The following is a 55,913-nucleotide window of genomic DNA, read 5'->3' on the forward strand; positions in this document are numbered from 1 at the left end:
TACGCGAAGTCGATCTGCTTGTTCGCGAGCGCTTCGTTCACGGCCGGTCCCGCGCCTTTGAAGAAGATCCATTCGACCTTCAGTTGCTCGGGCCGCAACGCATCCTCGACACGATGCTGCAACTGTGCGGTCGCGGCCGGTGAGCCGCCGAAGGTCGGCGGATCGCCCGTGCCTTGCTGCGCGACGCCGATGCGCACCACGGCCGGATCGGCGGCATGCGCAGGACCGATGAGCGCGGCGAACAACGCCGCCGCGCCGGCGAAGAGCTTGAATCGTAGTGTCATCGTGCTAACGAGAAAGAGTGGAGAGCGAAAGCGAAGCGCGTCAGACCGTGCGCGTTTCCTGCCTGACGATGCGGCTCCTGCATCCGTCGATGCCCACGGGCACATCGCCATGCACGGTCGCGCGACGCACGACGCGATGCGCATCGCCATAATCGGCCACTGCATAGTGCTGGGTCGCGCGGTTGTCCCAGATCGCGACATCGCCCTGCGTCCAGCGCCAGCGCACGGTGTTCTCCAGACGGGTGACGTGATCGTGGAACAGCTCGATCAGGCGATCCGAATCGCGCTGCGACAGGCCGATGAAGCGCTGCACGAAGTGCCCCAGCACGAGCGTGCGCTCACCCGTTTCGGGATGCACGCGCACGACCGGATGCTCGGTTTCGTAGAGCGTCGAAGTGAACTGCTTGCGATACTCGCGCTCGGTTTCCGTGTCGGGCACATGACGTGTCGCGGCATAGTCGTAGGTATTCGAATGCAGCGCCCACAGCTTGTCGGCGAGATCGCGCAACGCTTCGGGCAGATTCGCGTATGCGGCGGCGGTGTTGGCCCACACCGTGTCCCCGCCCGCGGGTGGAATCACCACGCCGCGCAGAATCGAGATCTTCGGATAGGCATCGACGAACGTGACGTCCGTATGCCACGAGTTCGCGCGCGTGCCGTGCTTCGAATCGAGTTCGAGCAGACGGCTGCCGCTCGAAAGCGACGGCACCGTCGGATGCGCGACGGTCTCGCCGAAGCGCGCGGCGAAGGCTTCCTGCGCGGCGTCGTCGAGATGCGACTGGCCGCGGAAGAACAGCACCTTATGTTCGAGCAACGCCTGATTGATCGCGGCGATCGCGGCGTCCTCAAGATCGGGGGAAAGCGTCACGCCGCGCACTTCGGCACCGATGCGCCCGCCGATCGGGCGCACCTGGAACGGTTCATTCGACGTGACGGCTTGAAGCGAGGACTCGGCGGCGAGCGTGGGGATATCGGACATCGAAAATCTCCGTTGGTATGCGTTTGTCGGATGCAGGCCGCAGTGAATGCGACGGAAACATTGAAGCATCGACAGGACGCCCGACCAACGAAGCGTTTCGACTAAGCTTTACATCGATCAGCGAGATATGTATTGCTGCAGGTCCGCGATGCTTTGCTGAAGTTCCGCCCGCAGCCGCTCCATCAGTTCGGCTGCGGGAAGCTCGCGCACTAGCGCGGCGGCTTGCCCCGCCCATTGCGCGCCGTAACCGAATTCGCCCTTCGCTTTGGCGGCCGCGTGCAGCGACTTGCCCGCATCGTACGTGATGGGATAGGCGGGAATCGCGCTCGCCTGCGCGCCGCGCCCCAATTCGGTGAACTTGTTGACGAGGCCGCGCGCGTCGCGGCCCGAGATAGCAGCGGTGAATGTCGTGCGGTTCGCGGCATCACTGAGAATGGCGCGACGATATCCTTCATCGATCGACGTCTCCGTGCACGGCACGAACGCCGTGCCGAGTTGCGCCGCCTGCGCGCCGAGCGCCAGCGCCGCGGCGATGCCCGCGCCATCCATGATGCCGCCCGTCGCGATCACCGGCACGTCGAATCTGCTTGCGAGAAGGCGCGTCAGCGCGAAGGTGCCGAGGTTGTCGTCGTCGGCTCGCGGATCGAAGACGCCGCGATGTCCGCCCGCCTCGATGCCCTGCGCAACGATCGCATCCATGCCCGCTGCGACGAGCTGTTCGGCCTCCCGAACGTTAGTTGCGGACGCAATCAGTTTGATGCCGGCCTTACGCAACGCATCGATATAGTCTTTCGACGGCAAGCCGAAGTGAAAGCTCACGATAGCCGGCTTCTCGTCGACGAAGACTTCGAGCATCGCCTCGTCGACGACGAAACTCGTATAGATCTCGCTCAGCTTTGCGGGCGGCGTCGCGCCGTATTGTGCGAACACGGGCGCGAGCCATTCGGTCCAGGCCTTCTCGACGGCTTCATCGGCGCTGGCGGGCGCATGACAGAAGACGTTGATGTTGAACGGCTTGCCGGTGAGCTCGCGCGTCTCGCGGATCACCTTGCGCGCGCCTTGCGCGTTCATCGCGCCGACGCCGAGCGAGCCGAGCCCGCCCGCATTCGATACGGCCGCCGCGAGCGCGGGCGTGCTCACGCCGGCCATCGGCGCCTGAATGATCGGCGTGTCGATGCCGAGTAACGATGTCAATGCGTTCTTGCTCATGGATGTGCGTCCTTTAAACATTGCATGATTCAACGCGTCGCGAGCTTCTCGACGATGAAGTCCACGAAAGCCCGCACGCGCGACGACAAATGCCTGCCATGCGGATATAGCAGAATGAACGGTCTGCTGCATCCACCGAACTCGCGCAGCACTTCGGCAAGCGTGCCCGCGCGCAATTCTTCCTCGACGGTGAAGCGATAGGTCTGAAAAAGGCCCGCGTCGTGACACGCGAGCGCAATGCCCGCGAGCGCATCGCCGGATGTGCCGTAGCCGCCTTCTGTCGTGATCTCCATAGGCTCGCCGTTCTGCATGAAGAGCCACGGAACAGCGCGTCCGGTGCTCGGCATCTCGAACTGAATGCATTCGTGTGCGAGCAAGTCTTCGATGCGCTTCGGCGTGCCCGCGCGCTTCAGATAAGCAGGCGAGCCCACCACGACGAGTTCCGCATCTTCCAGCTTGCGTGCGATCAATCCCGAATCGCGCGGCGCGCGGCCGCGTATCGCCAGATCGAAGCCTTCATCGGCAAAGTCGATGTTGCGATTGCTCAGATGCGCCTCGACGGTCACATCGGGATAGCGCGTTCTGAACTCCGCCAAGAGCGGCAGCATGCGATGGTGGCCGTAGGGCGTCGGCATGCTGATGCGCAGCACGCCCTTGGGCGTCGTCTGCTGGCCGGTGGCTTCGCGTTCCGCTTCCGCAAGACGACTGAGCGCGTCGCGGCATTGCTCGAAGTAGCGGCGGCCCGCATCGGTCAGTCGAATCTGGCGCGTCGTGCGCACGAAGAGCCGCACGTCCAGGCGTTTTTCGAGCCGCGCGACGGAGCGGCTCACGGCAGCCGGCGTGACGCTCGCCGCCGTTGCCGCCAGCGTGAAGCTGCCGAGCTCCGCCGCGAGACAGAAGAGCTCGATGCTGCCGAGAAGTAGATCGTCGAATTGCCGCTGCATGTCGATTGGCTTCGCGTCGTTGTCGCTGCATCTTCCGCGCTTGCGGTCGCACGGTCAACCGACGTCAACTCATTTGAGTTGTGACGCGCGGGAACAGATCGCTTGCAGTAGCCACAAAGAACAATCGCCCGCTTCTTCCACACGGGAAAAAGCGGGCGATATTCATGCGCTCATCGATGCCTTACTTCGCGGTCGGCATCGCGAATTCCGCGCCCTTCTCCGTGCTCTCGGGCCAGCGCTGCATGATCGACTTCTGCTTCGTGTAGAAGCGCACGCCTTCTTCGCCGTACGCATGCATGTCGCCGAAGAGACTGCGCTTCCAGCCGCCGAAGCCGTGCCATGCCATCGGCACCGGGATCGGCACGTTGATGCCGACCATGCCCACTTCGATACGTCGTCCGAACTCGCGGGCGATGTGACCATCGCGCGTATAGCACGCGACGCCATTGCCGAACTCGTGTTCGTTGACCAGATCGACCGCTTCGCCGAAGTCCTTCACGCGCACGCACGCGAGCACCGGGCCAAAAATCTCTTCCTTGTAGATGCGCATGTCGGGCGTGACATGATCGAAAAGCGTGCCGCCCGTGAAGAAGCCGTCTTCGTGGCCCGGCACCTTGTAGCCGCGGCCATCGACGACGAGCTTCGCGCCTTCGTCGACGCCCAGCGCGATATAGCCTTCGATGCGCTCCAGAGCGGCACGCGTGACGATCGGGCCCATTTCCGCATCGGACTCCATGCCGTTCTTGATCTTGAGCTGCAGCGCGCGCTCGGCGAGCATCGGCACGATCTTGTCGGCGACATCGCCGACGAGCACCGCAACGGAGATCGCCATGCAGCGCTCGCCCGCCGAGCCGTAGCCCGCGCCGATCAATGCATCGACGGCCTGCTCGATATCCGCGTCGGGCATCACGACCATGTGATTCTTCGCACCGCCGAGCGCCTGCACGCGCTTGCCGTGCTTCGCGCCCGTTTCGTAGATGTAGTTCGCGATCGGCGTCGAGCCGACGAAGCTGATCGCCTTCACTTGAGGATGCGTGAGCAGCGCATCGACGACGACCTTGTCGCCCTGCACGACGTTGAAGATGCCGTCGGGCAGACCCGCTTGCTTGAGCAGATCGGCCATGAACAACGACGCCGACGGATCGCGTTCGCTCGGCTTCAGGATGAACGCGTTGCCTGAGGCGATCGCGACCGGGAACATCCAGCACGGCACCATGCACGGGAAGTTGAACGGCGTGATGCCCGCGACGATGCCGAGCGGCTGGCGCGTCGTCCAGTTGTCGATGCCGGTCGAGACCTGTTCGGTGTAATCGCCCTTCAGCAGTTGCGGAATGCCGCATGCGAATTCGATCACGTCGATGCCGCGCGAGACTTCGCCTTGCGCATCCGAGAACACCTTGCCGTGCTCCGCGGTGATGATCGCGGCGAGTTCGTCGCGATGCTTGTTCATGAGCTCGAGGAACTTGAGCATGACGCGCGCGCGGCGGATCGGCGGCATGTCGCGCCAGGCCGGGAACGCGGCTTTCGCGCTCGCGACGGCTGCGTCGACATCGGCGGCTTCGCCCAGCACGAGCTTGCGGGGACGCTCGCCCGTCGCGGGATTGAAGACCGGCTGCGTGCGCGTGGCCGAGCCGTGCGTGCGCTCGCCGTGAATGTAATGGACTACGTCGGCCGTATCGTTGAACGCTTGCATCTCGACTCCTCTGTCTGACTCGTTTGGCGATTGTGACAGTGTAGGAATCGTTGCACCGCTTGCAAAGGCGTTATGATTGAACTCATTGTTTATGTCGGCAAACAATCGGCTGATGGACGAGCAAAAGATCGAAGGTCTCTGGACCCATTTGCACTGGTTGACCGTGCTCGCGGAACAGGGCAGCTACACGGCGGCGGCGGCGCGCCTGAACGTATCGAAAGCGGCGATGAGCCAGCGCATCGCGGAGCTGGAGCGCGCGGCGGGCGTGCCGCTCGTCACGCGCACGACGCGCAGCGTGCGCTTCACGGAGGCGGGGCGCAGGCTCGTCGACGATACGCGCGGGCAGTACGAGCGCATCGCGTCGAGTTTCCTGAGCGTGAAGGAGACGGCGGGCATCGCGCGCGGCCTGATCCGCGTGACGGCGCCGATGGCGTTTTCGCGGCAGCAACTCGTGCCGCGCATGTCGGGATTTCTGCATGCGCATCCTGAAGTGCGCGTGCAACTGGAAGCATCGGACAAGCTGAGTTCGATCGCGACCGAGGGCTTCGATCTCGCGGTGCGGCACAGCGCACAGGTGCCGGATACGCATGTCGCGTGGAAGTTGTGCGATACGCATTCGGTGATCGTCGCGACGCGCGCGTATCTGAAGCGGCGCGGCACGCCCGAGACGCCCAACGATCTCGCCACGCACGATTGCCTCGTCTATCCGCGTCCGCAGGCGTCGAGCATCTGGTCGTTTCAGCGAAAGGGCGGGCGCAAGAGTTCGACGGGGCCTTACACGCTCGCGGTGAACGGGCCGTTCGCGGCGAACAATAGCGAGGTGTTGCGCGACGCCGCGCTCGACGATCTCGGCATTGCGCTGTTGCCGGATTTCACCGCGCAGGCCGCGGTGCAGGCGGGCAAGCTCGTCGTGCTGTTGCCGGAGTGGCGTCCGGTCGGCGCGTTCGCCGATCAGTTGTTCGTGGTGCGGCCGTATGCGCCGCATGTGCCGCGTGCGGTGGCGCTTTTCATCGGATATTTGAGGGAGACGTTTGCGGGCGGTTTTCCGCTGTAGATTCGAAGGTCCTGAGACGCAAAAACGCGCCCGCTTTCACACGGGCGCGTTCTCTTAGACCGCTTGCTGCTTAGTGATGTGCAAACGTCGGGAGCACGTCGCTTTGAACCGCATCGGCGCGTGCGCCCGATTGCGCCGAACCTTCCGCCGCACCGCCGAACGCGTTTTGTGCCACGCCATTTTGCGCTGCGACGCGTGCTTCGGCGGCCTGGATGTCAGCGGGATACTTCGAGTCGCTGATCACGCCCGGGTTATAGCCTGCCTTTTCCAGTTGCACGATTTGCTCGCGGACCTCCGCGCGCGTCAAAGGTTGATTCGATTGCGCGAACGACGCGACCGGAGCGGCAAAAGCAAGAGCGACCGCTGCAATACCAATGAACTTGTTCATGATGCTTTCCTCCGTACAGAAAGTTTTCGACTTGCCGCTTACGTTGCTGTCTGGGCTCGTTCGCGACCGTTGAACAGAGTTTATGGATCGCACGTCCTAGGGTAAATACCTAAACGGCGAAATCAGTTTTGGCGAAAAGCTGACTAATCCGGGCGGATGCGGTGGGAATCATTGCCTTGCGCATCGCCTATAACAAAGAACAGAGCAACCGGCTTGAATGGTTCATAGCACGAACGATCGTTTATTCAGGGGGAATGACCTTGAAACGAATCCTTGTGATCGGCGCGGGCTTCGCCGGTTTGTGGAGCGCGCTTTCGGCGGCGCGCAAGCTCGACGAGTTCGATCGCACCGATGAAGCCGAAGTCGCCATCGTCAATCCGGCGCCCTTTCATAGCGTCCGGGTGCGCAATTACGAGCAGCCGCTCGATCCGACGCTCGTGCAGCTCGACACCGTGCTCAGGCCCGCGGGCGTGCGGCTGATCCAGGCAACGGCGACCGATATCGACAGCGCCACCCGTCGCGTGACGATCGACCGCGACGGCGCGGCCGAATCGCTCGCTTACGACCGGTTGATTCTCGCGGCGGGCAGCGTGCTCGTGCGCCCGCCGATTCCAGGCCTCGACCGCTTTTCGTTCGATGTCGACACTTACGCGGGCGCGTGCAAGCTTCAGGCGCATCTGCTGACGCTGCCCGCCCTGCCCGATACGTTGGGCCGCTATACGGCGGTCGTCGTCGGCGCGGGGTTGACGGGCATCGAGCTCGCGGCGGAATTGCCCGCGCGGCTGCGCGAGATCGTCGCGGAAAGCGATAGCGGCAAGGTGCGCGTCGTGCTCGCGGATCGATCGGCGAAGATCGCGCAGTCGATGGGCGGCGCGCAGCCTGTCATCGAAGGCGCGCTGAAGACGCTCGATGTCGAAACGCGTGCCGGCGTATCGCTGGAATCGCTCGACGGCCAGAGCGTCACGCTCCACGACGGCGCGAAGAGCGAGCGCATCGAAGCGGCGACGGTCGTCTGGTGCGGCGGCATGCATGCGAATGCGCTCGCGGCGCAATTGCCGGTCACGCTCGATCCGCTCGGACGCGTGCCGGTCGACGCGTTCCTGCGCGCGGAAGGCGTGCCGGGCGTGTTCGCGGCGGGCGATTGCGCGCGCGTCTTGATCGACGGCACGCGGCCGTCGGTGATGTCGTGCCAGCACGGACGGCCGATGGGACGCTACGCGGGCAACAACGCCGTCTGCGATCTCTTCGGACAGGAGATGCTGCCGCTTGCGATCGACTGGTACGCGACCATCTGCGATCTCGGGCCGTGGGGCGCGGTGTACACGGAAGGATGGGACAGGAAGCTCGTCGCCGAAGGCGAGACGGCCAAGGCGACGAAGCGCACGATCAACGGCGAGCGCATCTATCCGCCGAAAAGCGGCACGCGCGAGGATCTCTTCCGGGCGGCGGCGCCCGTCGTGCAAACGCCGCCGCCGACCGAACGTCGATGACGCCGAAGGATCAGGCCTTCTTCACGGACGCGTCGTAGATCTCGTCGATCGACTGTTCGAGCGTCTTGTCGAACTCGCTGTCGCTCATCGACTTCTTCAGCTCGTTGATGAGCGCGCGCGAGAAGCTCGCGATCATGCCGTGGTTCTGCTCGAGCTTCTTGCACGCGTCGCTGCGCGTATAGCCGCCCGACAGCGCGACGACACGCACGACACGCGGATGCTCGATCAACGGACGATAGAAATCCGCTTCATCCGGGATGGTCAGCTTGATCATCACCTTGCTCGATTCCGGCAGCGCGTCGAGGCCCTTGAGCAATTCGTCGCGCAGAATCTTTTCCGCACCCTTCTTGTCCGGGCTCTTGATCGAGACTTCCGGTTCGAGAATCGGCACGAGGCCATGCTTGATGATCTGCGCGCCCACTTCGAACTGCTGCTTCGCCACGGCCGCGATGCCTTTTTCATCGGCCTGATGAATCACCGAGCGCATCTTCGTGCCGAACACGCCGAGCTTCACGGCGCGCGCGAGCAGATCGTCGAGGCCGGGAATCGGCTTCATCACCTGCACGCCGTCGGCTTCGGATTCGAGGCCTTTGTCGACCTTGAGGAACGGCACGATGCCACGGTCTTCCCACAAGAACGTGGGGACCGGCTTGCCTTCTGCTTCGCCGTCCATTGTGCGCTCGAATAGAATTGCACCGATCACCTTCTTGCCCGTGAACGAAGGCGCGGTCATGATGCGAACGCGCATTTCATGCATCAGCTTGAACATTTCGGCGTCGCCGTTATAGGCGTCGTCCGGAATTCCGTATTGCCGTAGCGCGCCGGGCGTCGATCCGCCGCTCTGATCCAGAGCGGCAATGAAACCATCCTTCTCAGCCATTTGCGCGAGCATCTTTTCGTTAGCCACGAACATTTCCTCCTCGAAGTTCAAACACCGGACGACGCGCGCGTGCATAGTCCGGGCTTATGGTTCAGCTTCCTCAAGTGTAATGGTTTTGGCGGGCGCTCAAGTCGTGCAAATCCGCCATTCGTGCGCAAACGGCGCGCAAGCGCTTGTGCGCGCACTGGCCGTGCATCGGCGCACGATGGAAAAAATCAGGAAGCGGCGGAGTTGAGATCCGCGGCGTTGCCGGAGCGCCAGACGAAGCTCAGCGCGCGGCGAAGCAAAGAAGGCGCGCGTTCGAAGTCACCGGCTTGCGGCAATTGCGCATGATCGTTCGATGACTCCGCGATCGGCTCATCGACCGGCTCATGGACCGGCTCATGGACCGGCAAAGGCAGCGCTTCAAACGCTTCAGGCTCGGCAAGCGGCGCGAGCTTTTCACGCGCATCGCCACAACGCTGATTGAGCACGCGGCGCATCTCGGCATCGTCGATCAGCGCTTGCGCGGTCGTCATGCCGCGCTCGAATTGCAGCGCATAGGCGATGTCGGTGAAGTCCTCATAGCGGCCGCTGTCGGCCAGCTCGAACGCGAGTTCTAACGTGCGCTGGCGTTTCCATGCATCGAGATCGTCGTGGCCCATGCTCGCAGATATCCTCTTCTTCGCGATGAGGTGCCGACGATGTTAGCCCGCGCCAAACGTTTTTCCGTTGTCACGTCACAACAAGCAGACGAAAAGCATCCGTCGAATCATACAAAAAGCGCTTGCCTAAAGCACTCGATTCGCGATAGCCCTCGTTGACAAGGCCCGTGTAAGGTATTTAATTCACACAGCCGCGCCTATAAAAACGGCGGACGGCCGCCGACATCTCCTGTCTGCGCTGTGAAGCAGTCCCGACGTATTGGATGTTCGCTCCATGTGGAGCGCGATGTGCCTTTATCGGAGCCGCGTCATGTACCCGCTTTCAGGAAGTCCGGCACGCCTCGCCGCTCTCGCGCTCTCGTGCGCGCTCGTCGCGTCCGTCGCTGCATGCGGCGGTTCCGATTCCACCGATACGTCCGTCCCCGACGCCATCGTCCAGATCATGAAAAAGCCGATGTATCAGGGCTCGACATGGGCGCTGCGCGTCGTCGATCTGAACTCGGGCGATCTCGTCTACGACATGAATTCCAACGCGCAGGTTTATGTGGCCTCGGTGCGCAAGGTGTTTTCCCTCGGCGCGGCGCTCGATCAATACGGCGCGCAGCATCAGTTCCAGACGCCTGTGTACCGCCTCGGCAACGTCGATGGAACCGGCACGCTCAACGGCAATCTCGTGCTCGTCGCGAGCGGCGATCTCGCGATGGGCGGCCGCACGAATCCCGACGGCACGCTCGCGTGGACGAACTTCGATCACAACGAGGCGAACAGTCTCGGCAACGCGCAGATCACCGCGCCCGATCCGCTCGCGGGCTACGACTCGCTCGCGGCGCAAGTGGCGGCGTCGGGCATCAAGAAGATCAATGGCGAGGTCGTGATCGACGACCGCCTTTTCGATCCCTTCGACTTTCGCGGCGAATTCGAACTGCGGCCGATCTTCGTGAACGACGACGTCGTCGATACGATCATCGGACAAGGCAGCGCGGGGGCGGCGTCGCCGGTGGATTACCGGCCGAAGTCGTCGGCATTCTCCGTTCAATCCACACTGATGACGGGCGCGGCGGGCACGCCCGCAACGATCACGGTCACGCCCGAAGACCCTGCCTGCTTCGGCACGCTGCCCTGCGGCGGCGTGCTCGCCGGCTCGATTCCGGCCGATTATGTGCCGCCGATCGTGCCCAGCTTCCCGGTGATCCGCACGTTTCGCATCACGCAGCCGTCGAACTATGCGCGCTCGGTGCTCATCGACGCACTCGCGCGCGCGGGCGTCACGGTCACGGCGTCGGCCGTCGAGAACAATCCGGTGCAACTGCTGCCGGCGAAGAACGCATATTCCGCGGATACGCGCGTCGCGCAGCTCACGTCGCAGCCGTACGGCGAATATTCGAAGTGGATTTTGAAGGTCAGCTACAACATCGGCGCGGATACGAGCCTGATGCTGTTCGGTGTCGCGAACAACGGTTCGACCACGCTCAATGCGGCGCTGGCCGCGGAGAACGCGAAGCTCTCGGCCGCGCCGTTCAACGTGCCGATGAGCCAGACGCATTTCATCGACGGCAGCGGCGGCGGCGAGACGACTGCGACGCCGCTCGCGGTCATCGCGATGTTGCGCGCGATGAACGGCCGCCCGGCCTTCCCGGCGTACGTGGATTCAATGCCCTTCCTCGGCGTCGACGGCTCGCTCGCGAGCACGACCGCCTTCGAAAGCGATCCGGCGCTCGTCGGCGCGAAAGGCAAGGTCTACGCGAAAACGGGCACTTATGCGACCGGCACCGAACTCGCGAACGGTCAGGTGCAGACGACGCTCAAGGGACAGGCGCTCGCGGGCTATATCGACGCGAAGAGCGGACGACGGCTCGCGTTTGCGCTGATGGTGAACAACGTGCCGATCGCCGACGTGCCCGACATCCTCAACGTCTTCAACGACCAGGGCACGATCGCGGCGAACATCTGGAAGCTGCAATAGGCCGCGTTCGATTCACCACGCGCCCGCGAACGCCAGCACCGCGCGATTGAACGCGCCGGGGCTGGCGGCGTTCATCCCGTGCGACGCGCCCGCGATCGTCTGACGCTCGGCGAACTCGATCCACTCCTCGAGCTTCTCGACGTTGTTGCGGAACATGCGCGGGCTTTTTTGCCCGTCGATGAGCAAGGTGCGGCACTTGATGTCGCGCGCCGCTTCACGCGTGTACGCGGGCAAGGGATCGCGGAATTGCCTCGGCAGCGTGAGCGCGTTGTCGAGCGCCATGCGCCGGAAGCTCGCCGTGCTCTTCTTCCAGAAGCCCGGCATGCTGACCGAATCGACGAACATTTCCAGGCCGCGATCGAACTCGCCCTCTTCGATCAGTTCGGCCACGCGTGCGCGCAGCGCGTTGGTCGCGGGCGGCAGCGTCGCGGACACGGGTTGCGCCGATGTTTGCAGCGGGCCGCCCGGATCGGCGAGCGTGAGCGTCTTCACGAGCCGCGGATACTCGCGCGCCAGATGAAATGCGATGCAGCCGCCGCGCGAATGCCCGACGAGATGCACCGGCGCGAGATCGAGCGATTCGATGAACTCCGCCATCTCCGCGACGTGCGTTTCCCAGCCGAACTCGCCTTGCACGAAGGCATCGACGGCGGGCCAGTAATGCGACAGGCTCGGCGCGATGCAGCGAAACTGCTTCGCGAGCGGCAGAATCTGCGCGTTCCAGTAGCGGTAATCGCAGAGGGATCCATGCACGAACACGAGCGGCTCGCCCTCGCCGCACTCGACATACGGCACCGAAACCCCCGACGCCGTCGTGGCGAACGACGGTTCAGGCAGGCCTTGCACGGCGGTGAGGACGGAAAGATCGGTTCGCGCGTTCATGATTCGCTCCTTTGATGCGACTATGCGCCGCGCCGAAGCAAAAGAAAAACGCATAATCTTGATAGAATCGTTCAGATTTTCTGATACCGAACGGTCGTTCACCCATGAAAGCGCTGGATCTGGATGTCCTTTCGATGATCGTCGCCGTCGCGGATACGGGCAATATCAGCCGCGCGGCGGAACTCGTTCATCGCTCGCAATCGGCGGTGAGCATGCAGATAAAGACGCTGGAAACCGCGCTCGGCAAGGCGCTTTTCGTGCGCAAGCCGCGCAGCGTGGTGCCGACGCAGGACGGCGAGGTGCTGCTCACCTACGCGCGCCGCATGATCGCGCTGCGCGACGAGGCGTGGGCGGCGGTCGTGCGGCCGGACGTGACCGGGCGCGTGGTGATCGGCGTGCCGGACGATTACGCGTCGTCGCTGTTTCCGCCGATCCTCAAGAAGTTTTCGGCGACGTATCCGAAGGTCGAGATTCAGGTGGTCGGCCTGCCGAGCCTCGCGCTCGCGCCGATGGTGAAGGACGGCACGGTCGATCTCGTCTGCGCGACGCGCGTGAAGGGCCTGTCCGGCGAATTCCTGCGCCACGAGCCGATGGTCTGGGCCGCCGCGCCCGGCGCGACTGAAATCTGGAAAGAGCGGCCTTTGCCGATCGCGGTGTTCTTGCCGGGCAGCGTCGCACGCGAGAACGCGATCCGGAGCCTCGAGCGCGCGCGCATCGGCTATCGCACGTCGTATGAAAGCCCGAGTCTGCTCGGCCTTTTGACGATGGCCGAAGCGGGCCTCGCCGTGACGCCGCTCGCGAAATGCGCGGTGCCGTCGCACTTCACGCTGCTCGGGCCGGCGCAAGGTCTGCCGGATATCGGCACGCTCGAAGTGGTGCTGGCGCGCAGCGCGGCGTCGAAACGACCGCCTTGCGACTTCCTCGCCGAGCGCATCATGGCCGAATTGCGGCGCTGATCTGCGCCTCGATCGCGCGGATGCGGCGTGAGGTCCACGCGCGCAATATGCCGTTCGATGCGACCATCGGCAACGACGACGCCATGATGCGATACACGTCGTTGCGCCGGACCTTCGAGATTTTGTCGGGATCGAGCCACGCATCGTTGCGCGCGAGCAGCACGAGCGTGTCGAGACCGATCATGATCGGCCAGAGACAGGCGAGACGCAGACGGACGGCGCTCGATGGAATCGCAAGCGTGTACTCGACCGCGTCCTGAAACAGGATGAGCGATGTGCGCAGCAATTCGAAGAGCACGGGCCGCGCGCGCGCCGACGATTCCGGCCGCAGCAGATCCTGCGTCGTCAGGCCGTGACGCGCGAGCATCGATTCGGGCAGATAACAGCGGCCGATGCGCAGATCGCGCGCGCAATCGCGCAGCACGTTGGTCATTTGCAGCGCCTTGCCGAAGCGCACGCCGAGCGCGAGCATCGTATCGGGCGCGGCTTTGAGCAGGCCGGGCATGTGCGCGTAAGTCATCTTCGTCCAGAACTCGCCGACGCAGCCCGCGACGAGATACGTGTAGCGGTCCAACTCGTCGAATTCCTGCAACGCGACGATCTCGCCCGATGTCTCGTCGGGGAAAGTGCGCAGATCGAACTCCATGCCGGTGCTGAGCGTCGTGACGATATCGCGAACCGCGGCCCGATCCTGCGCGCTCAGTTGCGGCAGGATAGCGAGCGCGTCGCTCAGGCTTTCGAGCAGCGCGCGCTCATCCGGCTGCGCCTGCTGTCCCGCGACTTCACCCGCGATACGCGCGAGCACGCCGTCATCGGGCGCGCCATTGACTTGCGCGCGCAGCGAAAGCAGCAGTTCCAGACGGCGTTGCGGCGAGATCAGCGATGTATCCGCGATCGTATCGGCGGCGCGCGCGAGCAGATACGCAAGCCCGATGGGATCGCGCATGCTCGTCGGCAAGATGCGTAGCGTGAGGTAGAACGACCGCGATACGCGCTTGAGAAGCGGGCCCAGCAGAAAGGCCCGAGGCGAATTGTTCATAGCAAGGATCGGATGACGTCGGCCGGACGCGCGATGATCGCGCCGCCGCATTGTATCCGTCCGTGTGAAATCGCGACTTCGCCGCGCGTCAATGACGATGCGCGTGCTTCTTGTGATGTCGCGGATGCGGCGCGATGCGCAGCATGACGCGCTCCGGCGCGCCGGATGTCGACGCGAGCGCCACGGGCCGATCGACCGGTTCGAGGATCACCTGCGCGCTACCGGTTCGTTGCAGACCGAGTTCGACGGCCGCGGCGAAAGACAGATCGATCATGCGACCTTTCACGAAGGGACCGCGATCGTTGATGCGCACGACGATCGAGCGAGTCTTCGCGAGATTGCTGACGCGCGCGTACGAACCGAGCGGCAAGGTGCGATGCGCCGCCGTGAACGCGTGCATGTCGTAGCGTTCGCCGCTGGCCGTTCTGCGCCCGTGAAACTTGTTGCTGTAGTAGGACGCCCAGCCGATATTCGGCACCGCCTTCGTCCTGGCGCTGCGATAGTCGAGCGGCTCGCCATCGAGGGAATGGCTTGCTTGAGTGCGCGTCGAATCGGCGATCCGCACGCTTTCAGCCATGATCGACGGCGTGCTCGTTTCCTTCGATGGCGCGTGCGGGTGTCCGGCGCATCCGTTCAACGTCGCGCACGCGCCGGAAGCGGCGATAGCGGCCACGCCGGCCGCCTGCCACTGCATGATGGGTCCGTTGTCCTGCATGAGCGAGTTCTCCATGAAATGCCGACGCATCTCAATCGACTTGCTCAAAACGCTCTCACCGCCGTGAAGTTGACCCATGCGCGGAAGATATGACTCATCTTTACAGAGAGGCGTACCTTGGGGAGCGTGGACATGGGCGTCGCTATAATCGCGGGACGACACATCGTGCAATCACATGCAGGCCGCCATGTCCCGTGCTCCGGTTCAAGCTTCGCGCGTATCCGACGACTATCGCTTCAACGAGCAGATCGGTCATTTGTTGCGACGTGCGTATCAGCGTCACGTCGCGATCTTTCAGCAGGCGATACCCGATTCCCAACTGACTGCCGCGCAGTTCGTCACGCTGTGCGCCGTGCGCGATCAGCAGGGCGCGTCGCTCAATGACATCGCGAAGATCACGGCGATCGATCAGGCGACGATACGCGGCGTGGTCGAGCGATTGCAGACGCGCGGTCTTATCGTCGTGGCGCGCGATGCGAACGACGGCCGCAAGGTCACCGTGACGACGACGGAGGAAGGCAATGCGCTCGTCGAACGCACGGTGCCGTTCGCTCACGACATCACGGAACAGACGTTCGGGCCGTTGAACCCGGCCGAGCGCGTCGCGATGATTTATCTGCTCAGGAAGATGATCGACGCTTCCGACGCCTCTTGAACGTGATCACGTTGCGCCCAGTTTGCGCAAGAGCATGAGCGCCGCGACGCGCTCGACTTCGTTCAGATCGCTCATCGTGAGTTCGCTTACGCGTTGTGCGGCCGGGGTGGTCTGTTCGACGAGCTGGCGGCCTGCGTCGGTTAGTTCGACTGTTGTCTTTCTGCGGTCCGTCGGGTTTGTTTTCAGCTCGATCAGGTCGCGACCCTTCAATCGTTCGATGATGCCGCGGACCGTTGCAGCGTCGATGGCTGTGGCCTTGCCGAGGTCGCTCATCGAGGATGGGCCCATGCGCATGCTCGCGCTCAAGACCGCGAATTGAACGGCCGTGAGTTGCGGATCGCCAATGGTCTGGCTGAAGATCGCCAGATGACGTTGATAGGCTTTTCTCAGCAGATGGCCTATTTGTTCGGAGACTTCATATGGCGTGGGGTCTTCGGGCGGCGGTTTCATGTAGTTCATTTTCGTTCCCTGTCTTTGCTTCGCTTGCGTTTTCGCCGGATCCCGTTTCATTTTCGGTTTATGAGCATTGCCCCCGTGGGGGGCGGCTCCGACACGCTTAAAGGCGACCGGTCAAGCGGGTCTGCGCGTGCTTCTTTACTATCGTCTCCATCTCACTGCACGCGTCACTCGCTGCTTCCCTTGCAAACCCGGCGGCAGCGCGCAGCGCTGTGCTGAACCAACGTGCTATAAGTTCTAGCTCGTCAGACCGTGCGCGGTCCAAGCCCGGTCAGGTCTTTGAGGGCACTCGCTAATGAGCCCACGAACACCGGGCAAGCATGGCCAAACTGCGTGTGACCGCGGGCCTGAAAGCGCTGCTTTCTTTGGTTGCCTTCTTTGGTTGCTTTCTTTGCACTAGCCAAAGAAAGTGCCCCCGCCCCGGGGAGGCCAGTGCTAATAGACCAACATGAAATCGGGATCCGGCAAACAAGACCTCAATGCCCCGACAACCGAACCTTCGCCGACGCATCCGCGACACCATCCCATGCCACCTCCCCCGGCGCAAATTCCGCCCGAATATAAGCAACAAGATCGGCGACCTGCTTATCATCGAACGAGTCCTTGAAACCAGGCATATAACCAAGCTCACCGGTAGCAGGCGCATCGATGCCGTGCAGAATGACATGCAACAGGTTATCGGGCGACTTGTCATTGACACTCGTATTGAGCGAAAGCAAAGGCCTGACGCCGAAATTGCCGACACCACCCGTCTGCGCATGACAAACCGCACATGCGGCATCAAAAATCCGCTTGCCGTTTTCAAAACCGTGCACGCGTAAAGCATCCTGTCGCACCGGCGAGCGCACATCGCCGCTGACGTGCGATAGCGACGCGACGTAATGCGCCATCGCGCGTATATCGGCTTCCGGCAGCGTCGCGAGATGCGACACGACCGGCGCCATCGGCCCGGCCGCCACACCATGTTCGTGCGAGAAGCCCGTGCGCAAATAGTCGAAGAGCGCCGCTTCCGTCCAGCGCACCGGCGACTTCGAGTTCGCCGTCAGCGACGGCGCAATCCATCCTTCCGCGCTGCCGCCCGTCAGATAAAGCCGCCCGCCTTTCTCCGCGCCGATCGCGTTGCGCGGCGAATGACACGCGCCGCAATGCCCCGCGCCATCCACCAGATACTTGCCGCGATTCCACAACGCCGAGCGCGCCGGATCGGGCGCGTACTCGCCCTGCTTCAGATAGAGCGCATTCCAGCCCGCGACGAGCCCGCGCTGATTCAACGGAAACGGCAAACGCGTTTGCGGCGGCCGCGATTCGACTGCGGGTTGCGACATCAGATACGCATACAGCGCGGTCATGTCGGCGTCGCTCAGCTTCGCGAACGACGTGTACGGGAACGCGGGATAGAGATGATGTCCGTCGCGCGAAATGCCCTGTCGCATCGCGCGATCGAAGGCCGCGAACGACCAGTTGCCGATGCCCGTCTTCTCGTCGGGCGTGATGTTCGTCGTATAGACCGTGCCGAAGGGCGTTTCGAGCGCGAGTCCGCCCGCATTCACCGCGCCGCCGGGCGCCGTGTGACAGACGGCGCAATCGCCCGCCGCGGCGACTTCGCGTCCGCGTGCGAGCGTGGCTTGCGACCATGTCGACGCGTCCGGTCGCGCAACAGGCGCGATGGGCGCACGCCAGGGCCACGCAGTGCAGGCGAGCGCGACGAGGCCGCCGAAGCCCGTCGCGGCCAACGCGCCACGCCATGAGCGGCGCAGGCCTGGCGGCTTCGTCCCGATCAACGCTTGGCGCACACGCTCCGGCGTGAACGGCGGTGAACGGAAACGCACGCCGGTCGCATCGAAGAGCGCGTTCGCGATGGCCGCGGCGGCCGGCGATGTATCGATCAGCGGTTCTTCATTCGTGGCGTGCGCTTCGTCGAGCGCAGTCGTTTCGACTCGATGCGCAAGCGGCTGCACATGCGGCGTCTCATCGTGCGCGGCCCGTACGCCGAGCGGCACACCGATCAGCCTCGACGCCGCCGCCGCGATTCGCGCCGACGATACGCCCGCAATCGCGCCGATGCCGCGCCGCCCTTTCGCGCTACCCGCGACCACGCGCCGGATCGCGACATCGCCGGTTGCGCGGTTCACATCGAGATCGACGATCCACGCGCTGTACGCCGGCACTGAAGGCGGCGTGCTTTCCTGCTTGTCGAATGCGAAGCCCCGACCTTGCAGCGTTCGATCGTTCTTCGTGCGCGTGGGATTCGCCTTCCATGCAGCGCGATCCGCAAGCGTGCCGATCAGTTCGCGCGCGCCTTCGTCGTCTACGGAGTTCAGATGCGAGAGACGAAAGTCGAGCGGATCGATGTCGCGCTCGCGAGCTATTTCATCGACGAAGGATTCGCGTGCGAAGGCATGAGCCGCGTTGGGGATCTCGTCGTGGCCCGCGCCCGCGTGCATCGACTCCCGATGCGTCATGTAGGGGTTAGGCGATTGCGTTGCCGTGACCTCGCGACGGCCCGTATCGACGTCATAGCGCCATTCGTGCAGACGCGCATCTTCATCCAGCGAAGCGCCGAGATGCAACGCAACGTCCTTCTTTTCGTGCGCATTCATCAAACCATGCACGCGCACTGCGCGTCCCGTGCGATGCAGCAGCATTACCGCCGCGAGCGCCGCGAGCGCTGCGATCGTGGAATCGTCATCGTGCGTCGTCGCGTGCACGGAAAAGCGCGACGAAGGCAGGCCCGTCGCCTCGGCCAGTTGCGCGACGAGGCGCGCTTCATCGCGGACGGCGCACCACACCTCGATCGACGCGCCGTCGTTACGTGCGAGGACATCGCATGGATGGAGCGCATCGTCGAAAAGCGGCCACGTGTAGCGCGCTTCATGCGGCATGCGCGCCTGCGATGGCACGACCGCAGAATCGTTCGACACAGCAGCAACGCATCGTGCGGCATCTAACGCGCGAGCGGCATCATCGGAAACGAATGCGCCGATGCGCCCCATCGCGATCCACGACACGTTGTCATCGAGCGCCATCCGTTCGACGCGTTCATCGATATCGACGATCACGCATGCGGCGAGCGTCGCCCTCGCCGTCATCTCCCTAACCCGCGGCTCGCTCATGTCGTTCATGGCGCTCGCGCCCGCGTATCGTTGCGCACATACTGCGCCGCGCGCCGCACCGCCGCGAGTATCTCCAGATGCGTGCCGCAGCGGCACAGATTGAAGCGCAGCGCGTCCTTGATCGCGTCGTCGTCGGGATCGGGGTTGCGCTCGAGCAGCGCCTTCGTGCTCATGATCATGCCGTTGAGACAATAGCCGCATTGCGCGGCCTGTTCGTCGATGAACGCGCGCTGGATCGGATGCGGCGCGTCGATATCGCCGAGGCCTTCGAGCGTCGTCGTCTCACGTCCCACGGCGGCTGCGACCGGCACCACGCAGGAACGCGTCGCGCCGCCATCCATCAGCACGGTGCACGCGCCGCACTGGCCGAGACCGCAACCGTATTTCGGCCCATTCAGCTCGAAGTCGTTGCGCAGCACGAAGAGCAGCGGCGTGCTTCGCTCGGTGGCGACGGTGCGCGTGCAACCGTTGACGGTGAGCGTCACGGCTTGCGCATTCGATACGGGTTCGGTCATCGGCGTTGTGCGTCAGGCTTCGACGGCCGCGCTTTCCTTCGCCTTGGGCGCCTTCAGCGGTTCGTTGAACACGTCGTAGGCGAACACCCAGGCCGGATCTTCGTTCGAGCGCAGCCACGTATTGTTGTGCGACACGAGTTGCACCTTCGATGCACGCTCCGCGCGATTCGCCTCGTACAGCGCGAAAGCGCTGGCGTAGTCGTTCGTGCCGGTTTCGTCGAGACAACGCACGAGCATCGCGGCATCTTCGATCGCCATCGCCGCCCCCTGCGCCATATGCGGCTTCATCGGATGACATGCGTCGCCGAGCAGCACGAGACGGCCACGGCTCCAGAGCGGCAGCGGATCGCGTTCGAGCAGCGGCCACTTCGTGACTTCGGGCGTCGCCTCGATCAGCTTCTGCACCGACCGATGATAGCCCGCGAACGCCTCGCGCATCTCCTCGCGGCTGCTCGGCGCGACCGACTGCCCTTGCGGCCACTGGGCCTGCGGCACGCCCGTCACATAGTAGATCTCGTCGCGCTTGCCCGTCACGTAATAGACCATCATGTGGCGATCCTCCGACCACCACTTCACGCACAGATCGAACGGATCGGCGCCGAGTCGCGACGCAGGAAACACCGCGCGATGCGCGACATAGCCCGTGTAACGCGGCGGCTCCGCGCCCAGCAGATGCTCGCGGATGCGCGAGTTCACGCCGTCCGCGCCGATCGCGATGTCGGCGGTTTCGACGGTGCCGTCGGTGAACGTGAGGCGCACTTCATCGCCCGTGTCCTCGATGCTCTTCAGGCACTTGTTGAACGCGATGGTGTCCGGCGCGAGCGCTTCGGTCATCAGCGCGTGAAAGTCGCCGCGATGCACCGTGAGATACGACGCACCGTAATGCTTCAGCGCGAAATCGCCGAGCGGAATCTGCGCGATCGCCTCGCCGCTTTGCCAGTCGCGGCTGAACCAGAAATCCGGATGCGAGCCCATGTCGTTCAGCGCGTCCTCGCAACCGATGCGCCGCATGATCTTCATCACGTTCGGGCCGAGATGAATCCCCGCACCGAGACGCGAGAACGCGGGCGCCTGCTCATACAGACGGACTTGATATCCGGCGCGCTGCATGAGCGCGGCCGCGGCCGTGCCGCCGAGACCCGCGCCAACGATCGCGATACGGGGTTTCTTCATGATGTTTTCTCCATGTCTGGCGCTCGCCGCGACAGTCCGTCGTCGAGCCGGTTTCGAAAGTGTCATTTGAGTGTACACATTCGATTTTGGAGCGACAAGAAATTTTTAAAAGGTAGTCATCGACTCATGGAAACACTGATTTAGCGCGTTATATGCGGGTTTTCACTGAGATTGTGCAGGCGTGCACCACGAATAAAACATCCGTTAATCTTGTTTAATTAAAGTGTGTACACTAGACTTCATCAAACCCGAACGCCAACTCGCAGTGCCTGACATACGGAGTCGAAGAGAGATGAGCAAGAGCTTTCGCATCGGCCAGATCGTGCCGAGTTCGAATACGACGATGGAAACCGAAATTCCAGCGATGCTGCTCGCGCGGCAGACCATCCGCCCCGAGCGCTTCACGTTTCATTCGAGCCGCATGCGGATGAAGAAAGTCGTGAAGGAAGAGCTCGCCGCGATGGACGCGGAATCGGACCGCTGCGCCGTCGAGCTTTCGGATGCGCGCGTCGATGTGCTCGGTTATGCGTGCCTCGTCGCGATCATGGCGATGGGGCGCGGCTATCACCGCGTCTCGCAGGCGCGCTTGACGAAGCACACGGCCGAGAACGGCGGCGCCGCGCCGGTCATCACCAGCGCGGGCGCGCTCGTCGATGCGCTGAAGGTGATGAAGGCGAAGCGCGTCGTCGTCGTTGCGCCTTATATGAAGCCCTTGACCGAACTCGTCGTCGATTACATTCAGAACGAAGGGTTCGAAGTGATCGACTATCGCGCGCTCGAAATTCCGGACAATCTCGACGTCGCGCGTCATGATCCGCGTAACTTGCCCGAGATCGTCGAGACGCTGAAATATCAGGACGCGGACGTGATCGTGCTCTCGGCGTGCGTGCAGATGCCTTCGTTGCCCGTCGTGCCGAAGGTCGAAGCGCTGACGGGCAAGCCCGTTCTCACCGCGGCCATCGCGACGACTTACGCAATGCTGCGCGAACTCGATCTCGAACCGGTGGTTCCCGGCGCGGGCGCGCTGCTTTCGGGAGCCTACTGAGCGATGGAATCGACCTATCTCTACGGCGCGAACATTCACGCGAACGGCATCCGCCAGCACTATCTGCGCTATGGCGGCCGTGAAGGCGAACGCGCGAAGCGCGACGCGATCGTCCTGATTCCCGGCATCACGAGCCCGGCGGTGACGTGGGGTTTCGTCGCGGAAACGCTCGGCAGGCATTTCGATACCTACGTGCTCGATGTGCGCGGACGCGGTCTCTCCGAGGCATCGGACGCGCTCGACTACAGCCTCGATGCGCAAGCCGCCGACGTGATCGCGCTCGCCGACGCGCTCGGGCTCGAACGTTACGCGTACGTCGGCCACTCGATGGGCGCACGCATCGCGATCCGCGCCGCGCGCATGCAACCGCGCGGCCTCACGCGCGCCGTGCTGATCGACCCGCCGGTGTCCGGCCCGGGCCGCCGAGCGTATCCGTCGAAACTGCCGTGGTATCTCGATTCGATCGCGCTGGCGAAGAAGGGCATCGACAAGGAAGGCATGCGCGCCTTCTGCCCGACATGGACCGACGAGCAACTGCGCCTGCGCGCGCAATGGCTGCACACCTGCGACGAACGCGCGATCCGCGCGAGCTTCGAAGGCTTTCACACTGACGACATTCACGCCGATCTGCCGAAGCTGCGCGTGCCCGCGCTGCTGATGACGGCGCAACGCGGCGACGTGGTGCTCGATGAAGACGTCGTGGAAATACAGACGCTCGCGCCCGAACTGCAGCACACGCGCGTGCCGGATGCGGGCCACATGATTCCGTGGGACAACGCGGCCGGCTTTTATGCGGCGTTCGGCGATTTCCTCGGCGCGAAGCTCGTTTAAACGAAGGAGCCGACCAACATGGCCATCAGCGATTACGAAATGATCGCCGCCTGGAAACAAGTGCTGACGCTCTCGAAGCTGCAGCCCGGCCAGACGGTGACGATACTGACGAGCGCGTCGACGCATCCGCAGACGCTCTCCACCGCCCTCATCGCGACGCAATCGATGGGCGCTGTCGTCAACCGGCTCGATCTGTTGCCGGTGAACGGCGAGAAAGCCCTGTCGCGCGACCCGCTCGCCTATCTCGGCACGACGCCGCTTACCGGCAATCACGCGGCCATCGCCGCATTGAAGGCGAGCGATCTCGTCCTCGATCTGATGACGCTGCTCTTCTCGCCGGAGCAGCACGATATTCTCAAAACCGGCACGAAGATCCTGCTCGCCGTCGAGCCGCCCGAAGTGCTCGCGCGCCTCGTGCCGACCGAAGCGGACCGCACGCGCGTGCGCGCCGCCGCAAAACGTATCGAAGCGTCGCGCGAAATGAGCGTGAAGTCGAAGTCGGGCACCGATCTCGTGTGTTCGCTCGGCGAGTTTCCGGCGATCTCCGAATACGGTTTCGTCGATGAACCCGGCCGCTGGGATCACTGGCCGAGCGGCTTCGTCCTCACGTTCCCGAACGAAGGCAAGTCGCGCGGGCAAATCGTCATCGATCGCGGCGACATTCTGCTGCCGCAAAAGAAGTACGTGAGCGACCCGATCACGTTGACCGTCGAGAACGGTTACGCGACGCGTATCGAAGGCGGCGTCGATGCCGCGCTGCTGCGCGACTACATGGCGTCGTTCGACGATCCCGAAGGCTATGCGATCTCGCACATCGGCTGGGGTTTGCAGCCGCGCGCACGCTGGTCGACGCTCGGTCTCTACGATCGCGAGGCGACCATCGGCATGGATGCGCGCGCGTTCGAAGGCAATTTCCTGTTCTCGCTCGGGCCCAACAACGAAGCGGGCGGCAGCCGCACGACGACCTGCCATATCGACATTCCACTGCGTCATTGCGACGTGATGCTCGACGGCGAGCCCGTCGTGCTGAACGGCAAGGTGATGGATCGATAACCTGGGAGGCATGCACATGAGCGTCATTGAAAGCCACGCCGAATCGGGCGTGTACGAGAGCCAGGGCTTCGGCACGCCGCTGCCCGTAAAGGGCAACGTGGGCTTGCTGATCGTCGATTTCGTGGTCGGCTTCGCGGACCCGCAGACCTTCGGCGGCGGCAACATCGGGCCGGCCATCGCGCAGACGGAAAAACTGCTCGCGGCCGCGCGCCGTCATGGCTGGCCGGTCGCGCACAGCCGCATCGTCTATGCGGACGACGGCAGCGACGACAACATCTTCTCGATCAAGGTGCCCGGCATGGCGACGCTGACGGAGGATCATCCGAACAGCGCGATCGTGCCGGAACTCACGCCCGCGCGCGGCGAGCTCGTCGTGAGGAAGACGGTGCCGTCCGCGTTCTTCGGCACGCAGCTCGCGCCGTGGCTTTCGCAACGCGCGGTGCAGACGCTCGTCGTCGCGGGCGCGGTGACGAGCGGATGCGTGCGCGCGAGCGTCGTCGATGCGATGTCGCACGGCTTTCGTCCGCTCGTCGTTTCGGATTGCGTCGGCGATCGCGCGATCGCGCCGCACGAAGCGAATCTGTTCGACATGGCGCAGAAATACGCGGCCGTGATGCCGCTCGAAGAAGCCCTTCATACGCTGGAAAGCGCCGCCGCAGCGGCCCGCTGAACCCGTTTTCTGCTGCACCGGAAGTCCCCGCGCGACGCGTCGGGGACGCCTCCGCACGCCCTCGCAAATAACCATAACTAACTGATTTAAAAGCGCTTTTTTATGAAAAAGCGTTGCATTTCAGATTTTGTCTTCGTAACTTAGGCAGGTCGCACACGCAGGTCGGCCCACTCGCGGTGGCGCAATACAACGCATCGATTCTCCAAGGAACACGACATGTCTTCCCCTTCACTCGACACGACGCGCGCGACATTGCACACCGACGCGCAAGCCGAGCGTGCCCTGTACCGCAAGCTCACGTGGCGGCTCATCCCGTTCTTCTGCCTGTGCTATTTCTCGGCGTATCTGGACCGCGTGAATGTCGGTCTCGCGAAACTGCAGATGCTGGACGCACTGAAGTTCAGCGACACGGTCTACGGTCTCGGCGCGGGTCTGTTTTTCGTCGGCTACATCCTGTTCGAAGTGCCGAGCAACCTGATTCTGCAAAAGGTCGGCGCGAAGCTGTGGATCGCGCGGATCATGGTCACGTGGGGCATTCTCTCCGGGCTCACGATGTTCGTGAAAACGCCCGGCCAGTTCTATGGACTGCGCTTTCTTCTGGGTGTCGCCGAGGCGGGCTTTCTGCCGGGCGTCCTGCTCTATCTGACCAACTGGTTTCCCGATGCGCGCCGCAGCAAGATCATCGCGCTCTTCATGATGGGCTTGCCGCTGTCGAGTCTCGTCGGCGGGCCGCTGTCGGGCTGGATCGTCACGTTCTTCGACGGCATGCACGGCTGGCAAGGCTGGCAATGGCTCTTCGGACTGGAAGCGCTGCCGTCGATTTTCCTCGGCGTGCTCGTGTTCTTCTATCTGCCGAACACGCCCGAGACGGCGAAGTTTCTCGATGCCGATGAACGTGCGCGCCTCAAGCTCGATCTCGCGAGCGAAGCGCACGGCGCGAAGCGACATCGCCTGCTGGATGCGTTCACCGATCCGAAGGTGTGGGCGCTCGGTCTCATCGACTTGTGCGTGCTGCTCGGTACCTACGCGATCAGCTTCTGGATGCCGACGATGCTGCGCGATTCCGGCGTGCAAAGCGCGCTGACGATCGGCCTGCTGACGGCCGTGCCCAACGCCCTCGCCGTCGTGATGATGCTCGTCACCGGCGCGAGCTCGGACAAGTTCCGCGAGCGCCGCTGGCATATCGTCGTGCCGTTCGCGTGCACCGCGTTCGGCCTCGTCGCGAGCACGTTCTTCACCGGCAGCACGGCGGCGCTTGTGATCCTGCTGTCGATCGCGAACGCGGGCGTGGCCGCGGCGATGCCGGTCGTGTGGGCGCTGCCGTCGACGTTCCTGACGGGCACGGCCGCCGCGGCGGGCATCGCGTTCGCATGCTCGATCGCCAATCTCGGCGGCTTCGCTAGCACGTACGTGATCGGCTGGCTGAAGGACTGGACGCATAGCATGAGCGCGGGTCTGATCGTGTTCGGCGTGTGCATGCTGCTCGGTTGCGGCCTCGCGCTCGCGATGCCCAAGCACATCGTCAATCGCTGATATGCCGACACGCCGTGAACTGCTGGCACGCGACGGCCGTCTCGTCGTCGTGCGCCAGCCGGTGGCACCGCCCACGCCCGCGCCCGGGCAGCCGGGTAGCGCGTCGACGTACGTGCAGGACTCGCCCGAAGTGTTCGTCGCCGTGCTCGACGACGACAGCATCCTTGCGTTCAACGGCCATGTCGATCTCGGCACGGGCATCCGCACGTCGCTCGCGCAGATCGTCGCGGAAGAACTCGACGTTCCCACTCATCGCGTGACGATGGTGCTCGGCGATTCGAGCGAAACGCCGAATCAGGGGCCGACGATCGCGAGTGCGTCGATCCAGATTTCCGCGGTGCCGTTGCGTGCGTCGGCGGCGCAGGCGCGGCTTGCGTTGATCGAGCTCGCGGCGGCCCGTTTCAATGTCGATGCATCGTCCTTGCGCACCGATGACGGTTTCGTCATCGCTCAGGATGGCGCGCGTCTCTCGTTCGGCGCGCTGCTTCAGGATCGACACGTGACGCTCACGCTCGATATCGCGGCGCCCGTGAAGGATCCGTCGCGCTATCGCGTGGTCGGCAAGTCGTCACCGCGCGTCGATCTGCCCGCGAAAGCCACCGGCAAGCTCACCTTCGTTCACGACATGCGCGTGCCCGGCATGCTGCACGGCCGCGTGGTGCGGCCGCCGTATCACGGGCGCGATGCGGGAGCGTTCGTCGGCACGTCGCTGATCGATGTGGATCGCGCGTCCGTCGAGAAGCTTCCCGGCGTGCGCGGCGTAGTCGTGATCGGTGATTTCATCGGCGTCGTCGCGGAGCGCGAGGAACAGGCCATTCGCGCGGCGAAGGCGCTGAAGGTGCGTTGGCGCGCGCTGCCCGTAATGTCCGATCTCTCGGACCCGGCGCGTGCCATTCAAAGCGCGCCTGCCAAGCGCAGGCTTCTGCAGGAAAGCGGCGATGTCGATGCGGCCTCGACAGGGCCCGGCGTGACGACTTTCACGCGCCGCTATGAATGGCCGTATCAAATGCATGCGTCGATCGGGCCGTCGTGCGCGCTCGCCGATTATCGCGACGAGCGCATCACGATCTGGTCGGGCACGCAGAATCCGCAATCGCTGCGGCACGATCTGGCGAAGCTCGCGGAGCGTGATGAAGCCGATGTCGATATCGTCCGCATGGAAGCCGCAGGCTGCTATGGCCGCAATTGCGCCGACGATGTCGCCGGCGACGCCCTCCTCCTCTCCCGCGCGATGCGCGCGCCGGTGCGCGTGCAGCTTTCGCGCGCCGACGAGCATCTATGGGAGCCGAAAGGCACCGCGCAGGTCATGGACGTGACGGGCAGCGTGTCGGCATCGGGCGAGACGGTCGCGTATTCATTCGCGACGCGTTATCCGTCGAACGATGCGCCTTTGCTCGCGCTGCTCCTGACCGGCGCGATGCCCGCCGAGGCGCGCGTCTTCGAGATGGGCGATCGCACGGCCGTGTCGCCGTACACGTTCTCGCATACGCGCTTCGTGTGCGACGACCTCGCGCCGCTGGTGCGTTCGTCGTGGCTGCGTGGCGTGTCGGCGCTGCCGAACTCGTTCGCGCACGATGCGTTCATCGACGAGCTTGCCATTCATGCGCGTGTGGACCCGTTCGAATTCCGCCTGCGCCATCTGGCCGATGACCGCGCGCGTGCGTTGTTGCAGGCCACCGCCGCGCGCGCCGGATGGCAGACGCGCGCCTCGCCTCGTTATCTGACACAGGCGAACCAGCGCCTCGCGCGCGGACGCGGCATTGCCTACGCGCGCTACGTCCACAGCCGCTTCCCCGGATTCGGCGCGGCGTGGGCGGCGTGGATCGTCGATCTGGAAGTGGATCGCGTAACGGGCGAGATTCGCATCGAGCGCGTGACGGTCGGGCAGGACACCGGCACGATGGTCAACCCCGACGGCGTGCGTCATCAGATTCACGGCAACGTCGTGCAGACGCTGAGCCGCACGCTGAAGGAACGCGTGCGGATGAGCGACGGCCTGGTTGCGTCGCGCGAGTGGGGCAGTTATCCGCTCATTACGTTCGCGGAGCTGCCCGCTGTGGACGTCGTGTTGATGCCGCGTCAGGGCGAGCCGCCGCTCGGGTCCGGCGAATCGGCTTCGGTGCCCGGCCCGGCGGCGATCGCGAATGCACTGTTCGATGCAACCGGAGTGCGCTTCTACGCGCCGCCGTTCACGCCCGACGCCGTGCGCGCCCGGATCGAAGCGCACGCGGCGCTCGCGGGGGCGGCGCACTAGCACGCTTACTTGCGCGGTCCGTAATCCAGCTTCGGATACCAGTTCGTCCCGCGGCCTTCGGGCGTCATGTCGAGCACGGTCCAGAGCGGCATAAGATCGGGCGCGCCGCGCGGATCCTCGCCGGGGTCGGCGGTATCGAAATCCATCTCGCCGCTCCAGAAATGCCGGATCACGCCGTCGCGCCGCGTGAAAACGTTGAGCGCGGGCTCATCGCCGCCTTCCTTCGATATCGCGTGGTAGTCGCGGCTGAACGCGCCGTTCGTATCCGAAAAAAGCCCGAGATCGCGCCAGCCGCGCTCCGTCTTGAACGCCACCAGCTTCGCGAGCGGCGAACGCGCGATCACCGCGAGCGCCACGCGCTGTTCGATGTCGCGCGCCTCGCCCTCCCACGCCGACAGCAGCGACGTGCACATCGGACACGGCCGTTCGCGCTGCGGCCCGAACATGTAGCTGTACGTGACGAGCGTGTCCTTGTCGCCGAAAAGGCCAGCGAAATCGACCGCGCCGCGTTCGCCTTCGAATCGATAATCGCCCTTCACTTCGCCGCCGGGCGGCAGCGCGCGACGCATCTGCGCCACGCGCTCGATGTGCCTGCGCAATTCGATTTCCTCGGCCAGCAACGCGGTACGCGCCTCGCGATATTCGGCGCTTTCGTTGGGAAACCTCATCGTCGCGCGCTTCGCGAGTTCATCGGCGGGAACGTGGTTCGTGGTCGTGCTCATACGATCTCCTGTGGCTTGGGTGGCTCAATCGCGGTCCGGGGCGCCGAGCGGAAACAACGCCCGATACGGCCGCGCTTCGTCGACGGCGCGTGCGAACGACGGCCGCGCGAGCAGGCGCTTGCGATACGCGATCACGTTCGGATACGCGTCCCCGATACGGTGCGACCAGTCCGCATAGAACAGAAACGGCGCGGCGCCGCAATCGGCGAGGCTGAAGGTGTCGCCCGCCGCCCATTCGCGCGTGGCCATCTTGCGGTCGAGAAAGGCGTAGGACGTGTCGAGCATCGCGCGGGCATCGGCGACGCCGCGCGCATCGCGTTCGTTGGCATCGCGCATCGCGTCGAACACGATCTTTTGCTGCGGCGTCGACAGATAGTTGTCGAAGAAGCGATCCATCCAGCGCGTTTCGAGCGCGGCGCGCGGATCGTCGGGAATGAGGCGCACCGGGCCAGGGTGAAACAGTCCCAGATATTCGATGATCACCGTCGATTCGATCACCGGCCGGCCGCCGTCGACGAGCACGGGGAAGCGCTTCATCGGCCAGATTTCGGCGAGTTCGGCCATCGATTGCGGCGTTTCGGGCGTGAGCGTGCGCCATTCGAAGGGCGTGCCATTCTCGTACAGCGCGACGAGAACCTTCTGGCAATACGAGGAAAACGGGTGTGCGTAGAGTTGCAAGCTCATCTGACAGTCTCCAGGTCGTCGAGCGGATTATGAACAGGGCGATGCGTCTACGACGATTGCAGCGCCGATTACGTGAACGACGAACGGCGCCCCGGCCAATCGACAAGAAATCGATACATTTTGTTGTGCGGCGCAGCGTGACCGTGGCCGATTTGCTAACGTGCGCGGTTAGGCAACCAAAGGACGGCCGCCGGATCCAGTGTCCGTCGAGCCGGCCGAAGAAAATGAAGCGCGAATACAAAATTAGTATCGTCGTTGCAGACGATCGCCCCGTCGTTTTATACGGGCTGCAAAGCTGGTTCGAGGAGCACGAGCGGTTTCGGGTGACGGCATGCGTCAGAAACGCGGATCAGTTGCTCGCGAGGCTGAAGGCCGCGAGTCACGACATGATCGTGCTGGGCTGCGGTCTGGAAGGTTCCTATGCGCACGATTTCGCGTTTCTGCGCGAATTGCGCCGGACATTCCCGGCCACGCCCGTGATCGTCTTCACCGACAAGACCGACGCGCACACACTCTCCGACATCCAGCGTGCGGGCGCGTCGGGCCTCGTGAGCCCGCGCGAAGAAGCGCGCGCGTTCGAACGCGTGTGCGAGAGGGTGCTCTCCGGCGCGGAGAAGATCGTCTCACCGCGCATCGCGAGCTATTGCAACGCAGCCGGCGCCGCGGTCTCTTTCGATACGGCGCCCGACTATGGCGGTCTGAGGCCGAACGTCACGCAGTTCATTGCGCGATTTTGAGTGCTGCCGAGGCGATCGGACGCTGCGTAGTCAATCTCCTGCCTGCCCTGCAGCACGCCGCTCCCCGCCCCTTCCGAGCTGTTAGCCGCCGTCCCGCCATGAGGTAGACGGCGCGCGCCCGCAAAAAAATCACGCGAAGCTCGACCGTATGAGCGTGGAGCGCGGCGTGTCGAGCATCAGCTTGACGGGCAAAGATGGGGAGACCGCGCCGGAGTGACGCTCACGGCGACGCACTCTGCCCCATACGCTCCCGCAACGCCTCGCAATGGGCGACGAGATTGCCCTGCGTGTCCACGAACCGCTTGAGCGGCGTATCGATGTCGTAGAACCAGATGCTCGCGACAAACCCATACAACGCGCAATCGATGCTCGCGGGCGCATCGCCGAACATGAACGGGCCATCGCCCAGCAGATTCGCCATCGCCTGAAGACTCGCGATGCCACGCGCATACGCGGCCTCAGGCTCGTACCGTCCAATCCCCTGATACCGGTAGCGCTCGAAGTTGTACTTTCGCGCGCCCTCCAGCGCCTCAGCGCCGATATCCGGATGCTGCTCCATAAGCGCCTCGCGGAACAACGGCCAGTAACGATCGTCACGCCAACGCGAATACGACATCACCCAATAGAGATCGTCGAGCGTGCGGCGGATCAGCAGATCGAGATCGCGTTGCGGGCCGGTGAGCGCGTCGTCGAGCGTCAGCGCGTATTTGCGTTTCAGATGCGCGACGATCGCATCGCTGTCGCCGATGGTTTCGTCGTCATCGACGAGATAGGGAAGCTGGCCGCGCGGCGCGGCGCTCGTGTCGAGCACGTGACGATGCTCGAACGGCAGGCCCGCGAGCTTCAGGAACGCGAACACTTTCAGCCCGAACGGATTGTTGTCTTCGAGACCGAACAACTGAGGATACGAATAGAGCGTGATCATCGGCGTCTCCGGGCGTCGCCCTGCAAGGACGCGCCAACTTCGCTACGATTCCCGATTGGCCTTGCATCTTCCCGTCACGCGGCGCGCCTTTCGGCATTCACGCCGGCACGCGCCGCCACATACGAAAAATACTATGCCCACGCCGCCTCATGCCATCGGTTTTACGCTCGATCCGCTCGATCGCGTGTCAGAAAAGCGCGACGACGAAGCGTTCGTCGCCAGCCTGCGGGACGATCCATCCACGCGCTTTCTGCTCTTCTTGAACAACGTGCCGCTCTTCAAGCGCAACGACGGGCACGATCCGCTCTTCAGCGCGCAGGAAGCGGCCTCGGCCGGCACGCCCTTGCAAACGGTGTTTCTCGGTTGCGACGCCGAAGAGCGCGCGCTGTTCGCCGCCTCGTTCGATGACAACGCGAAAACCGCCGAAGAAGTCGAAGCGATCGAGCTTCGTCCCATCGCGATGCAAGGCCTCGTCGCGCCGCCGCTCGTCAGCGCGCTCGGCGAAGCGCGATCGATGCTCGACTGGCATCGCCGTCATCGGTTCTGCGCGAACTGCGGCCAGCCGACCGATTCCGCCGGCGCGGGCTGGCGGCGTATCTGTCCGAATTGCAAGGCGCAGCATTTTCCGCGCGTCGATCCGGTCGTGATCATGCTCGTCACCGACGGCGAGCGGTGTCTCCTCGGCCGTCAGCCGCAATTCCTGCCGGGCATGTATTCGGCGCTGGCGGGCTTCGTCGAGCCGGGCGAAACCTTCGAGCACGCGGTGTATCGCGAAGTGCTGGAAGAAGCGGGCATCCGCTGCACGGACGTGCGCTATTTCGCGTCGCAGCCGTGGCCGTTTCCGTCGTCGCTGATGATCGGCTGCTTCGCGCGCGCGGCCTCGACCGAGCTTACCGTCGACAAAAACGAACTGGAAGACGCGCGCTGGTTTTCGCGCGAGGAAGTCGCCGCGATGCTCGACGGCATGCACGAAGAGGGCATGTCGGCGCCCAAGCCGTTCGCGATCGCGCATCATCTGCTGAAGGCGTTCGCGACGGGCGAACTGGACTGAACGGCAGCTTAACGGCGCGCCTTCGACGATCGGCGCGGAATGCCACGCTGTAACGCGCGGGCGCGCAACCGCATTTTTCAGACATCGGGTGAACGACATGAACATGAAAGGCGGCGTCCATATCTGGCTGATTCGGCACGGCGAAACCGAGTGGAGCAAGTCGGGGCAGCACACCGGCACGACCGACATCCCGCTCACCGACGACGGACGCAAGCAGGCGTCCGCGCTCGCGCCGGTCCTCGCGCCTGAGTCCTTCGATCTCGTGCTGACGAGCCCGATGGGCCGCGCGATCGAAACATGCCGTCTCGCGGGATTGGCCGATCGCGCGCAGGTCGAGCCGGAACTGCACGAGTGGAATTACGGCATCTACGAAGGCCGCAAGACGCCGGATATCCGCAGGGAAGTGCCGGACTGGTCGGTGTGGACATCGCCGATTCCCGAAGGCGAAAATCTCGCCGATGTCGGCAGGCGCGCGCAGGCGCTCATCGACAAGCTACTCGCGACGAACGCGGCGAACATCGCGCTCTTTTCGCACGCGCATTTCTCGCGCGTGTTCGGCGCGCAATGGACGACGGGCTCGCCCGCGCTCGGCGCGCATCTCATGATGGACACCGCCGCGATGAGCGTGCTCGGCTTCGAGCGCGACGTGCGCGCGATCATCAAGTGGAATCTTCTGCCGTAGTTTTTCCGAGAAGAGCGAATGCGCGACGGTCGGCACGATCGCCGCGATCAGCCGCGATCAGCCGCGATTTCGCCGACGACAACCCGCCGGCCAGCCGGTTCGGCGACGGGATGGCGCGCGAGCGAGCGTCTCGGTCGCGACAGTGTCGGGGGCGTTGAACACGCGCGAGACGGTGATCGGCGAGACGCCCGCCGAGGTCGCCACGTCGGTGATGCGCACGCCTTTCGCGCCATACGAATGCGGCGCGTGGCTGTCGTCATGATGCTACGCGCGCCGCTCGCGCCATGCCTTGTAAGCCGCCAGCGTTTCCTCGTTCGGCGGATACGTGCCGCGCAGCATCGCGCCGCCCTCCACGCGCGACGACAAAAATTCCTCCATGACCTCCTGCTCGGTCGCATCCTTCGCGACCTCCTCGGCCATGTAGCGCGGCACGATCACGACGCCATCCACATCGCCGACGACGATATCGCCCGGATACACCGCCACGCCGCCGCACGCTATCGGCACGTTCATGTCGACCGCGTGGTGCTTCGCGAGATTGAGCGGCGCGCTCGCGCCCGCGCAGAAGAGCGGCAGACCGATATCGCCTATCGTGCCCGAATCGCGCACGCAGCCGTCCGACACCATGCCCGCGACGCCGCGAATCTTGAGACGCGTCGTGAGAATCGAGCCCGTCGACGCGACGCTGCGTTCGCCGCGGCAATCCTGCACGAGCACGCTGCCCGGCGGCGCGCTTTCGACGGCCTTGCGCTGCGGATGATCCGGGTCCTGAAACACGCCGACGTGGTCGAGATCCTCGCGCGCCGGAATATTGCGCAGCGTGAACGCCGGCCCGACCATGTTCGGCGCGCCTTTCGCGGGCTTCACGAGCGGCGCGACGCCTTGCAGGAACACGTTGCGCAGGCCGCGCTTGAAGAGTTGCGTCGTGAGCGTTGCGGTGCTGACGTGGCGCAGCAGTTCGATCGTTTCGTCGGAAATGGCGATGTCGGGTGTCGTCATGGTGTTGCGCGTCTCAATGTATGTCGGGGTCGCCGCCGGTCGCGGCTTTCTCTTCGAGGAAATCGAAGTCGCAGCCCTTGTCGGCCTGCGTCACATGCAATTGATGCATCACGCCGAAGCCGCGCTCGAACGGGCGCTTCGGCGGTGTCCACGCGGCCTTGCGCGCGGCGAGCTGGTCATCGGCGACATCGAGATGCAGGCGGCGCGCGGGCACGTCCAGTTCGACGATATCGCCATCCCTCACCAACGCGAGCGGCCCGCCGACGAACGACTCCGGCGCCACATGCAACACGCACGCGCCGTAGCTCGTGCCGCTCATGCGCGCATCGGAGATGCGGACCATGTCGCGCACGCCTTGCTTCAAGAGCTTCTGCGGAATCGGCAACTGGCCCCACTCCGGCATGCCCGGCGCGCCGACCGGACCCGCGTGCTGAAGCACGATCACCGAATCGGCGGCGATGTCGAGCGTTTCGTCGTCGATGCGCGCGGCCATGTCGGCGTAATCCTTGAACACGACCGCCGGCCCGCGATGCCTGAGTAGATGCGCTTCCATCGCCGCCGGTTTGATCACGGCGCCGTCGGGCGCGAGATTGCCTGTGAGCACGGCGAGGCCGTCGTTCGGGACCAAGGGATCGGTGCGGCGGCGGATCACGTCGTCATTGAAAATCTCCGCGCCCGCGATGTTCTCGCCGAGCGTCGCGCCGTTGACCGTGCGTTGCGAGCCGTCTATCAGATCGCCCAGTTCGGCGAGCAGCGCGCGCAGGCCGCCCGCGTAGAAAAAATCCTCCATCAGATACTTGCCCGCCGGGCGGATGTTGCCGATCACCGGCGTCACGCGCGCGAGTTCGTCGAAGCGCGCGGTCGTGAGCGGCACGCCCGCGCGCCGCGCGACCGCCACGAGATGCACGATCGCGTTGGTCGAGCCGGACAGCGCGAGCACGGTCGTCACGGCGTTGTCGAAGGATCTCGGCGTGAGGATGTCGGACGGCTTGAGGTCCGTCCACACCATCTCGACGATGCGCTGCCCCGTCAGCGATGCGTGCTGCGCGTGCCGCGAATCCACCGCGGGAATCGACGCGAAGCCCGGCAGCGTCATGCCGAGCGCTTCGGCGGCGCTCGTCATCGTCGAGGCCGTACCCATCGTCATGCAATGTCCCGGCGAGCGCGCGATGCCGCTTTCCACGCCCTTCCACTCGTCCTCGCCGATCTTGCCTGCGCGCAGTTCCGCCCAGTATTTCCATGTATCGGAGCCGCTGCCGAGCGTGCGGCCGTTCCAGTCGCCGCGCAGCATCGGGCCGGCGGGCAGAAAGATCGCGGGCAGGTTCATGCTGATCGCGCCCATCAGCAGGCCGGGCGTGGTCTTGTCGCAGCCGCCCATCAGCACGCAGCCGTCGAACGGATACGAGCGCAGCACTTCCTCGACCTCCATCGCGAGGAAATTGCGATACAGCATGGTCGTGGGCTTCTGGAACGGCTCGGCGAGCGTCATCACCGGCATTTCGACGGGAAAGCCGCCCGCCTGCCAGACGCCGCGCTTCACTTCCTCGACGCGCTGTTTGAAATGCGTGTGGCACGAATTGATTTCGCTCCACGTGTTGAGCACGGCGATGACCGGCTTGCCCATGTAATCGGACGCGTGGTAGCCCATCTGCGCCGTGCGCGAGCGGTGGCCGAACGAGCGCAGGTCGTTCACGCCGTACCAGCGGTGACTGCGCAAATCTTCCGGCTTCTTGCGATGCAGAGTCAAGCAGCGTCTCCTTGATGGTAGCGCTACCATTCGACGACCGAAAATGGTAGCGCCGCCATACGCGAGCGTCGCTTGGGGTTTGTGCGGGGAATTGCGCTATCTGATGGTGAGATGAACCGACGCGATCAGCTCGGACAAGCCGAGCCACAGAATTTCCACGCCGATGCAGAAGATGACGAACGCGAAGAGGCGCATTGCGACCTGCGTGCCCGCGGTGCCGAGCAGGCGTTCGAGATGCCCGGCGAAGCGCACGCACACGTAGATGCTCGCGCACAGAATCACCAGCCCGACGCCCACGCCCGCGAGATGCACCGGCTGCAAGCCGTGGCGCGGCGAGCCGGTGCCGAGCGCGATGGCAACCGCGATCGCGCCCGGCCCGACGGTGATCGGCAGCGTCAGCGGATAGAAGGCCTTCGCGCGCAATGAAGCGCCGCTGCGCGGCTTGGGCGCGGTTTCGGCGGAATCGTCGTCATCGGGCGCCTGGAGCAGACTCCAGCCCGCCATCGCGACGACCAGACCACCCGCCACGCGCAGCACCGGAATCGAAATGCCGAAGAACGACAGCACGTAAGCGCCGATCGAAAGCGACGCAAGCAGAATCGCGAAACTGTTGATGCAGATGCGCCGCGCGAGCTCCGCGCGATCGTCGTCGCCGATATGCGGCAACATGCTCAGCACGACAAGCGCCGTCGCGGGCGGATTGATGATCGGAAACAAACCGGCGACGATCACGAGGACCGTCTTGGCGAATTCGTTGAGCATGCGCGTCGTTGTCCGTTCGTCGTTGGCTTGCTGCAAGCCCGGACATTGTGCACGCGAAGCCGGGGCGCGTGCGCGGCAATCGGCGATTCAGGCGAACGGCGCCGCGAGAATCAGCGCGCATTCGGTGAGAAACGACCCGAGCCCGACGCCGATCAACACGCGCGCGACGACCGTCCATACGCGGCGATCGACATTGCCCGCGCAGCGCCACGCAAGCGTGCACCACAGCAGATACAGCACCGAGCAGACGACGAATACGCCCAGCATGCCGGGCCAGAACCAGACGGTGATCAGCAGGAATGTTTCGGGAGCGACGCCGCTCGTCCAGAGGTCGAGGTAGACGAACCACCATGCGAGATGGATCGGCACGCCCAACAGCCACCAGACTTTCCAGAAGCGTTCTTCTCCGCGCCAGGCCTTGCGCAACATGCGTCGTCATGCAGTGGAAAGAGGCACGCATTCTACTCCACGGGGCCTCGCATCCGCACGCCGCTCACGCCGACAGGCTGCGGCGCTTCGCCTCCATGCGCGTGATGAGCCGCTGCAACACGTTCTCCGCCGCGCCCGAAATCCGCACGAAACGGAATCCGACGACATAACGCACATCGCCGCGCGGCGTGGTCACGGTGCGCGGCGACACCAGTTCGAGATCGACGGGCAAGGCCGCGCCGGGGCCGAGATGCAGCACGACATCGTTGAACAGCGTGCCGATCTCCGTTTCCGCGAGACGCGGCGTGTCCATGCGCAGCGCGATGCCGCCGAGCGACAGGTCGTGCACTTCGTAGCGGAACGATTCGCCGTCGGCGAATGCGCCCTTCGCGTGGAACGGATCGAGGATTGGCGCCGGCACGCGGAAATATTCGCGGCGCTGGAATTGATAGAGCTTCTCGGGAAAGGCGACTTCGAACGCCTGCCGTCCTTCGTAGGTCACGGCATGGGCGGCCTGCGTCGTGAACTCGACGCGCACGCCGTCCGGCGCGCCCTTGAAATACAACTGCCGCGCCTCGAGCAACGCGCGGTTGTCCGATTCCACGCCGCCCCAGTCGAACACGATGCGCGCGCCGCGCACGTCGACTTCGATCAATTGCGTGACGATCTGCCCTTTTCCGCTCGTGACCGTCAGCATGTCGCGGCGCTGCACGAGATTGCGCAGGACGATCGATATTTCAGATGGCGTGTGTCGCGCGAAGCGCTCGTGGTCTTCCGCGAATTTTTCGATGTCGGATGTTTGCGGCAACGGTTCGGCGAGCATGATGGTCCAATCAAGTTATCAGTTTGGGACAGCGAACGACGACTCCCTGATTCCGCATATGTTGCCTGAAAAGAAGGCGCTTCAGTACGTTGGTAACGACTAGGTTTCCACGCCAATTCAGCGTTTTGCAGAGCAGCAAACGCTTTTGTCTTACGGATCGCTTCCAGAGTTGAGAAGAAGCCAGGGTCGTTCCCGGCCTCGCGTGCATCAAGCGAGCGCGTCGAACTCGCTTGCGAGCGCGCGGCGTCTCATCGGCGCGAGCGCGGCCCCGAGGCGCTCGCCCTGCGCCTCGCTGATGAGACTCGTCAGAATCTCGCCGAAACGCGGCTCGTCGACGCCCGAGATGATGTACTGCCAGCGATACGCGTCGATCAGCCCCGCATGCACGCGCGCCTCTTCCTCGTCGGACAGCGCGCGGTCGAGTTGCGTGACGAAGTAATGCGCATCGGCGGCGGCTTGCGCCTGCATCATGCCGTCGATCGCCGCGACCAGATCGATCAGATCGACGATCGCGGCATCGCGCGCGTCGTCTTCGATACGCGCGTCCTCGCGCATCCATTCCAGCTCGTCGATGATCGCGTGCTGCGACTCCTCCTTCCAGTGAAACAGGAAAATGTCCTTGAAGAGCGTCGACAGGCTTGCGTCGCTCTCCATGCTCTGCCGGTAATGCACCTGCGTGACGATTTCGACGCAGCACGTCAGCGCGAGAATCGACCATGTGGACTTGCCGAGCACGAAGGCGGCGACTTCGTCGGCTTGCGGAACGAAGCGGTAGCCGGACGGAAGCGCTTCGGCCGCAAGCGCCTCGACGCGGCGGAACAGTTCCTGATGCTTCAGCTCTTCATCGGTGAAACGAACCATCGCTTCGAGCGCGGTCTGATCGCCGAGCGCGTGATCGCGGCCGACTTCGAGCATCTTCGCGCCGACGAACCGCTCGATCATGCCGAACATGTTGGCGTACGTGCGGCCCTGAACCTGCGACATGAGCCGGCGTTCGCCCGCATCCAGAAACGGCAGGCGGTTCACTTGGGTGAGCCCGTCGGGCATGAACTTGTGCGCGGGATCGAAATGACGGCCGCGCAATACGTCGCGATCGATATCCCAGCGAATGCGGCGGGAGACTTCGATGCACTTCGCATAGCGTTGGTGCGTGCTGATCTTGCTGGACTCGTGCTGAACGGCTTTCATGTAGAAACTCCGGGATGACTCTGCGTCGATGACTGCAATGAATGGGCGCGCGGCAGGCAGCGCGCTGCGTCGAACAGGTCGGCGCAGGAGGTCAGGCATCGCGTCACCGTTCTGCGAACCATTCTCGGGAGAGCCGCGCTTTGGCACATGAGGCGCATGTCCCGGTCGCGAACCGGGACACGGCGTTTTGGCGGCAGGAAAGCGGGACGTGGGTCCCGAAGGACTCAGGCGGGCGCGTCGAAGCCCGCGCGACGGGCAAGCACGATCGCCTGCGCGCGATTTTCGACTTCGAGCTTCGCGAAGATGCTGGTGATGTGATTGCGCACCGTCTTCTCGCTCAGCGCAAGGCGCGCGGCGATCTGCGCGTTGTCGCGCCCGCCCGCGATCAGTTCGACGATATCGCGCTCGCGCGGCGTCAGCGCGGAGAACGCAGGATCGCTCACTTGCGCCGACGGCAGGAACGCCCGAACCTCCTCGCGCCAGCGCTGCCAGGCGGCGTCGAATTCGAGCATGAGATGGTTCTCGCTTTCGAGCGGCACGAAGCGCGCGCCCGGAATTTGACCGGCGAGCAGCCGGCTTTCGTCGAAGGGCACACGCGCGTCGCCGCTCGCGTGCAGCACGAGCGTCGGGCATTGCACGCGCGGCAGCAGATCGACCACGTCGATGTCGTTGAACACGCGCATGATGCGCGCGGCGTTGTGCGGCGTGGTCGTGAGGCGTTCGAGCTCGTTGAACCAGTGATGCTGCTCCGGCGTGCCGCCCGGAATGAATTGCGTCGTGAAGAACTGCCGGAACGCCGGGTTCTGCTTGCCCCAGCCGAGTTCGGCGAGCTTCACGAGCATTTCCGCTTCCTCGCGCAGCGCCGGATCGTGCGTGCGCTTGAGCCGGCCGCGCGCGTAGCCGCCGTGCAGCACGAGATGCGTGACGCGCTCCGGATGCGCGACCGCATACGCGATGGCGATCGACGCGCCCTGCGATATCCCGAGCAGCGGAAAGCGTTCGAGGCCGCTCGCGTCGACGACGGTTTCGAGATCGCGCAGCCAGGCGTCGAAGGAAATGTCGGCGACATCGTGGTCGGAGAGACCGCAGCCGCGCTGATCGTAACGAATCAGCGTGTGACGGCCGCACAACTCCAGCATCAGATGGCTCCAGACCGGACTCGTGAAGTCCAGCTCCAGATGACTCAGCCAGTTCGCCGCCTTGATGAGCGGCGGCCCGGAGCCGCACGTCGCGTACGCGATGCGCACACCGTCGCTCGCCGGGCAAAGGCGGATCTGCTGCCGTGGCGTGGACGGGCGCGGCACCATCGGAGTGATGTGTAAGTAGGGACTACGTACAAAGGCGATGCCCGCGCGGCACCCCGCGCGTTTCGCTCATGCTCGCCCGTAATGCTTTGGAAAGTCAAGGACGGCGCGCGCCGCGCGTCTGGCTCGTCAGGTCGCCGTGGTGCATCGCGAGCGCGCGCAGCGACGGCCACATGTGCATGTAATGCACCATGAAGCTGTCGCGGCTCTGGAATTGGTACGGCGTGTTGATCGTCATGCAGTCGAGCAGATCGCGGCTCTCGGCGAGGCCGTGCCGTTGCAGGACCTTGATGAACACATCCTGATCGCCGCCGCTCGCATACGTCGACGATTTATCCGCGATTGCGCCGATCGTCTGTTCGATTTCCGTCAGCACGTCGAGGTTTTGCTGCGTGTTGCGAAAGCCCATGATGCCCGAGTTGAAATGCCAGCTCACGTCCGTCGCGATCACGCGGTCGCGGTTCGTCAGGAGCGGTTCGAGCGGCTTGCTTTGATCGACGACGAGCACGTCGGCATCGATCCAGAAGATCCATTCGTGCTCGGGGAGATGGCGCAGCAAGACCCACGGCTTGATCCAGTTGCCGCTCGCGCCCGGCCCCGCTTCCGGCGGCACTTCGCGATACAGATGCAGCGCATAGCCGTGCCGCTCGCAATAGCGCCGCAGATTGCGCTCGGCGATGGCGCCGTATTCGCGGATATTCGGCGTGTAGAGCATCGCGAGCGCAATCGGCGCGTCGCCGTTCACTGCCTCGTAGCGCGCTTCACCGGCTTCCAGCGTCGGCAAGTCGAGATACGGCAACCCGCGCCTTTGACGATCGTTGATGTGCTCCGCGAGCAGATCGCGCAAGTCGGCGAAAACCGGCTGGTTCTTTGGCGCGCCGGGAATGTCCGCGAGCGCGAGCGCGAATGCGGGCCATTCGGACCAGACCGGAGACACGTCCAGCCCGGCAAGCACGACGGGCACATGACCTCCGATCGCGACGTTGAACGCCAGCGGATCGAGCGCGCGCAGCAACTCGGACTCGCTGGCAAGCGTGCGGCCGCCGAACTTCGCGCCCTCGCAAAGACGTTCGACGTGCGCGCGCGCGGCGGGTGTATTGCGCCAGAGCTGGAACGCCGCCATCACACCTTCGGCCTCTTCGTTGCGATATGCGACGACGCAGTCCCGGCCGTCGTCGTGCATGAACGTCTCGCACGGGACGTCGCGCAACAGCAGGCAGTCCTGCGTGAGCAGCAGCACGAGATCGCCCTCGGCGCTTGCACGCAGCGTTCGCAGCAGCACCTGATACTTCTGCAGCATGCGCAGATGCGGCCAGCCGATCGCGCTCGTTTCGACGTAATCGTGCGCATAGGCATGCCGCGCGCAATAGCGGCGATGATTCTCGAACGATGCGCGCGCGTTGTCGTCGGCGAAAAAACTGATGACGCGGGTTGTCATGGCGATGCTCCGGGATATGCGTTCCTATCCGGGCGATTCTGGTCCCATAGTCGAGGCGCGAGCAAGCGCAACGACAGTTTGTTTCAGTCAGGTTTGCGTGCGTTGCGATCGTTTCGCGAAACGGCGGCGCGCCTCGGCAGCGTGGCGATGAACTGATCGATCGCCGCAAAGAGCGCCGCACTGCGCACGCCGTCCTGCGCCTGAATCGACAAGCCCGCGAACAGCGTCATGCACAACGCGGCGAGCGCCGGGACATCGGTACGCGCGTCGAGTTCGCCGTTCTCGACGCCTCGCGCGAGCCGCGCCGCAACGATCGACGCCACCTCGCGCCTGCGCTTGTGCATCTCGCTGCGCAACTGCGCATGTTCGGCGCCGACGGACATCGCGCCCAGAAAGATCATGCAGCCGCGTGGATTCGGCGCGCCGGTGAACAGCTCGACGCTCGTGCGGAACATCGCGCGCAGGCCGTCGCATACCGATTCGTGCGCCTGCAACTGCCTGAGCGCCGCGCCGCCTTCCGCATCCGTGTAGAGCTCGACCGCCTCGCGGTACAAATCTTCTTTGCTGCCGAACGCGGCGTAGAGGCTCGGCGAGTTAATGCCCATTGCGTCGACGAGATCGGCCATCGAGCAGGTGTCGAAGCCCTTGGCCCAGAACACTTCCATTGCGCTTCGCAAGGCCGCCTCGCGATCGAACGCGCGCGGCCGGCCGCGCGTCTTGTGCTGCGTCTCCCGCATTTCCGACGACATCTCTCGCTCCTCGCGCGCGCCGTGCCAGCGATTGATACGCGCAGTGAAATTCTGAATTATGTGTCGATCGTAACAAAATAACTGGACGCGGTCACGCGTCGATGTTTAAATATATGTATCGATCGCTACACAAATCTCGGAACCTTCTTAGGAGTATCGTCATGAAATCGACTTTGTCCGCGCTTGCCGTCGCGCTGCTGCTTATGAGCCCGCTGATGTCGTTCGCGCAAACCACCGCGACGGCGGCGTCGCCCGCGCCGTATTCGGTGTTCGTCGACCAGCCGACCGGCTTCACCTTCGTGAAGATGCCGTCGGGATGGAAGTTCGTCGGCGCGGTGTCGAAGGACGAAGCGCAGCATGTGCCGGCCAACGTGTTGACGTCGGTGTTGCCTGCCGATTCGGCGCGCGCCATCGATACCGCATCGGTCAAGTAAGCGTCACGCGCACGTAATCGACACGGCATCGGGCGCGCCCGCGCGCTCCGCGCAGATCGCATCGACGAGGTATTGCGCATCGCGCGCTACGCCCGAGAAGCGGCCCGATCCCCACGTGTGCAGCCACGGCAGGCCGACGAAATACAGCCCCGGAACCGCCGTCACCCCGCGTAGATGCGAAGGGTGCCCGCGTCCGTTGAACACAGGTGCGTCGAGCCAGCCGAAATCCGGCGTGAAGCCGATGCACCACACGACAGCTCCGATCCCGCTCGCTTCAATATCCAGTTCAACACGCTCTTCAGCCGGATGCCACAGCGGTTCGTAACGCGCGGCAGGCGGCGCATCGATGCCCTGCTTCGCGATGAAGCCGTCGATGCTCGCATTGATGCGGTTGTAGGTATCGTCGGCATCGTCGAGATTGGCGCGCAGATTCGGCGCGAAATGCAGCTTGCCGTCGCTGAAATCTTCCAGACGGCCGAACAGTTCCATGCCTTCCAGCGCGAAGTGGCGCAAGTCGATGTCGCGTCCGCCGTCGCGCCCCGTGACGTAGTGATTGGTGTTGTCACGCACGCCCTCGCGCAGCGGATGATCGGTCACGGGCATGTCGTAGTAGCGCATGTCGGCGAGCCAGTCGACCACATCGCGGCCGCGATAAAAACGGGCGCAGCGCGGCGCCTCGCCCACCGCGAGATGCACCTTGCGGCCCGACAGATGCAGATCCTCCGCGATCTGCGCGCCCGACTGTCCCGAGCCGACGACGAGCACCGCGCCCGGCGGCAACGCATCCGCATTGCGATAATCCGACGACTGCACCTGCGCGATACGCGCGGGCAAACGTTCGGCCATGCGCGGCACGATCGGCGTGTGATAGCCGCCCGAGGCCACCACGATCTGATCCGCCGTGAACTCGCCGCGCGTGCTTTTCACGTGATAGCGTCCATCCGCGCCACGCGCCACGCGCGTGACCGCCGCGCCTTCGAGCACCGGCGCATTCACCTTCTCGATGAAGCCATCGAGATACGCGATGATCTCATCCTTCTTCATGAAACCGTGGGGGTCCGCGCCGTCGTACGGATGCCCCGGCAGCGCGCATTGCCAGTTCGGTGTCACGAGGCAGAACGAGTCCCAGCGTTGCGTGCGCCACGTATGGGTGACGCTGTGCTTTTCGAGCACGAGATGATCGATGTTCGCCTGCTGCAAGAAGTAGCTGACCGACAAGCCCGCCTGCCCGCCACCGACGACGATCACGCTGCAATGCGTTGACTGGACGTTCGACATTTGCGCATCCTCTTCGACAAATGAATCAATCGAGCGCGAGCACGGTGACGCGCGCCTCGTGGGTAGCCATGAAGCGTCTCGCGTCCTCTTCGATGCGCGCGAGCTGATCGAGCGCCGCTGAGCACGCGAAGCCGTACTTTTCGCGCACGCGTTCCGAGCCGATATTGAGCGCCTCGCGCGAGCGCGCGACGAAATCGCCGACGCTATAGCTTTCGCCCGCCGTGAAGAACTCGCCGACGACGGTCGATGGCGAATAGCAATTCGCTTCGATGCCATCCGGCCAGCGAATTCGAAAGTGCATGACTGGCATGATCGCGTTTCCTTCAAGCGTTGAGCTTGCCGTAGATGTCGAGATGCCGCGACGCGCTCGCCTGCCATGAGAAGCGGTCGAGCAGCCCGGGCACGGCATGAGCGAAGTCGATGCCGCTCGCGCCGTCGATTGCTTTGACGAGCGCATCGGTGATCGAGGACGCGTCGTGAGGATCGGCGAAGACGCAGGTCGTATCGTCGAGATACTCGGTGAACGGCGCGACGCGCGACACGATCACCGGCCGCTCGCTCGCCAGCGCTTCGAGCACGACGAGCCCGAAACCTTCGCGCAGCGAGATCATCGAGACCGCGTCGGCCAGCCGATACAGCGCGGGCATCGATGCATCGGAGAGCGCGCCGGTCACGACGACCGGCGTGCCTTTCGCGCTCACGTCGAGTCGAAGTTCGGCGGCGCGCGCGAGAAAGCGGCGCGTATATGAATCATGATCGAGCAGGCTCGCGCCGCCCGCGAGCACGAGTTGCGCCGAAGGCAGTTGGGTATGCAACGATGCGAACGCATCGAGCAGCATCGACGTATTCTTGCGCGCCTCGATGCCGCCGACCGCGAGCACCACTGGCCCCGCGCCGATGCCGAAACGTTCGCGCAACGCATCGCGCTCATTGTCGGACGATGCGACGTAGCGCGTTCGGTCGATACCGTTCGTCACCGTCAGCGCCGCGATGCCGTATCGCGAACGCATCGTGCGCGTCCATGCATCGCTCACGCAGAGCACGGCGTCGGCGTCCTGCCATGCGCGTCGTTGCCAGTGCGCGAGTTGCGCATCGTCGAAATGATCGAGATGATGAACGGTGCGCACGAAGCCGCGAATCTTGCCCTGCGCTTTAAGCTCCGCAAGCGCATTTCCGCCGATGCTGTCCTGCGCATGCAGCACGTCGTAGCGACTCACGTTCTCTTCGACGAGTGCATGCTTCAACGCGCAAATGCGTTCATCGACCACGCCGACGAGACTGCCCCGCGCGCCTTCTATAAGCGCCAGCACTACACGGCAAGGCGACGCACGGAACATCGCTTCGCCCGCGCGGGCCGGCGCGAATAGCGTGACCTCGTGTCCTAACGCATGCAATGCGCGCCCGAGTTCGAGCGTATGCACGACGCCGCCGCGCGGGTTCACCGAATGCGTGAGCAGCGCGATGCGCATGCGGTTCATCGCGCGCATATGAACGGCTCCTCGCGCAGATTCCACAGCAACGCACGTTCCAAATCTCGTTCGATGACGACCTCGCGCGACGCATCCACTTCGCCGATCACCGCGCATGCAAGCGAGTGCGAAGCGAAGCGCGCGAGAACTTCGTCGACATGCTCTCGGCGCACGGAGAGCACGAACCCGAAGCTCGGAAACGCCGTGATCCAGCGTTCGATATCGACATCGGCGGGGCGCGGCAATGCATCGAGATCGATGCGCGCGCCGACGTTCGAGCATTCGAGCAGCATCAACGCGGTGCCGAGCGCGCCCGCCATGCTGATGTCCTTGGCGGCCTCGCACAGGCCGTCTTCGGACAGCGCGGGCAGCAGCTCGAAGTCCGCGCGCGCACGGCCATCGGGCGCGCCGACCGATGCATTCCAGAACGGATACGGCTCTTCGAATTGGCCGCGCAGATCGACGGCCATGACGAGCGCATCGCCGGGACGCGCATCGAAGCTCGTCAGCAGCTTGCGCGCACGCCCGACGATTGCGACCGCGAGTTGCGCGCCATCGCTGCGCACATTGCTGTGCCCGCCGACGATCGGCACGCCATACGCCGCCGATGCCGCCGCCATGCCCGCGAGCACGTCGCGCGCGTCGTCCTCGCTGCCGCTCCACAATGCATCGACGACGGCGATGGGACGGCCGCCCATCGCATAGATATCGCTGACGTTCACCATGACGCCGCTATAGCCCGCGAACCAGGGCTTCGTGCGAACGAAGTCGCTCACGAGACCTTCGATGGCGAAGAGCATGTAGCCGTCGCCATCGGGAATCGCCGCGCAATCGTCGCCTATCGCGATGCCTTGGGCGTCGTGAGGCAAGCGTGAGAGCACCTGCGAGATATCGCGCTTGTGACGAAAACCGCGGGTCTCGCGCAAGCGCTCGACCAGTTCGACGAGCGCGCTCACGACACTCTCCGCGCCAGCGCGACGAAGCCGCTTTGCGGCGTGACGCAAGGCGGATACGCATCGAGCTGCGCGCGCATCAGATGATGCGGCCGCCCGAACAGCGTTTCCTCGCTGAGCGACGTCCAGCTCAGACGCTGAAAGAGCGGCACGTTCTGTGCCTGAACGTGCGCGAGAAACGTCTCGCAACCCTGCGCATGCGCGCTCGACACGGCAAGCCGTATGAGCGTCGCGCCGATCTTCGCGTGCGAGCGAAACGCCGCGTGCACCGCGAGCCGCGAGCCGAGCCAGACGCCCGGTTCGCTCTCGTGGATACGCACCGTGCCGACGACCTGCTCGGGGATGCCTGCGACGCAACTCAACGCGACGAGCAGTTGCGCGCGCTCGTCGATCTCGTCGCGATCGTTGCCGACGAACACGCCCTGCTCGATGCAGAACACCGCGCGCCGCAGCTTGTATGCTTCGTGCGCTTCCCACGGCAGCGTCGCCCATTTCACGCGATATTCGACCGGCGTGTATTCGAGCGCGAGCGCATCGCCTTCAAGGGCATCGACGAACATGATCACACCTCGTACGATGAAAGCGACGAGCACGCGCCGCATTTGCCGCAGCCCGCCTTGATATCGGCGGAACGCATGCCGGCATCGGCCAGCATCGCGCCGATGGGTGCGAGCACCGAACGCATGAATTCGGGCGCGGGCGCGGGATGATCTTCGAGCGGCGTGCCGCTGATCGGCACGAAGGGCACGACGAACGGATATACGCCAATGGCGATACATTCACGGGCCGTATCGACGATGGCCTGAGCGCTATCGCCGAGTCCGGCGAGGATGTACGTGCTCACCTGCCCGCGCCCGAACACCTTCACCGCGGCTTCGAACGCTTGCATGTAGCGCGACACCGGCACCGTCGCCTTTCCCGGCATGATGCGTTCGCGCACGGCGGGCGTCACGGCTTCGAGATGCATGCCGAGCGTATCGACGCCGCTCGCCTTCATGCGCTCGAACCAGCGATCGTCGTCGGGCGGCTCGCATTGCGCCTGGATCGGCAGATTCACGGCGGCCTTGATCGCGAATGCGCTTTCGCAGAGGATGTGCGCGCCGCGATCGGGCGTCGGCGGCGTGCCGGTCGTGAGAACCATGTGCTTCACGCCGTCGAGCAACACGGCCGCGCGGGCCACTTCCGCGAGCTGCTCGGGCGTCTTGCGCGCGATCGTGCGCCCCGCCGCGAGCGATTGACCGATCGCGCAGAACTTGCACGACTTGCGCCGGCTCTCGTAACGGATGCATGTTTGCAGGACCGTCGTCGCGAGCACGTCGGCGCCGTGCAGCGTCGCGATGTGCGAATACGGCACGCCGTCGAGCGTCTGCATCGAATAGAAACGCGGCGCCTTCGGAAAGCTGATGTTCGCGATCGGAATGGCGTCGCGCATGAGCGCGCTGTTGCCGTGCGCATCGGGTCGCCCGGCGACGAACGGCGACTCCCATGCCGTGCTCGTGTGCACGGGCACCATGATCGTCACGCCATCGACGATCACCGCCTTGTGATCCGACGGCCCCGCGCCGCCGCGCCGGCTCGCGACACCCGCGCGCGGATCGACGAGCCGCAGGCCAGTCGATTGAAGCTCAGTCATCAATTGCCGGCTCGACGCCGGCAGGTTCTCTCTCGCGCTCATCGTCGTGGGTGTCCTTGAAAGATGTGACGGGCGATGCGGGGCGGTCGTTGATCGCAAGACTCAGCAACTCGGGACGCGCGTAGTGGCCGACGGAATCCATCATGCGTTTGCGCTTCGTGATGAGCGACATGTCCAGATCCGCGACGACCATGCCCTCGCCCTCACGCAACGGCTCGGCGAGATGCTGGCCTTCGGGCGAAACGATCGCCGTGTTGCAGCCGCCGCGCAGCGCGCGCTGAAGATTCGGATCGGGCGTGATGGCTTCGATCTGCGCATCGGTGAGCCAGCCCGTCGCATTGACGACGAAGCAGCCCGACTCCAGCGCGTGATGGCGGATCGTCACTTCGATCTGTTCGGCGAAGATCGGCCCGACGAGCGAGCCGGGAAACTGGCTGCAATGAATCTCTTCGTGCTGCGTCATCAATGCATAACGTGCGAGCGGGTTGTAGTGCTCCCAGCACGCGAGCGCGCCCACGCGCCCCACGTTTGTATCGACGACCTTCAGGCCCGCCGCGTCGCCTTGTCCCCAGATCATGCGTTCATGAAACGTCGGCGTGATCTTGCGGCGCTTGAGCGCGAGCTTGCCGTCCGTATCGAAGATGAGCTGCGTGTTGTAGAGGCTGCCGTGATCGCGCTCGTTCACGCCGAGCACGACGACCATGTTCGCGAGCCGCGCGCGTTGGGCGACCGCCTGCGTGACCGGCCCCGGCACCACGACCGCCTGCTCGTAAAGCTTCATGTGATCCGCGCCCGATGCGACCGGAGCGCGCACGAACGAGAAATACGGGTAATACGGCACGAAGGTTTCGGGGAACACGATCAGTTGCACGCCACGCGACGCGGCTTCGTCGATGGCCGCGCATACGCGCTCGAGCGTGCCGCCCGGATGCTCGAAGTCCGGCGCGATCTGCACGGCGGCGGCGCGCACGATGCGTTTCGTCGAAGGCGTCTCGGCCATGATCGTCACACGGTCCACGTATGGATGATGAGCGCGTTCTCCTTGCGATGAAGCAACTGGAGATCGAGCACGTCGAGCGGGTTGATCGGACGGATTCCTTCGATCAGCGACGCTTCGCCGTGTCCATACAGCGCCTGCAACGCGAAGCGGCATGCGTAGACCTTGCCGCCTTCTGCCATGAACTTCTGCAGTTGCTTGTTGAAGTTGAGATGGCCGGGAAAGGCTTCGTCGCCGAGTGTCGGGAAGCCCCGTTGTAGGCCGAGCGTGACGCCGGGGCCATAGAGCAGCACGGACGTGTCGAAGCCCTTGCGTTGCAGGCGCGTCGCCTGCAGCAGATTCACGAAGCCGATGGAGCCTTCGAACGCGACCGTATGAAACGTGACGAGCGCTTTCTCGCCGGGTTCGGCCTTCACGTCCTCGAAGACCTTCTCTTCGTAGTCGACCAGATAATCGCCGTTCTTGTGAAGCGGTTGACTGACTGCGGGCATGGCATTTCTCCGTGGTTGTCGTAGCGATGACGAACGCTCAAACGCAACGGATATGCCAATGATTGGCCCGCGAAATGCAATCACTTTGCGATCAAGCAAAACGAATTGGCGCGAGCGACGCGAAAATTTTCTGGCCGAGGCTCGATGGGCGGGCTTTCGCGGCATCGCTCGGATGCGCCGCGTGAACGGCGCGCGCACGCTTTCAGCGCAAAGGCGCGTGCGCATGGTGCGCGATACACCGAAGCCGTGCATCGATGCGATCAATGCAATCAAGTGCGATCGAACGGGGACATCGGACGATGAATCAGCCGGCGCATCACTGGATCAGAAAGCTCGAAGAGAGCAGAAAGCCCGCATACCTGACGATTCCCGATCTGATCGAGGAAGACCTCGTGAGTGGACGCTTGCGCCCGCGCGATCGTCTGCCAGGCTTGCGCGATCTCGCCGATCTGCTGAGCCTGAACTACACGACGGTCGCGCGCGCCTATGCCGAAGCACGCAAGCGCGGGCTGCTCGACGCGCGCGCGGGCAGCGGCACTTTCGTGCGCGGCAGAACGCAGACGTTGCCGCTCGCGGGCGGCAGCAGCATCGAGATGTCGATGAACATGCCGCCGGAGCCGGCCGCGCTCGCGGCGCGCCTGCGTGAATCGGCGGCGTCGCTCATGCGCGGCGCGGACCCGTATCAATTGCTGCGCTATCAGGATTTCGGCGGCACGGCGGCGGATCGCGCGGCGGGACGCGACTGGCTACGCGCCCGCGTGCCCGATTGCGATGCCGATACCGTGCTCGTGTGTCCGGGTATTCACGGCGCGCTCGTCGCGCTGGTGTCGCAGCTTGCGCGGCCTGGCGAAACCATTTGTCTCGACTCGCTCGCGTATCCCGGCATCAAAGCGATTGCGTCGCAACTGGGCGTGCGTTTGCAGGCGCTGGCACGCGACGACGAAGGACCGTTGCCGCATGCGTTCGAGGCGCTGTGCAAGTCGGAGAAGCCGGGCGGTTTCTATTGCAATCCGACCTTGCAGAATCCGAGCACGCTCACGTTGACGCGCCAGCGGCGTGAAGCGCTCGCCGACGTGGCGTTGCGATACAGCGTGCCGATCATCGAGGACGAGCCTTACGGGATGTTGCCGCCCGATGCGCCGCCCGCGTTGGCGACGCTTGCGCCTGAACTCACGTATCACGTGACCGGGTTATCGAAGACGCTCGGCGCGGGCTTGCGGATCGGGTATCTGAAAGCGCCGACGCCACGGCAGACGCAGCGCATCGCGGGCGCATTGCGGGCGACGACGGTCATGCCGAGTCCGTTCACCGTGTTGCTCGCGACGCACTGGATCAACGATGGCACCGCAGGGGACGTGCTTTGCGCGATCCGCGACGAAGCCGCGGCGCGGCAGGCGATTGCGGCGGTCGAGCTTGGTCAGCTTGCCTTCGATGCGGATCCGAACGGCTTTCATCTCTGGCTTCCCGTGCCGCCCATGTGTGACTGGAGTGCTTCCGAACTGGCGTTGCAGTTGCGCAATCAGGGCATCGGCGCGGTGGCCGGAGCCGCGTTTTCTACCGATGGCAATCCCCCGAATGCATTGCGCTTGTGTCTCGGTGGCCCGCAGGGGCGGGAGGATTGCCGCGAGGCCCTGCGGCGAGTGGCGGATGTGCTTGCCGATCCGCATCATCTGCATTTGCCTATGCTTTGAGGTGTCTTGTATTCGCCGGATCCGGCAAAAAACGCAAGCAGGCGAAGCAAGACTCCAACCCTAGCGCTGCCGATAAGCATCAACCAGCCCCTTCACGATATCGGCTGAAACATAATGCGGCCCATCGAAAAGGTAAGTCCTGTATCCCCGATATGCATCGATCTGCGGCCTAAGCTCATCCACGGTGCCCGGCCGAAACCCACCCCCCACTTGCGGCCGAAACGCTTCGGCAATAATCCTCACCCGATGCCGTCCGAGTTTCGCCGCAATCTGATCCGCGTACTCGCGCGCGACGCGCGGCTCTCTCGCATACACCCCGCACCCGTCCTGCAACAACACGCCGACATCTTTCGGCAACCACTGATCGAGCCATTCCGCGAGCGCCACCCCACCGACATTCGCGCGATCATAAACGCTCACCCACAACGGCCGCGGCAAGGCATCGAGCAGCGTGCGCAGCGCGCCCGCGTTCTGCCACGTCGGATCGATCTCGACCGGAAAGTAATAGCCCGTCACATGCACGGGCGGATGTACCTCCGCGAGCCGCATCGATTCGATGAACAACTGCGATGCATTCGCGCGCGCCGCCGCTTCGTCGAAACGGCCCGCGAGTCCGACGATCACATCGCGCGCCCACGGCTCCTGCCCGATGCGCTCCCAGTCCGGCATCCGCGGCGCCGCGCGCATCCCGGCGCCGGGCACGAACGCGATGCCGTCCACCGCCGTCCATTGCACGATCAGTTCATGCGCGCCGATCTTGTCCCAGTCGCCGCGCGGATCGGCGTGCGCATTGTCGGGCTGCCACACGATGCCGTCGACGAGACGCACGCGCGCGGCATCGGCACGAGCCGAAGCCGGAGCGCACGCAAGGCAGCACGCAATGACGAGGACGGAGATTAAAGAGGACATCAGTACGAGAATACCGCGCAAAAGAACACGCCTCGCGCGCGATCGTCGCCGGCGGCGCGAAAACGATATTGCACGGCCACATCCACGAACGAACGCGGCGCGTCGTACGGACCGCCTCGGAACCAGTAGCGCGCCGCCACGCCCGCGCCGACGCCCACTGGCACGCTGTGATCGACCGCCGAATCGTAGTCCATGCCGAGGACCGCATGCGGAAACACCGTTAAACGCGGACTGATCGCATCGACGCGATACGTGCGGCCCAGTCGCGCGTTCGCGGTCGCGTACGTCGAATCGTTGCCGATGTAATGGCCCGCCTCGCCGTACACCGTGCCCGTCCACCAGCTCGGCGCGTCGAGCCTGCGCGTGTCGCCGAAACCGTTCGAATACGCGGCGCGCGCGAGCCAGTCGGAGCGCACGTCCGAGCCGATCGGCAAAATCTTCTCGACGGCGAAGATCGCATTCGCCGACGCGAACGGCTTCACGCGCGCGCCGATGGCCGCCTGCAACGTCGATACCCCCGACGGCCCGCCGCCCGTCACGCCGAAGTTCTCGTAGCCGCGCGCGTACACCTCGAACATGCGGTCGCCGAGGCTGCCGAATGGCCGCCAGTACGCCTCCGCGCCCGCCTGCCAGTTGTTCGACACGCCCGGCGTCGGCGCGAACGGGAAGCCTTGCTGCGCGCCGTTGCCGCGATAGTTCACCGACGCGCCGAAACCCCAGTTGCGCGTCGCTTCGGCGTGCGCCGCGCGCGCGTCGTTCAGTGCTTCGCGTGAGAGCGCTTCGCCGGCGGGCGCATCCGCGCTATGGTCGATCGCGTGTTCCAGATACCTCACGCCTTCGTCCTTGCGACGCAGATCGAGCGCCGCGTAACCGGCGTCGGCTTCGGCCGATGCAGGCAGCTTGCCCTCGCGTTCGGCACGCGCGAAGTAATCCAGCGCGAGCGCAGTGTCGCCCGCGCGCTGCGCGATGAACGCGGCCTGCGTCGCGGTCATCGAATCGAGCAGGTTCGCATCGATCGAGGCGCGCGCTTCGTTCGATGCCTCGCGCGTGCGGCCCGTCGCCGCGAGCGCGTCGATCAGCGCGATGCGCGGCTGCGGATCGTCGGGCACTTCGGCAATCGCCGTGCGCCAAAAGCCGATGGCCGCGCCGCGATCGCCGCGACGTTCGGCGAGACGCGCTTCGCGTGTCGCGGCGAGCGCGGGATCGTGCGCATAGACATCGCACGATGCGCCGAACCGGTCTTCGCGGCATTCGAATGTCGGACGCGCGCCGGGATCGATTTGCGCGGTCTGCGTCGCGGCCAGGCGCAACATCGTTTGCGCGCGATGGCGGCGTAACGTGATCGCGGCATCGGTGTCGTCGGGCGTTTGCGTCGCGACGGACGGCAGCGCATCGAGCGCCGCCTGCGGGTTCCCTTGCGCGAGCCGCACATCCGCGACGATCGTGCGCGCGACGCGGGCATCGCGTTTTTTTCGTGCGTCGTTCGTATCGATCGAAAGCGCGTGCGCGAAGTCGGCGTCCGCGTCGTCGCCACGCGCCGCGCGGGCGTAACCGCGCAGCGCCCAGGCGAGCGCATCGTCACGATCGATTGCGTTTGCATCGTTCGTCGCGGCTTCCACGCCCGTGAGATCGCTGCGCGCGAACATTATCTCGATGAGCTGCATGCGGAAATCCATCCGCGCGGGCGCATACATGACCGCGTTTCGCGCGAAACCTTGCGCCGCGTCGAGGTCGCCGCGCTCGCGCGCCGCATATGCGGCCTTCGACGCATCCGGCGCGAGCCTGTCGCCGATGAAGCGTCGCCGCTCGCGCAAGGCGTCGCGCTCGCCGAAGCGCTTCGATGCGTCTACGGCGGCGTCATAGGCCGCGGCATCGTCGCCGGATGCGGCGAGTGAATCGACGAGCAGATAACGCAGACGCTCGACCTGCGGCGCAAGACGCACCGCTTCACGGCTCTGCGCAACCGCCGACGCGTAATCCTTCTTCGCATAATCGCGATACGCGGCGCGCGCCGCCTTCGACGCCGGCTCAGGCAAATCGTCCGGCACGCCGCCCGAGGCGATCAGGATATCGATCTGTCTGCGCCGCGCGCTCAGCGAAGGCGACGGACCGAGCTGCGCGATGGCTTCGGCAAGCACACGGCTCGCGTCCTTCAGACGCCCGCGCGCCGCCAGCGAATTCGCGAGCAACAGCCGCAAATCCGCGACGTCGGGCCGTTGGCGAATCGCTTCGCGCGCACCGGCGATGGCATCGGCATAACGATGCTCGCCGTAACCCGCGAACGCGTCGCGCGCCACGCGATACGCCGCGCCGCTCAAAGGCAGCGGCAAGGTTTCGTCCGCACGCGATGCAGCCGCGCCGCACAGCGCGAGCGCGGCGCACACCGCAACGCGAACGCGCGGCGTCATTGAATGCCGGCCCGCGCGAGATAGCGGCGACGCTGCTCCGCAACCGCGGCGGTCAGCGCATCGGACATGATGATCCCTTCGGCCACCATGTAATCGCCGATGCGCCCGTGCCGCTCCGGCCGATAGTCCCACAACGCGGCCTCGAACGCGCTGCGCGTGACGAGGCCCATTTCGATCATGATGTCGCCGAGCAAGGGCACGCCGCGCGCGGCGGCGTCGTCGGCAAGCGCGGGCGACGCATCGTCTTCGGCATCGCCCGAAAGCACCGGCATGCCGGCCGCGCGCAGCATCCGCAAGCCCGCCGCGATCTCGCTCTCGCGCACGATCTGCAACGCGACCGCGCCGCCCGCCGTCGCGCGCAATTCGGCGAGCGATGCATCGTCGAGCAGGCTGGCGCAGACGAACACGGCGTGCCCGTTCGCATCGATGCCCTGCGGCAGCGCGCGCAGGCGCACGAGCGTTTCCGGCGTCGCGATGTGCTTCAGTTCCATGCGCGCCGCGTCGAAACGTCCGCGCGGCAGGTCCGCCTGGAACGCGATCGCTTCAGCGAGCGTTTCCTCGTCGAGCCAGCCGCGCGTGATGAGCACGCGGCCGATCGGCGCTTCGCGCGCGTGATCGGTCTGCCGCGCTTCTTCGAGCCGCTCGGGCGCGATCGCCTGCCACGAGACGAGCAGTTCGCCCACATCCTGACGCGTGTCGCGCAGGCCCTCGTTGCTCGGGAAGTCGTGCATCGTCTTGTCCCACGCGAGCCGCCGCCCCGTCACCATATGCACGATGAAAAGCCGCCATGCGCGCGCGACCGCCATGAAGTTGATGACGTTGCCGATGACCATGCGCGGCACCGACAACACGCCGTGCTCCCAGCCATAGAGCCGTGTCGTGAAGATGATGCGCTGCGTGACTCGCAAGACGAGCGCGACCGAATTCGCGGCGAGCAGCGCTTGCAGCCACCCCGAATCGATGAAGGGCGACGGAAAGAAATCGCTCGCGAG

Annotated in this window: 54 protein-coding genes and 1 pseudogene (2 of these 55 cut by a window edge); 16 read left to right on the top strand and 39 right to left on the bottom strand. The window is 64.6% G+C overall.

Features of this window, described 5'->3' with window-relative positions:
* The 5 genes from NCS28_RS23050 to NCS28_RS23070 form a co-directional block, all read right to left on the bottom strand.
* Nucleotides 1–284: the start of an ABC transporter substrate-binding protein gene (locus NCS28_RS23050; protein WP_250516094.1), read on the bottom strand. It extends 802 nt beyond the left edge of the window; only the first 284 of its 1,086 coding nucleotides appear in the window; its start codon is at nt 282–284; its stop codon lies beyond the left edge, outside the window.
* A 40-nt stretch (nt 285–324) separates the two neighbouring features.
* Nucleotides 325–1,263, bottom strand: a complete 939-nt coding sequence (locus tag NCS28_RS23055; protein WP_250516095.1) for a TauD/TfdA dioxygenase family protein — start codon at nt 1,261–1,263, stop codon at nt 325–327.
* A 117-nt stretch (nt 1,264–1,380) separates the two neighbouring features.
* The gene (locus tag NCS28_RS23060) at nt 1,381–2,472 is read right to left on the bottom strand and encodes an NAD(P)H-dependent flavin oxidoreductase (protein ID WP_250516096.1); all 1,092 of its coding nucleotides are present in this window, start codon (nt 2,470–2,472) and stop codon (nt 1,381–1,383) included.
* A 29-nt stretch (nt 2,473–2,501) separates the two neighbouring features.
* Nucleotides 2,502–3,416, bottom strand: coding sequence for a LysR family transcriptional regulator (locus NCS28_RS23065; protein WP_250516097.1), 915 nt, complete (start codon nt 3,414–3,416; stop codon nt 2,502–2,504).
* Nucleotides 3,417–3,597: 181 nt separating this feature from the next.
* Nucleotides 3,598–5,109, bottom strand: a complete 1,512-nt coding sequence (locus NCS28_RS23070; protein ID WP_250516098.1) for a CoA-acylating methylmalonate-semialdehyde dehydrogenase — start codon at nt 5,107–5,109, stop codon at nt 3,598–3,600.
* Nucleotides 5,110–5,221: 112 nt separating this feature from the next.
* On the opposite strand from NCS28_RS23070, the gene NCS28_RS23075 reads away from it, so the two are divergent.
* A complete protein-coding gene (locus tag NCS28_RS23075; RefSeq protein ID WP_250516179.1) occupies nt 5,222–6,163 on the top strand; it encodes a LysR family transcriptional regulator in 942 nt (313 codons plus the stop codon).
* 70 nt (nt 6,164–6,233) lie between these two features.
* Here the strand turns inward: NCS28_RS23075 and NCS28_RS23080 are convergent, their stop codons facing one another.
* Nucleotides 6,234–6,551 carry a DUF4148 domain-containing protein gene (locus tag NCS28_RS23080; protein WP_250516099.1) on the bottom strand — a complete coding sequence of 106 codons (318 nt, stop codon included), beginning with the start codon at nt 6,549–6,551 and terminating at the stop codon, nt 6,234–6,236.
* Between the two features lie 260 nt (nt 6,552–6,811).
* On the opposite strand from NCS28_RS23080, the gene NCS28_RS23085 reads away from it, so the two are divergent.
* Complete coding sequence (locus NCS28_RS23085; RefSeq protein ID WP_250516100.1) at nt 6,812–8,041, top strand: NAD(P)/FAD-dependent oxidoreductase; 1,230 nt, start codon at nt 6,812–6,814, stop codon at nt 8,039–8,041.
* A 10-nt stretch (nt 8,042–8,051) separates the two neighbouring features.
* Here NCS28_RS23085 and NCS28_RS23090 read toward each other — a convergent pair whose 3' ends face one another.
* Together NCS28_RS23090 and NCS28_RS23095 are read right to left on the bottom strand one after the other, a co-directional pair.
* The gene (locus NCS28_RS23090) at nt 8,052–8,948 is read right to left on the bottom strand and encodes a fructose bisphosphate aldolase (protein ID WP_250516101.1); all 897 of its coding nucleotides are present in this window, start codon (nt 8,946–8,948) and stop codon (nt 8,052–8,054) included.
* Nucleotides 8,949–9,136: 188 nt separating this feature from the next.
* Nucleotides 9,137–9,565, bottom strand: coding sequence for a hypothetical protein (locus tag NCS28_RS23095; protein WP_250516102.1), 429 nt, complete (start codon nt 9,563–9,565; stop codon nt 9,137–9,139).
* 310 nt (nt 9,566–9,875) lie between these two features.
* On the opposite strand from NCS28_RS23095, the gene NCS28_RS23100 reads away from it, so the two are divergent.
* Nucleotides 9,876–11,528, top strand: coding sequence for a D-alanyl-D-alanine carboxypeptidase/D-alanyl-D-alanine-endopeptidase (locus NCS28_RS23100; protein WP_250516103.1), 1,653 nt, complete (start codon nt 9,876–9,878; stop codon nt 11,526–11,528).
* Nucleotides 11,529–11,540: 12 nt separating this feature from the next.
* On the opposite strand, the gene NCS28_RS23105 is transcribed toward NCS28_RS23100, so the two are convergent.
* Nucleotides 11,541–12,410, bottom strand: coding sequence for an alpha/beta fold hydrolase (locus NCS28_RS23105; RefSeq protein WP_250516104.1), 870 nt, complete (start codon nt 12,408–12,410; stop codon nt 11,541–11,543).
* Between the two features lie 104 nt (nt 12,411–12,514).
* On the opposite strand from NCS28_RS23105, the gene NCS28_RS23110 reads away from it, so the two are divergent.
* Nucleotides 12,515–13,366: a LysR substrate-binding domain-containing protein gene (locus NCS28_RS23110; protein ID WP_250516105.1), complete on the top strand. Its 852-nt coding sequence runs from the start codon at nt 12,515–12,517 to the stop codon at nt 13,364–13,366.
* On the opposite strand, the gene NCS28_RS23115 is transcribed toward NCS28_RS23110, so the two are convergent.
* On the bottom strand, nt 13,344–14,405 hold the full coding sequence (locus NCS28_RS23115; protein WP_250516106.1) for a phytoene/squalene synthase family protein: 1,062 nt from the start codon (nt 14,403–14,405) through the stop codon (nt 13,344–13,346). The genes NCS28_RS23110 and NCS28_RS23115 overlap by 23 nt on opposite strands.
* A gap of 88 nt (nt 14,406–14,493) precedes the next feature.
* Nucleotides 14,494–15,120, bottom strand: a complete 627-nt coding sequence (locus NCS28_RS23120) for a septal ring lytic transglycosylase RlpA family protein (protein WP_250516107.1) — start codon at nt 15,118–15,120, stop codon at nt 14,494–14,496.
* 187 nt (nt 15,121–15,307) lie between these two features.
* Here NCS28_RS23120 and NCS28_RS23125 point away from each other — a divergent pair, with 187 nt between their 5' ends.
* Nucleotides 15,308–15,775 (top strand): MarR family winged helix-turn-helix transcriptional regulator, encoded by a 468-nt coding sequence (locus tag NCS28_RS23125; protein WP_250516108.1) that lies wholly within the window; start codon nt 15,308–15,310, stop codon nt 15,773–15,775.
* 6 nt (nt 15,776–15,781) lie between these two features.
* Here the strand turns inward: NCS28_RS23125 and NCS28_RS23130 are convergent, their stop codons facing one another.
* From NCS28_RS23130 to NCS28_RS23145, 4 genes are all read right to left on the bottom strand, one after another.
* Entirely contained in the window at nt 15,782–16,234 is a 453-nt protein-coding gene (locus tag NCS28_RS23130) for a MarR family winged helix-turn-helix transcriptional regulator (RefSeq protein WP_250516109.1), read from the bottom strand.
* 473 nt (nt 16,235–16,707) lie between these two features.
* The gene (locus NCS28_RS23135; RefSeq protein WP_250516110.1) at nt 16,708–19,353 is read right to left on the bottom strand and encodes a c-type cytochrome; all 2,646 of its coding nucleotides are present in this window, start codon (nt 19,351–19,353) and stop codon (nt 16,708–16,710) included.
* Nucleotides 19,350–19,859: a (2Fe-2S)-binding protein gene (locus NCS28_RS23140; protein WP_250516111.1), complete on the bottom strand. Its 510-nt coding sequence runs from the start codon at nt 19,857–19,859 to the stop codon at nt 19,350–19,352. The genes NCS28_RS23135 and NCS28_RS23140 overlap by 4 nt, the downstream gene beginning before the upstream one ends.
* A gap of 12 nt (nt 19,860–19,871) precedes the next feature.
* Entirely contained in the window at nt 19,872–21,032 is a 1,161-nt protein-coding gene (locus NCS28_RS23145; RefSeq protein WP_284505637.1) for an FAD-dependent monooxygenase, read from the bottom strand.
* Nucleotides 21,033–21,324: 292 nt separating this feature from the next.
* Between NCS28_RS23145 and NCS28_RS23150 the strand changes: the two genes are divergently transcribed.
* The 6 genes from NCS28_RS23150 to NCS28_RS23175 all read left to right on the top strand — a co-directional run bounded on the left by NCS28_RS23150 (nt 21,325) and on the right by NCS28_RS23175 (nt 28,418).
* On the top strand, nt 21,325–22,077 hold the full coding sequence (locus NCS28_RS23150; protein ID WP_250516112.1) for a maleate cis-trans isomerase family protein: 753 nt from the start codon (nt 21,325–21,327) through the stop codon (nt 22,075–22,077).
* 3 nt (nt 22,078–22,080) lie between these two features.
* Nucleotides 22,081–22,908 carry an alpha/beta fold hydrolase gene (locus NCS28_RS23155; RefSeq protein WP_250516113.1) on the top strand — a complete coding sequence of 276 codons (828 nt, stop codon included), beginning with the start codon at nt 22,081–22,083 and terminating at the stop codon, nt 22,906–22,908.
* 18 nt (nt 22,909–22,926) lie between these two features.
* Nucleotides 22,927–23,961: a 2,5-dihydroxypyridine 5,6-dioxygenase NicX family protein gene (locus tag NCS28_RS23160; protein ID WP_250516114.1), complete on the top strand. Its 1,035-nt coding sequence runs from the start codon at nt 22,927–22,929 to the stop codon at nt 23,959–23,961.
* 16 nt (nt 23,962–23,977) lie between these two features.
* Nucleotides 23,978–24,631, top strand: a complete 654-nt coding sequence (locus NCS28_RS23165; protein WP_250516115.1) for an isochorismatase family protein — start codon at nt 23,978–23,980, stop codon at nt 24,629–24,631.
* Nucleotides 24,632–24,847: 216 nt separating this feature from the next.
* A complete protein-coding gene (locus tag NCS28_RS23170; RefSeq protein WP_250516116.1) occupies nt 24,848–26,164 on the top strand; it encodes an MFS transporter in 1,317 nt (438 codons plus the stop codon).
* A gap of 1 nt (nt 26,165) precedes the next feature.
* A complete protein-coding gene (locus tag NCS28_RS23175; RefSeq protein ID WP_250516117.1) occupies nt 26,166–28,418 on the top strand; it encodes a xanthine dehydrogenase family protein molybdopterin-binding subunit in 2,253 nt (750 codons plus the stop codon).
* A 5-nt stretch (nt 28,419–28,423) separates the two neighbouring features.
* Here NCS28_RS23175 and NCS28_RS23180 read toward each other — a convergent pair whose 3' ends face one another.
* Both NCS28_RS23180 and NCS28_RS23185 read right to left on the bottom strand, forming a co-directional pair.
* The gene (locus tag NCS28_RS23180; protein ID WP_250516118.1) at nt 28,424–29,140 is read right to left on the bottom strand and encodes a DUF899 family protein; all 717 of its coding nucleotides are present in this window, start codon (nt 29,138–29,140) and stop codon (nt 28,424–28,426) included.
* Between the two features lie 24 nt (nt 29,141–29,164).
* Nucleotides 29,165–29,824: a glutathione S-transferase family protein gene (locus NCS28_RS23185; RefSeq protein WP_250516119.1), complete on the bottom strand. Its 660-nt coding sequence runs from the start codon at nt 29,822–29,824 to the stop codon at nt 29,165–29,167.
* A gap of 224 nt (nt 29,825–30,048) precedes the next feature.
* Here NCS28_RS23185 and NCS28_RS23190 point away from each other — a divergent pair, with 224 nt between their 5' ends.
* Entirely contained in the window at nt 30,049–30,561 is a 513-nt protein-coding gene (locus NCS28_RS23190) for a response regulator (RefSeq protein WP_250516120.1), read from the top strand.
* Nucleotides 30,562–30,781: 220 nt separating this feature from the next.
* Here NCS28_RS23190 and NCS28_RS23195 read toward each other — a convergent pair whose 3' ends face one another.
* Nucleotides 30,782–31,486: a glutathione S-transferase C-terminal domain-containing protein gene (locus NCS28_RS23195; RefSeq protein ID WP_250516121.1), complete on the bottom strand. Its 705-nt coding sequence runs from the start codon at nt 31,484–31,486 to the stop codon at nt 30,782–30,784.
* A 133-nt stretch (nt 31,487–31,619) separates the two neighbouring features.
* Between NCS28_RS23195 and nudC the strand changes: the two genes are divergently transcribed.
* Nucleotides 31,620–32,537: an NAD(+) diphosphatase gene (nudC, locus tag NCS28_RS23200; protein ID WP_250516122.1), complete on the top strand. Its 918-nt coding sequence runs from the start codon at nt 31,620–31,622 to the stop codon at nt 32,535–32,537.
* Nucleotides 32,538–32,640: 103 nt separating this feature from the next.
* Nucleotides 32,641–33,219 (top strand): histidine phosphatase family protein, encoded by a 579-nt coding sequence (locus tag NCS28_RS23205; protein ID WP_250516123.1) that lies wholly within the window; start codon nt 32,641–32,643, stop codon nt 33,217–33,219.
* On the opposite strand, the pseudogene NCS28_RS23210 reads toward NCS28_RS23205, so the two are convergent.
* The 10 genes and pseudogenes from NCS28_RS23210 to NCS28_RS23255 form a co-directional block, all read right to left on the bottom strand.
* Nucleotides 33,214–33,438 (bottom strand): annotated as a pseudogene (locus NCS28_RS23210) (LacI family DNA-binding transcriptional regulator); the annotation flags it as partial. The gene NCS28_RS23205 and the pseudogene NCS28_RS23210 sit on opposite strands and share 6 nt — an antisense overlap.
* Before the next feature lie 45 nt (nt 33,439–33,483).
* Nucleotides 33,484–34,218 (bottom strand): ribonuclease activity regulator RraA, encoded by a 735-nt coding sequence (locus tag NCS28_RS23215; protein ID WP_250516124.1) that lies wholly within the window; start codon nt 34,216–34,218, stop codon nt 33,484–33,486.
* A 13-nt stretch (nt 34,219–34,231) separates the two neighbouring features.
* Nucleotides 34,232–35,965, bottom strand: a complete 1,734-nt coding sequence (gene araD, locus NCS28_RS23220) for an L-arabinonate dehydratase (protein ID WP_250516125.1) — start codon at nt 35,963–35,965, stop codon at nt 34,232–34,234.
* A gap of 96 nt (nt 35,966–36,061) precedes the next feature.
* Nucleotides 36,062–36,727 (bottom strand): MarC family protein, encoded by a 666-nt coding sequence (locus tag NCS28_RS23225; protein WP_250516126.1) that lies wholly within the window; start codon nt 36,725–36,727, stop codon nt 36,062–36,064.
* Between the two features lie 87 nt (nt 36,728–36,814).
* Entirely contained in the window at nt 36,815–37,156 is a 342-nt protein-coding gene (locus NCS28_RS23230) for a hypothetical protein (RefSeq protein ID WP_250516127.1), read from the bottom strand.
* A gap of 64 nt (nt 37,157–37,220) precedes the next feature.
* On the bottom strand, nt 37,221–37,979 hold the full coding sequence (locus NCS28_RS23235) for a flagellar brake protein (RefSeq protein ID WP_250516128.1): 759 nt from the start codon (nt 37,977–37,979) through the stop codon (nt 37,221–37,223).
* A gap of 207 nt (nt 37,980–38,186) precedes the next feature.
* Nucleotides 38,187–39,167 carry a hypothetical protein gene (locus NCS28_RS23240; RefSeq protein ID WP_250516129.1) on the bottom strand — a complete coding sequence of 327 codons (981 nt, stop codon included), beginning with the start codon at nt 39,165–39,167 and terminating at the stop codon, nt 38,187–38,189.
* Between the two features lie 224 nt (nt 39,168–39,391).
* Nucleotides 39,392–40,474 carry an alpha/beta fold hydrolase gene (locus tag NCS28_RS23245; protein WP_250516130.1) on the bottom strand — a complete coding sequence of 361 codons (1,083 nt, stop codon included), beginning with the start codon at nt 40,472–40,474 and terminating at the stop codon, nt 39,392–39,394.
* Between the two features lie 94 nt (nt 40,475–40,568).
* Entirely contained in the window at nt 40,569–41,909 is a 1,341-nt protein-coding gene (locus tag NCS28_RS23250; RefSeq protein ID WP_250516131.1) for a glycosyltransferase family protein, read from the bottom strand.
* An 83-nt stretch (nt 41,910–41,992) separates the two neighbouring features.
* A complete protein-coding gene (locus NCS28_RS23255; RefSeq protein WP_250516132.1) occupies nt 41,993–42,658 on the bottom strand; it encodes a TetR/AcrR family transcriptional regulator in 666 nt (221 codons plus the stop codon).
* Between the two features lie 161 nt (nt 42,659–42,819).
* Between NCS28_RS23255 and NCS28_RS23260 the strand changes: the two genes are divergently transcribed.
* Complete coding sequence (locus tag NCS28_RS23260; protein WP_250516133.1) at nt 42,820–43,092, top strand: hypothetical protein; 273 nt, start codon at nt 42,820–42,822, stop codon at nt 43,090–43,092.
* Nucleotides 43,093–43,095: 3 nt separating this feature from the next.
* Here NCS28_RS23260 and NCS28_RS23265 read toward each other — a convergent pair whose 3' ends face one another.
* Genes NCS28_RS23265 through NCS28_RS23300 form a run of 8 tightly spaced genes read right to left on the bottom strand, consistent with a single transcriptional unit; the run spans nt 43,096 to nt 49,913 of the window.
* On the bottom strand, nt 43,096–44,370 hold the full coding sequence (locus NCS28_RS23265; protein ID WP_250516134.1) for an MSMEG_0569 family flavin-dependent oxidoreductase: 1,275 nt from the start codon (nt 44,368–44,370) through the stop codon (nt 43,096–43,098).
* 25 nt (nt 44,371–44,395) lie between these two features.
* Entirely contained in the window at nt 44,396–44,680 is a 285-nt protein-coding gene (locus tag NCS28_RS23270) for an MSMEG_0570 family nitrogen starvation response protein (RefSeq protein WP_250516135.1), read from the bottom strand.
* 13 nt (nt 44,681–44,693) lie between these two features.
* On the bottom strand, nt 44,694–45,857 hold the full coding sequence (locus NCS28_RS23275; protein WP_502801231.1) for an MSMEG_0565 family glycosyltransferase: 1,164 nt from the start codon (nt 45,855–45,857) through the stop codon (nt 44,694–44,696).
* Nucleotides 45,845–46,795 (bottom strand): sll0787 family AIR synthase-like protein, encoded by a 951-nt coding sequence (locus NCS28_RS23280; protein WP_250516136.1) that lies wholly within the window; start codon nt 46,793–46,795, stop codon nt 45,845–45,847. Before NCS28_RS23280 ends, NCS28_RS23275 begins: the two co-directional genes overlap by 13 nt.
* Nucleotides 46,792–47,352: an MSMEG_0567/Sll0786 family nitrogen starvation N-acetyltransferase gene (locus NCS28_RS23285; RefSeq protein ID WP_250516137.1), complete on the bottom strand. Its 561-nt coding sequence runs from the start codon at nt 47,350–47,352 to the stop codon at nt 46,792–46,794. The genes NCS28_RS23280 and NCS28_RS23285 overlap by 4 nt, the downstream gene beginning before the upstream one ends.
* Before the next feature lie 2 nt (nt 47,353–47,354).
* Entirely contained in the window at nt 47,355–48,425 is a 1,071-nt protein-coding gene (locus NCS28_RS23290; protein WP_250516138.1) for an MSMEG_0568 family radical SAM protein, read from the bottom strand.
* Nucleotides 48,418–49,425 (bottom strand): Nit6803 family nitrilase, encoded by a 1,008-nt coding sequence (locus NCS28_RS23295; RefSeq protein WP_250516139.1) that lies wholly within the window; start codon nt 49,423–49,425, stop codon nt 48,418–48,420. The genes NCS28_RS23290 and NCS28_RS23295 overlap by 8 nt, the downstream gene beginning before the upstream one ends.
* A gap of 5 nt (nt 49,426–49,430) precedes the next feature.
* Nucleotides 49,431–49,913 carry an MSMEG_0572/Sll0783 family nitrogen starvation response protein gene (locus NCS28_RS23300; RefSeq protein ID WP_061177135.1) on the bottom strand — a complete coding sequence of 161 codons (483 nt, stop codon included), beginning with the start codon at nt 49,911–49,913 and terminating at the stop codon, nt 49,431–49,433.
* A 299-nt stretch (nt 49,914–50,212) separates the two neighbouring features.
* Between NCS28_RS23300 and NCS28_RS23305 the strand changes: the two genes are divergently transcribed.
* Nucleotides 50,213–51,604 carry an aminotransferase-like domain-containing protein gene (locus NCS28_RS23305; RefSeq protein WP_250516182.1) on the top strand — a complete coding sequence of 464 codons (1,392 nt, stop codon included), beginning with the start codon at nt 50,213–50,215 and terminating at the stop codon, nt 51,602–51,604.
* A 60-nt stretch (nt 51,605–51,664) separates the two neighbouring features.
* Here the strand turns inward: NCS28_RS23305 and NCS28_RS23310 are convergent, their stop codons facing one another.
* The 3 genes in view from NCS28_RS23310 to NCS28_RS23320 are tightly spaced (each overlapping or abutting the next) and all read right to left on the bottom strand, a layout consistent with a single transcriptional unit that may run on beyond the window.
* Entirely contained in the window at nt 51,665–52,513 is an 849-nt protein-coding gene (locus NCS28_RS23310) for an alpha-amylase family protein (protein ID WP_502801232.1), read from the bottom strand.
* On the bottom strand, nt 52,513–54,921 hold the full coding sequence (locus tag NCS28_RS23315) for an NfrA family protein (RefSeq protein ID WP_250516141.1): 2,409 nt from the start codon (nt 54,919–54,921) through the stop codon (nt 52,513–52,515). The genes NCS28_RS23310 and NCS28_RS23315 overlap by 1 nt, the downstream gene beginning before the upstream one ends.
* On the bottom strand, nt 54,918–55,913 hold the end of the coding sequence (locus NCS28_RS23320; protein ID WP_250516142.1) for a glycosyl transferase family protein. 1,182 nt of this gene lie beyond the right edge of the window; only the last 996 of its 2,178 coding nucleotides appear in the window; the start codon falls outside the window, past its right edge — the gene reads right to left on this strand; the stop codon is at nt 54,918–54,920. The genes NCS28_RS23315 and NCS28_RS23320 overlap by 4 nt, the downstream gene beginning before the upstream one ends.

Source organism: Caballeronia sp. INDeC2, assembly GCF_023631325.1.
Taxonomy (GTDB): Bacteria; Pseudomonadota; Gammaproteobacteria; order Burkholderiales; family Burkholderiaceae; genus Caballeronia.

Excerpts from the sequence above, each read along its gene's own strand:
- NCS28_RS23120 (WP_250516107.1), bottom strand. The coding sequence starts at position 15,120 with ATGCAGGACAACGGACCCATCATGCAGTGGCAGGCGGCCGGCGTGGCC.
- NCS28_RS23070 (WP_250516098.1), bottom strand. The coding sequence starts at position 5,109 with ATGCAAGCGTTCAACGATACGGCCGACGTAGTCCATTACATTCACGGC.
- NCS28_RS23100 (WP_250516103.1), top strand. The coding sequence starts at position 9,876 with ATGTACCCGCTTTCAGGAAGTCCGGCACGCCTCGCCGCTCTCGCGCTC.
- NCS28_RS23080 (WP_250516099.1), bottom strand. The coding sequence starts at position 6,551 with ATGAACAAGTTCATTGGTATTGCAGCGGTCGCTCTTGCTTTTGCCGCT.
- NCS28_RS23060 (WP_250516096.1), bottom strand. The coding sequence starts at position 2,472 with ATGAGCAAGAACGCATTGACATCGTTACTCGGCATCGACACGCCGATC.
- NCS28_RS23185 (WP_250516119.1), bottom strand. The coding sequence starts at position 29,824 with ATGAGCTTGCAACTCTACGCACACCCGTTTTCCTCGTATTGCCAGAAG.
- NCS28_RS23075 (WP_250516179.1), top strand. The coding sequence starts at position 5,222 with ATGGACGAGCAAAAGATCGAAGGTCTCTGGACCCATTTGCACTGGTTG.
- NCS28_RS23250 (WP_250516131.1), bottom strand. The coding sequence starts at position 41,909 with ATGACAACCCGCGTCATCAGTTTTTTCGCCGACGACAACGCGCGCGCA.
- NCS28_RS23105 (WP_250516104.1), bottom strand. The coding sequence starts at position 12,410 with ATGAACGCGCGAACCGATCTTTCCGTCCTCACCGCCGTGCAAGGCCTG.
- NCS28_RS23205 (WP_250516123.1), top strand. The coding sequence starts at position 32,641 with ATGAAAGGCGGCGTCCATATCTGGCTGATTCGGCACGGCGAAACCGAG.
- NCS28_RS23235 (WP_250516128.1), bottom strand. The coding sequence starts at position 37,979 with ATGCTCGCCGAACCGTTGCCGCAAACATCCGACATCGAAAAATTCGCG.
- NCS28_RS23295 (WP_250516139.1), bottom strand. The coding sequence starts at position 49,425 with ATGGCCGAGACGCCTTCGACGAAACGCATCGTGCGCGCCGCCGCCGTG.
- NCS28_RS23230 (WP_250516127.1), bottom strand. The coding sequence starts at position 37,156 with ATGTTGCGCAAGGCCTGGCGCGGAGAAGAACGCTTCTGGAAAGTCTGG.
- NCS28_RS23215 (WP_250516124.1), bottom strand. The coding sequence starts at position 34,218 with ATGACGACACCCGACATCGCCATTTCCGACGAAACGATCGAACTGCTG.
- NCS28_RS23135 (WP_250516110.1), bottom strand. The coding sequence starts at position 19,353 with ATGAACGACATGAGCGAGCCGCGGGTTAGGGAGATGACGGCGAGGGCG.
- NCS28_RS23265 (WP_250516134.1), bottom strand. The coding sequence starts at position 44,370 with ATGTCGAACGTCCAGTCAACGCATTGCAGCGTGATCGTCGTCGGTGGC.
- nudC (WP_250516122.1), top strand. The coding sequence starts at position 31,620 with ATGCCCACGCCGCCTCATGCCATCGGTTTTACGCTCGATCCGCTCGAT.
- NCS28_RS23170 (WP_250516116.1), top strand. The coding sequence starts at position 24,848 with ATGTCTTCCCCTTCACTCGACACGACGCGCGCGACATTGCACACCGAC.
- NCS28_RS23190 (WP_250516120.1), top strand. The coding sequence starts at position 30,049 with ATGAAGCGCGAATACAAAATTAGTATCGTCGTTGCAGACGATCGCCCC.
- NCS28_RS23270 (WP_250516135.1), bottom strand. The coding sequence starts at position 44,680 with ATGCCAGTCATGCACTTTCGAATTCGCTGGCCGGATGGCATCGAAGCG.
- NCS28_RS23195 (WP_250516121.1), bottom strand. The coding sequence starts at position 31,486 with ATGATCACGCTCTATTCGTATCCTCAGTTGTTCGGTCTCGAAGACAAC.
- NCS28_RS23245 (WP_250516130.1), bottom strand. The coding sequence starts at position 40,474 with ATGGTGCCGCGCCCGTCCACGCCACGGCAGCAGATCCGCCTTTGCCCG.
- NCS28_RS23115 (WP_250516106.1), bottom strand. The coding sequence starts at position 14,405 with ATGAACAATTCGCCTCGGGCCTTTCTGCTGGGCCCGCTTCTCAAGCGC.
- NCS28_RS23110 (WP_250516105.1), top strand. The coding sequence starts at position 12,515 with ATGAAAGCGCTGGATCTGGATGTCCTTTCGATGATCGTCGCCGTCGCG.
- NCS28_RS23240 (WP_250516129.1), bottom strand. The coding sequence starts at position 39,167 with ATGAAAGCCGTTCAGCACGAGTCCAGCAAGATCAGCACGCACCAACGC.
- NCS28_RS23255 (WP_250516132.1), bottom strand. The coding sequence starts at position 42,658 with ATGTCGTCGGAAATGCGGGAGACGCAGCACAAGACGCGCGGCCGGCCG.
- NCS28_RS23065 (WP_250516097.1), bottom strand. The coding sequence starts at position 3,416 with ATGCAGCGGCAATTCGACGATCTACTTCTCGGCAGCATCGAGCTCTTC.
- NCS28_RS23055 (WP_250516095.1), bottom strand. The coding sequence starts at position 1,263 with ATGTCCGATATCCCCACGCTCGCCGCCGAGTCCTCGCTTCAAGCCGTC.
- NCS28_RS23315 (WP_250516141.1), bottom strand. The coding sequence starts at position 54,921 with ATGACGCCGCGCGTTCGCGTTGCGGTGTGCGCCGCGCTCGCGCTGTGC.
- NCS28_RS23175 (WP_250516117.1), top strand. The coding sequence starts at position 26,166 with ATGCCGACACGCCGTGAACTGCTGGCACGCGACGGCCGTCTCGTCGTC.
- NCS28_RS23305 (WP_250516182.1), top strand. The coding sequence starts at position 50,213 with ATGAATCAGCCGGCGCATCACTGGATCAGAAAGCTCGAAGAGAGCAGA.
- NCS28_RS23125 (WP_250516108.1), top strand. The coding sequence starts at position 15,308 with ATGTCCCGTGCTCCGGTTCAAGCTTCGCGCGTATCCGACGACTATCGC.
- NCS28_RS23300 (WP_061177135.1), bottom strand. The coding sequence starts at position 49,913 with ATGCCCGCAGTCAGTCAACCGCTTCACAAGAACGGCGATTATCTGGTC.
- NCS28_RS23165 (WP_250516115.1), top strand. The coding sequence starts at position 23,978 with ATGAGCGTCATTGAAAGCCACGCCGAATCGGGCGTGTACGAGAGCCAG.
- NCS28_RS23140 (WP_250516111.1), bottom strand. The coding sequence starts at position 19,859 with ATGACCGAACCCGTATCGAATGCGCAAGCCGTGACGCTCACCGTCAAC.
- NCS28_RS23160 (WP_250516114.1), top strand. The coding sequence starts at position 22,927 with ATGGCCATCAGCGATTACGAAATGATCGCCGCCTGGAAACAAGTGCTG.
- NCS28_RS23180 (WP_250516118.1), bottom strand. The coding sequence starts at position 29,140 with ATGAGCACGACCACGAACCACGTTCCCGCCGATGAACTCGCGAAGCGC.
- NCS28_RS23150 (WP_250516112.1), top strand. The coding sequence starts at position 21,325 with ATGAGCAAGAGCTTTCGCATCGGCCAGATCGTGCCGAGTTCGAATACG.
- NCS28_RS23260 (WP_250516133.1), top strand. The coding sequence starts at position 42,820 with ATGAAATCGACTTTGTCCGCGCTTGCCGTCGCGCTGCTGCTTATGAGC.
- NCS28_RS23285 (WP_250516137.1), bottom strand. The coding sequence starts at position 47,352 with ATGTTCGTCGATGCCCTTGAAGGCGATGCGCTCGCGCTCGAATACACG.
- NCS28_RS23155 (WP_250516113.1), top strand. The coding sequence starts at position 22,081 with ATGGAATCGACCTATCTCTACGGCGCGAACATTCACGCGAACGGCATC.
- NCS28_RS23225 (WP_250516126.1), bottom strand. The coding sequence starts at position 36,727 with ATGCTCAACGAATTCGCCAAGACGGTCCTCGTGATCGTCGCCGGTTTG.
- NCS28_RS23310 (WP_502801232.1), bottom strand. The coding sequence starts at position 52,513 with ATGTCCTCTTTAATCTCCGTCCTCGTCATTGCGTGCTGCCTTGCGTGC.
- NCS28_RS23275 (WP_502801231.1), bottom strand. The coding sequence starts at position 45,857 with ATGCGCGCGATGAACCGCATGCGCATCGCGCTGCTCACGCATTCGGTG.
- NCS28_RS23130 (WP_250516109.1), bottom strand. The coding sequence starts at position 16,234 with ATGAACTACATGAAACCGCCGCCCGAAGACCCCACGCCATATGAAGTC.
- NCS28_RS23290 (WP_250516138.1), bottom strand. The coding sequence starts at position 48,425 with ATGACTGAGCTTCAATCGACTGGCCTGCGGCTCGTCGATCCGCGCGCG.
- NCS28_RS23095 (WP_250516102.1), bottom strand. The coding sequence starts at position 9,565 with ATGGGCCACGACGATCTCGATGCATGGAAACGCCAGCGCACGTTAGAA.
- NCS28_RS23145 (WP_284505637.1), bottom strand. The coding sequence starts at position 21,032 with ATGAAGAAACCCCGTATCGCGATCGTTGGCGCGGGTCTCGGCGGCACG.